Consider the following 56182-nt stretch of genomic DNA (forward strand, 5'->3'; position numbering starts at 1 on the left):
CGCGCCTGCCCCTACAGACACCTCCGCTCGGCCTGCTGATGGGGCGCAAGTTACGGGCGGCGCCTGGGCTGGCGTTGTTTCATTGAGTGGTTTTTGTGGTGAGCTTTTGGGCCATTCGCGGGTAAACCGGGGCGCCGAACCGCCGCTCACACAGGCTCACCGCAGCTCTTGAGAGCGGCGCTGTGCCTGTAGGAGCGGCGGTTCGGCGTTCCTACCCGCAAATAGGCCGGAACAAACACCCAAACAATTAATTTGTTTGCCGTTGCCGTTGCTTTTGATACGCGATAGTCCAGACGCCACCTATCGCGACCTCAGAAGGCCGAGTGGAGGTGTCTGTAGGGGCAGGCGCGCAGCGCCCTTCGGCGTGAGCCGAAGTCGCGAGATGGAGGCTGGTGTAGCCAGCCGGAGGCCGCGGAGCCCCGCAAGACACCGCAGCGAGGGGACCCCGGAGCGCAGCGCAGGGGCCGCATGTGGGAGCCAGCGGTTTTTGCCTACTTTTGCCCAAGAGCAAAAGTAGGTCGCCGTAAAGGCGAAAAGCGCCGGTGGCGCCACCACCAACACCGGATATTCACACAACCTGATAACCCAAACCCAACACAAAAAAACCACCACCCCCTATCTGGTCTAGTCTGAAAAAGACCGATACCGGACCAAGGCCCCACACAAGTGCCCGGACCGGCCAAACCATTGGAGTCCCTGGGAGGTGCCCTCATGAGCCTGCTGCTCGAGCCTTACACCCTGCGTCAGCTGACCCTGCCCAACCGCATCGCCGTTTCCCCCATGTGCCAGTACTCCGCTGTAGATGGTCTGGCCAATGACTGGCACCTGGTGCACCTGGGCAGCCGCGCCGTTGGTGGTGCTGGCCTGGTGATCACCGAAGCGACGGCGGTGACCCCCGACGGCCGTATCAGTGCCGAGGACCTGGGCCTGTGGAATGACGCACAGATCCCACCCCTGCAACGCATCACCCGCTTCATCACTGCCCAAGGCGCTGTGCCGGGCATCCAGCTTGCCCACGCCGGACGCAAGGCCAGCACCCATCGCCCCTGGCTGGGCAAGCATGGCAGCGTCACGGTCGAAGAGGGCGGTTGGCAGCCGGTCGGCCCGTCCCGGATCGCCTTCGATCCAGAGCACACCGTGCCCCGCGAGCTCTCTGAGGACGAGATCGCCGGGATCGTCCAATCCTTTGCCGATGCCGCCCGTCGGGCATTGGTCGCGGGTTTCAAGGTAGTCGAAGTGCATGCCGCCCACGGTTATCTGCTGCACCAGTTCCTTTCGCCGCTGAGCAACCAGCGCCGGGACCGCTACGGCAGTTGCTTCGAGAACCGTATCCGCCTGACCCTGGAGGTGACCGAGGCGGTACGCAATGTGTGGCCTCAGGAGTTGCCGCTGTTCGTGCGTGTGTCGGCCACCGATTGGGTGGAAGACGGCTGGAACCCGGATGAAACCGTCGAACTCGCCCGGCGCCTGCGCACCCTCGGCGTGGACTTGATCGACGTGTCTTCAGGCGGTACCTCGGTCAACGCCGAGATTCCCACGGGGCCTGGCTACCAGACTCGTTTCGCCGAGCGTGTACGCAAGGAGTCGGAAATCGCCACCGGCACGGTAGGCATGATTACCGAACCGGCCCAGGCCGAACACATCCTGCGAACCGGTCAGGCAGACATCATCTTCCTCGCCCGCGAACTGCTACGCGACCCCTACTGGCCCTTGCACGCCGACGATGACCTGGGCGGCAACAAGGCCACCTGGCCGGCCCAGTATCAGCGGGCGACCAGCCGGGCCAACCCGATCCATGAGTCGGACTTGAGGGATTGAAGCCCACCGCTGCGCGTTTCATCCCACAAGCAGGTTTATCCGCGAATGGACGGCGAGTTCACTGACGCATTCGCGGATAAACGCCCCAGTTGCTCTCACACGGTGGTTCGGAAACAAACCGAGGCTGCAAGCAGCCTCGATCCGTTCGCCTCTGGCTCAGTGCTTGATCATCACATGCCGTACGCAGGTGTAGTCCTCTAGCCCATACATCGACATGTCCTTGCCATAGCCCGAATGCTTCTGGCCGCCATGAGGCATTTCGCTGACCAGCATGAAGTGGGTGTTGACCCAAGTGCAGCCATATTGCAGGCGTGCGGCCAGGCGGTGCGCTCGGCCGGTGTCGCGGGTCCAGACCGACGAGGCCAGCCCGTAGTCCGAATCGTTGGCCCATGCCAGGGCCTGGGCTTCGTCGCTGAAACGCGTCACCGAGACCACCGGCCCGAAGACTTCATGGCGCACGATTTCATCGTCCTGCAGGGCATCGGCGAGCACGGTTGGTTCGAAGAAGAACCCTTCTCCCGGAATGACCTTGCCGCCGGTGACCAGACGAATGTGCGGCTGGGCGATGGCGCGCTCTACCATGCCTGCGACTTTGTCGCGGTGCTGGGCGCTGATCAGCGGGCCGAGCTCGGTGTCAGGCGCATCCTGAGGACCAGGTTTGAGGCTTGCCACTGCCTCGCCCAGACGTTCGACGAAGCGATCATAGATGCCGTCCTGTACATAGAGGCGACAGGCGGCGGTGCAGTCCTGGCCGGCGTTGTAGAAGCCGAAGGTGCGTATCCCCTCGATGGCCGCGTCGAGGTCGGCGTCGTCGAAGACCAGCACCGGCGCTTTGCCGCCCAGCTCCATGTGCATGCGTTTCACGCTGTCAGCGGTGGAGCTTACGATACGCGCGCCGGTGGGGATGGAACCGGTCAGCGAGACCATGCGCACTTTTGGATGGGTGACCAGCGGCGCGCCGACCGTCTGGCCACGGCCAAAGACGATGTTGAGTACCCCGGCCGGCAGCAGGTTCTGGGCCAGCTCCGCCAGGCGCAGGGCTGTGAGCGGGGTCATCTCCGAAGGTTTGAGCACCACGGTGTTGCCTGCCGCCAGGGCCGGGGCAATCTTCCAGGCCAGCATCATCAGCGGGTAGTTCCATGGGGCGATGGAGGCAACCACACCCAGTGGGTCGCGGCGGATCATCGAGGTGTGTCCCGGCAGGTACTCACCCGCCGCCGAACCACCCAGGCAGCGCGCGGCGCCGGCGAAGTAGCGGAACACATCGGCGATGGCCGGAATCTCGTCACCCAGCGCGGCGGCAAAGGGCTTGCCGCAGTTCTGCGATTCCAGCCTGGCCAATTCCTCGCCATGCTGTTCGATGGTGTCGGCCAGGGCCAGCAACGCCGCTGAGCGCTCCTTCGGAGTGGTTTGCGACCAGGCGTCGAAGGCCAGGTCTGCGGCGCGCACGGCGGCATCGACCTGGGCTTCGGTCGCTTCGTTGATCTGCGCCAAGGCACTGCCAAGGGCAGGGTTGAGCACGGTCCAGGCGGGGCCTTCGCCTGCGACCAGGCGACCGTTGATCAGCATTCGGGTTTGCATCGGGACTCCTCCTAGGTCATTTGCCGCTGCCCGCGACGCTCTCGCCGCCACGGGTCAGGTAATAGGCGCCGAGTATCGGCAGCATGGTCACCAGCATCACCAGCATGGCGACCACGTTGGTGACTGGCACGTCGCGCGGGCGGCTGAGCTGATTGAGCAACCAGATCGGCAGTGTGCGCTCATGGCCGGCGGTAAAGGTAGTGACGATGATCTCATCGAACGACAGGGCGAATGCCAGCATGCCTCCCGCGAGCAGCGCCGAGCCGAGATTGGGCAGGATGATGTAGCGGAAGGTCTGCCAGCCATCGGCGCCCAGGTCCATCGAGGCTTCGATCAGACTCTGGGATGTACGGCGCAGGCGGGCGATGACGTTGTTGTAGACGATCACCACGCAGAACGTGGCGTGGCCCACCACAATGGTGAGCAGCCCAGGTTCGATGCCCAGGGTCTTGAAGGCCGAGAGCAGGGCGATGCCAGTGATGATGCCGGGCAGGGCGATGGGCAGGATCAACATCAGCGAGATGCTCTCCTTGCCAAAGAAGCTGCGCCGGTACAGCGCCGCCGCGGCCAGGGTGCCAAGCACCAAGGCGATCACCGTGGCCAGACAGGCTACCTGCAGCGACAGCTTGATCGCCTCCAGTACATCCTGGCGGGCGAAGGTCACGGCGAACCACTTGAGGGTGAATCCGCGCGGAGGAAAGCTGAATGCCGCATCTTCGGTGTTGAACGCATAGAGCAAGATGATCAGGATCGGAAAGTGCAGGAACACCAACCCGCCCCAGGCCGCCAGGCGCAGGCCCAGCGAGGCTTTTTCAGAGTGCATCGAAGGCCCCCAACCGTTTGACGATCGACAGGTAGATGGCGATCAGCACGATGGGCACCAGGGTAAATGCCGCGGCCATGGGCATGTTGCCGATCGCCCCTTGCTGGGCATACACCATGCTGCCGATGAAATAGCCCGGCGGGCCGATCAGTTGCGGCACGATGAAGTCGCCGAGGGTCAGGGAAAACGTGAAGATCGACCCCGCGGCGATACCCGGTACCGCAAGTGGCAGCACCACCAGCAAAAAGGTCTGGCTCGGCCGGGCGCCCAGGTCGGCCGAGGCCTGTAGCAGCGAGGGCGGCAAGCGCTCCAGCGAGGCCTGGATCGGCAGAATCATGAACGGCAGCCAGATATAGACGAACACCAGGAACCGTCCAAGGTGCGAGGTGGACAGGGTGCTGCCACCCACGCCGGGCACGGCGAGGATCGCCTGCAACACAGCCTGCAGGTGCATCTGCTGGATGAACCACTGGGCCACGCCACCTTTGGCCAGCAGCAGTGTCCAGGCATAGGTCTTGACGATGTAGCTGGCCCACATCGGCATCATGACGGCGATGTAGAAAAATGCCTTGGTCCGCCCCGAGGTGTAGCGGGCCATGTAATAGGCGATCGGAAACGCCAGCACTGCGCTGGCCACTGACACGGCGAGCGCCATGGCCAAGGTGCGCAGGATGATGTCGAAGTTCGCCGGGGCGAACAGGGCCGCGAAGTTGGCCAGCGTCAGGTCCGGCGTCACCGCCATGGTGAAGTCGTCGAAGGTGTAGAACCCCTGCCAGAGCAGGTTCAGCAGCGAGCCCAGATAGATCGCGCCAAACCAGGTCAACGGCGGGATCAACAACAGCAACAAGTACAGGTTCGGACGCCGGTAGAGCAGAGTGCCGAGCCTTCTGACCAGTGACGGGCTTTGCATCGCCAGGGTCATCTGGCCTGGCCCTCGTCCAGGATGGTTTCGCGCAAGCGCCTCATTGCCGCGCGGGGCCAATGGGCCTGCACACGCTGTCCCAGTTGCCAGGGCTGGGGGCGCTCCTGCCAACGGTCATTGGCCTGGCTGACGGTCAGCAGCAGGCCGTTGTCCAGCCGCACTTCGTAGCGCGTGGCACTGCCCTGGTACTGGATGTCGTGCAGCAAGCCGCTGACCTGGATGTCCTCGGCTATTGCCGCGTGCTCTGCCAGGCGGATGTGTTCGGGGCGTATGGAAAAAGGCGAGACGTCTGCGGTGAGCTGCTGGGCCAGCTCGCCGCGGATCACGTTGGAGGTCCCGACGAATTCGGCGACGAAGGTGGTCGCCGGTTTCATGTACAGGTTGCGTGGGCTATCGACCTGTTCGATGCGGCCCCGGTTGAACACCGCGACGCGATCGGACATCGACAAGGCTTCGGTCTGGTCGTGGGTGACGAAGATGAAGGTGATGCCCAATTGCCGCTGCAGTTTCTTCAGCTCGCCTTGCATCTGTTCGCGCAGCTTCAGGTCCAGGGCACCGAGTGGTTCGTCGAGCAACAGCACCCGTGGCCGATTGACCAGGGCGCGGGCCAGGGCAACGCGCTGGCGCTGGCCGCCGGAGAGCTGCGCCGGCTTGCGCTCGGCATAGCCTGCCAGGGCGACCATCGCCAGGGCCTCTTCGGCACGGCTGTAGCGTTCGGCCTTGGCCACCCCCTTGACCTTCAGGCCATAGGCGATGTTGTCGCGCACGTTCATGTGCGGAAACAGGGCGTAGTCCTGGAATACCGTGTTCACGTCACGCTGGTAAGGCGGCAGTCCGGCAGCCTCTACATCATGCAGACGGATCGAGCCGCTGCTCGGTTGTTCGAAGCCTGCGATCAGGCGTAGGCAGGTGGTCTTGCCCGAGCCCGAGGGGCCGAGCATGGAGAAGAACTCGCCTTCCTGGATGTCGATGCTGACACGGTCGACGGCCCTGACGTCGCCGAACGTACGGGATACCTCGGTGAGCTGGACTGCTAGGGGCATTGCGCTGGCTCCGTGCATTTTATCTACTGCGTGAACCCTTTCGCGGATGAACCTGCTCGCATGGCGATCACGCCGTACCGAGCGGGTTCACCCGCGAAGAAGCCGGAACAACAATCAGTCGATCTGTCAGCGTCCGCCCATGATCGCAATATAGTCCTGGGTCCAGCGGCTATAAGGGACGAATTTGCCGCCGCTGGACTGCGGCGTCTTCCAGAACGCGATCTTGTCGAAGTTGTCGATCCCGTTGACCTTGCAGCCCTCGGCGCCCAGCAGCTCGCTGCCGGTGCAGGCGGCGGGCACAGCCGGCACCGAGCCGAACCAGGCCGCGACGTCGCCCTGGACCTTCGGTTGCAATGACCAGTCCATCCATTTGTAGGCGCAGTTGGGGTGCTTGGCTTCGCTGTGCAGCATGGTGGTGTCGGCCCAGCCGGTGGCGCCTTCCTTTGGGATGGTCGAGGCGACCGGCTGTTTGTCGGCCTTCAGGCCATTGACCATGTAACCCCAGGAACTGGAGGCGGCCACGCCTTCGTTCTTCACATCGCTCATCTGCACGGTCGCATCGTGCCAGTAGCGGTGGATCAGCGGCTGTTGCTGACGCAGCAGGTCGAGTACGGCCTTGTACTGGGTTTCGCTGAGCTCGTAGGGGTCCTGGATGCCCAGCTCAGGCTTGGTGGATTTCAGGTAGAGCGCAGCGTCGGCGATGTAGATCGGGCCATCGTAGGCCTGTACCCGACCTTTGTTCGGTTTGCCGTCCGGCAGGTTCTGGGGCTCGAAGACCACACTCCAGCTGGTGGGCGGTTGCTTGAACACTGCGGTGCTGTAGAGCAGCACGTTCGGGCCCCATTGGTAAGGCGTGCCGTAAACCTGCTTATCGACCACGTACCAGCCGCCGTTCTGCAGGCGTGGGTCGATGTTCTTCCAGTTGGGGATCAGCGCCGTGTTGATCGGCTGTACCCGCTTGCCAGCGATCAGCCGCAGCGAGGCGTCGCCCGAGGCGGTCACCAGGTCGTAGCCGCCCTTGGTCATCAGGCTGACCATTTCGTCGGAGGTCGCGGCGGTCTTCACGCTGACCTTGCAGCCGGTCTCTTTCTCGAATCCGGTGACCCAGTCGTAGGCCTTGTCGCTTTCGCCGCGTTCGATGTAGCCGGGCCAGGCGACGATATCCAGGCGCCCCTCGCCATCGCCGATGCTCTGGGGCAGGCCTGCGGCCTGCAGATTGGCGCTGGCCAGCAGGGCGCCGATCACGGCGCTGGACAATGCGGTCTTGTGCACTGACATGGTGTTCCCTCTTTTGGAATTTTTGATCGGGGCAGTCATCAAGAAAGCAGCGAAGCGATGGGATAAGCGTAGTGCGCTTGTCGCGCACCTGCGGCCGGTTCGGGCAGGCGCATGCGATGTCGAGTCTAGTTCGTTTTTTGCCGGTGGTTACGCAACATCCGGATGCAAATGCATTAAGCGTGAGTTCAGTCCACAGGCCTAATCTGGGGCTTTCCTTTTCAGCAAGAGGTAATGCCAGATGAACACCCGTGGCTTGCTCGATCAACTGCTCAAATCCGGCCAGGAGCTGCTGCAAAACCAGCATGGCAAGGGTGGCGGCGCCAAGGGAGCGGGCGTGGCTGATCTGCTGGGCGGCCAGTCAGGCAAGGGCGGGCTGGGCAGCTTGCTCTCCGGTGCCGGTGGTGGTGCCCTGGCGGCAGGTGCCATGGGCCTGCTTCTGGGCAGCAAGAAGGCCCGCAAGTATGGCGGCAAAGTGCTCACCTACGGTGGCCTGGCTGCGCTTGGTGTACTGGCGTACAAGGCCTACGGCAACTGGCAGGCGCGCCAGGGCCAGACCGCGGCCCACGAGCCTCGTACCCTCGATCGCCTGCCTGCGGCCCAGGCCGAGCAGCACAGCCAGGCGGTGCTGCGCGCTCTGGTGGCGGCGGCCAAATCGGACGGGCATATCGATGAGCGCGAGCGCGCCTTGATCGAAGGTGAGTTCGTCCGCCTGGACAGCGACCGCGAGCTCCAGCATTGGCTGCACGCCGAATTGAACAAACCGCTGGACCCCGCCGAAGTGGCCGCTGCCGCGCAGACGCCCGAGATGGCGGCTGAAATGTACCTGGCCAGCGTGATGATGGTCGATCAGGAAAACTTCATGGAACGCGCTTATTTGGTTGAACTGGCCCGCCAGTTGCGTCTGGATCCTGGCCTGCGCCAGGCGCTCGAGGATCAGGTCCGCCTCGCTGCGGGGTAAGCCACGGGGCGTCCTTCCACTCAGGTAAGGGACGCCTCCACAGCCTGCAAAATCAGCCGCGAACGGGCGGGGCGCCTAGGCTATACTCTGGCGATTTTTCCCCGCTCGTAATGAATTCCTGAGGGCTGAACGTGAAGAACTGGACCTTGCGCCAACGGATCCTGGCAAGTTTCGCCGTGATCATCGCCATCATGCTGCTGATGATCGTCGCCGCATACTCGCGGTTGGTGGCGATCGAGGCCAGTGAAGAGGCAGTAGGCTCGGACAGCATCCCTGGCTTCTACTACAGCTCGATGCTTCGCAGCGCCTGGGTCGACAGCTACGTCACCAGCCAGCAGTTGGTGGGGTTGTCCGGTCGCCGGGAAATCACCCCGGCGGACCTGGCCGAGTTCAAGAGCTTCGATGAGCGCCTCAAACAGGAGATGGCCAGCTACCAGGCGACGATCCATAATCCGGACGATCAGGCCGCGCTCGATGCGTTCAGGGTGCTTGAAGCCGACTACATGAAGCTCGTCGACCAGGTGCTCGAAGCCTACCAGCAGAAGCGCTATGCCGAAGCCGAGCGTCTGATCAACGAATCCCTCACCCCGGCCTGGATCAACGGCCGCCAGCACCTGAACCGGGTCATTGAAAGCAATCGCGAATCCGCCGAAGCGGCCACCAACGACATCGTCTCTGCCGTAGCCACGGCCAAGGGCAGCATGATCGTCTCGTTGCTGCTGGCAATCCTGGCTGCCGGTATCTGCGGTCTGCTATTGCTGCGTGCCATCACCGCGCCCGTGCAGCGCATCGTCCATGCCTTGGACAAGCTGCGTTCGGGTGACCTGAGCATGCGCCTGAGCCTGGCCCGCAAGGATGAGTTCGGTAGCATCGAGACCGGCTTCAACGAAATGGCCGTGGCGCTGGCCGACCTGGTCGCCCAGGCCCAGCGTTCGTCGGTGCAGGTGACCACTTCGGTCACTGAAATCGCCGCCACGTCCAAGCAGCAACAAGCGACTGCCACCGAAACCGCCGCCACCACCACCGAGATCGGTGCCACTTCGCGAGAGATCGCCGCTACCTCCCGTGACCTGGTCCGTACCATGACCGAGGTGACCTCCGCCGCCGACCAGGCCTCGGTCCTTGCCGGCTCTGGCCAGCAGGGCCTGGCACGCATGGAAGAGACCATGCATCAGGTGATGGGCGCCGCCGATCTGGTCAACGCCAAGCTGGCGATCCTCAACGAGAAGGCCAGCAACATCAACCAAGTGGTCGTGACCATCGTCAAGGTGGCCGACCAGACCAACCTGCTGTCGCTCAATGCCGCCATCGAGGCGGAGAAGGCCGGTGAGTACGGCCGTGGTTTCGCCGTGGTGGCCACTGAGGTGCGTCGCCTGGCCGACCAGACCGCCGTGGCAACCTACGACATCGAGCAAATGGTGCGGGAAATCCAGTCCGCCGTCTCGGCCGGGGTCATGGGCATGGACAAGTTCTCCGAGGAAGTGCGGCGGGGCATGTTCGAGGTCCAGCAGGTGGGCGAACAGCTCACCCAGATCATCCACCAGGTCCAGGCACTGGCGCCGCGGGTGCTGATGGTCAACGAAGGCATGCAGGCCCAGGCCACCGGTGCCGAGCAAATCAACCAGGCCCTGGCCCAGCTCAGCGATGCGAGCACCCAGACCGTGGAGTCCTTGCGCCAGGCGAGCTTCGCCATCGACGAGTTGAGCCAGGTGGCTGCCGGGCTGCGCGGCGGTGTGTCGCGCTTCAAAGTCTGACGGCGATGAACGACGTGCAACCCCATCAGGAGCAGGCCGACGGTGCCAAGGCAGCGCTGTATCTGCAGTTCTGCATCGGCGAGCAGCGCTTTGCCCTGGACGTGCGCGAGGTGATCGAGGTATTGCCACGGCGCACGCTCAAGCCCATCGCCCAGGCGCCTGCGTGGGTCGCCGGTATCCTTGCCCATCGCGGCACCTTGGTACCGGTGATCGATCTCTCGGCGCTGAGCTTCGCCACCCCGGCCCCCTTGCGTACCAGCACCCGGCTTGTGCTGGTGCACTATGGCGGCGACCGGCAACTGGGGTTGATTCTGGAGCAGGCCACCGACACCTTGCGATGCCGGCCCGATGAGTTCCAGCCCTATGGCCTGGACAACGCCGATGCGCCTTACCTGGGGCCGGTGCGCCAGGATGCCTGGGGGCTGCTGCAGCGGATCGAGGTGGACGACTTGCTGCCGGACGATGTCCGCGATCTGCTGTTCCCCGAGCCGCCAGGGCAGGTGCCGGCATGATCGAACAGCACTTCTTCCGTTTCCTGCAGGAGCGCATCGGCCTGGACGTCGAGTCGGTCGGCGCGCCCATGGTCGAACGTGCCTTGCGCCAGCGCTGCGCTGCCGTGCAGGCCGATGGCCTGGACGATTACTGGTCGCGCCTGCAGCAATCGGCCAGTGAGCAGCAGGCACTGATCGAGGCGGTGATCGTCCCGGAAACCTGGTTCTTCCGCTATCCCGAATCTTTCACCGCGCTGGTGGGGTTGGCCCACAAGCGTCTGTCCGAACTTGCCGGTCTGCGACCGCTGCGAATCCTCAGCCTGCCATGCTCCACGGGCGAGGAGCCCTACTCGATCGCCATGGCGCTGCTCGAGGGTGGTCTGGACCCGGCTGCATTTCGTGTCGACGCCATGGACATCAGCCCCAGTTCCATTGCCCGCGCGAAACAGGCCATCTATGGGCGCAACTCTTTCCGGGGCAGCGAGCTGGCGTTCCGCGACCGGCATTTCAGCGAAACCGACGAAGGCCACCAATTGGACGAGCGGGTAAGACGCCAGGTCGATCTGCAAGTCGGCAACGTGCTCGATCCTGCACTCAAGAGTCAGCAAGGGCTGTACGACTTCGTCTTCTGCCGCAATTTGCTGATCTACTTCGACGTCCCGACCCAGCGCCGGGTGTTCGAAGTGCTCAAGCACCTGACCCATGCCCAGGGCGTGCTGTTCATCGGCCCTGCCGAGGGCAGCCTGCTGGCCCGCCTGGGCATGCGTCCATTGGGCATCCCCCAGTCGTTCGCCTATGTGCGCCAGGAGGCGCCAGCCCCGGCGCCTGCACCCGTCGGGCAAGTTGCACCAATCAGTCGTCCCCCCTCCGTGCCTCCCCAGGCCCCACGGCCTGCCAGCCGTCCGGTGCGCCTGTCGCGCCCTCTTTCGTCGCCACCGCGCTCGCCGTCGCACGCCCAAGGTGAGAGCGAGCTGCTGGCCACCATCGCCCGTCAGGCCAACGCCGGTGAAAGCGCGCAGGCCCGCGCCAGCTGCCAGCGCTACCTGCAGCAGTTCGCGCCGAAAGCGCAGGTGTTCTACTGGCTCGGTCTGCTCAGCGACACCGAAGGCGACAGCCAGGAGGCCATCAGCCAGTATCGCAAGGCACTGTACCTGGAGCCGCAACATGCCGAGGCCTTGATGCACTTGGCAGCATTGCTGGCCTCCCAGGGCGACGAGGCGGGCGCGCGGCGTATGCAGGAGCGGGCGGCACGTGTGGGACGGGAGTCTGAACGATGAGTGAAACCATGCACCTGATCGCACGGGACGATGAGCTCATCGACGATTGCTGGAACCGTATCGGTGTGCACGGCGACAAGCAGTGCCCATTGCTCGAACGTCACATTCATTGCCGCAACTGCCAGGTCTACGCCAGTGCGGCCACGCGGCTGCTCGATCGCTATGCGCTGTTGCAGGACGAGCAGGTCGAGGCGCCGCCGCCGGACGAAGACAGCGTTGGGCGCTCGATGCTGTTGTTCCGCCTGGGCGAGGAGTGGCTGGCGCTGGCCTGTGCCTGTCTGGCCGAAATCGCGCCGCTACAGTCGGTGCATTCGCTGCCGCACCAGCGCTCCGGGGTATTGCAGGGCGTGGCCAATGTGCGTGGCGCGCTGGTGCCCTGCCTGTCGCTGGCGGGCTTGCTGGGCGTCGAGGTGTTGCCGGCCCAGGAGCGTACCGGGCGCGTGATGCCGCGCATGCTGATCCTCGCCGCGGAGGGCGGCCCGGTGGTGATGGCGGTGGACGAGATCGACGGTATCCATCGCCTGGATCCGGCACGCCTGGCCGATGGCCAGGACGCTGCGCACTTCACCGCAGCGGTACTGCAATGGCGTGGACGCAGCGTGCGGGTGCTGGATGAACAACATGTCCTGTCGGCCGTGAAGCGGAGCCTGTCATGACCCCTGAGCAAATGCGCGACGCCTCGCTGCTCGAACTGTTCAGCCTGGAGGCCGAGGCCCAGACCCAGGTGCTCAGTGCCGGGCTCATGGCGCTCGAGCGCAACCCGACCCAGGCCGACCAGCTCGAAGCCTGCATGCGCGCGGCCCATTCCCTGAAAGGGGCTGCACGGATCGTTGGCATCGATGCCGGTGTCAGCGTCGCCCACGTCATGGAAGACTGTCTGGTGGCGGCCCAGGAAGGGCGCCTGCGACTGCGCCCCGAGCATATCGATGCCTTGCTGCACGGCACTGACCTGTTGATGCGCATCGCAACACCCAATGACCGTGATGGCGAAGCCGCGGTGCCGGCGTTCCTGGTGCAGATGGCTAATCTGCTCGACCCCACGGCAGCGCCCGTGCCTGAGCCTGCCGCACCTGTCGAACCTGCACCACTGCAGACCACGCAGGTCGAACCGGTGGTGGCAGAGCCAGAGCCCGAGGCCGAGCCTGAGCCCAGCCTGCCTCGCAAGGTCGGCAAGCGCGGTGGCGAGGGTGGCGAACGGGTGCTCAGGGTCACCGCCGATCGTTTGAACAGCCTGCTCGACCTTTCCAGCAAGTCGCTGGTGGAAACCCAGCGACTCAAGCCCTACCTGGCCAGCCTGCAGCGGCTCAAGCGCATGCATGGCCAGGGCATGCGGGCCCTCGATGGCCTGAAGCAACAGCTCGAAGGCAGCGGCCAGAGCCACGAAGTGCTCGAGGCCTTGGCCCAGACTCAACGCCTGCTGGGCGAAACCCAGCAGATCCTGCAGCAACAGGCTGCCGATATCGACGAGTTCGGCTGGCAGGCCAGCCAGCGCGCCCAGCATCTCTACGACACCGCGCTGGCCTGCCGCATGCGGCCGTTCGCCGATGTCCTGACCGGTCAGAGCCGCATGGTCCGCGACCTTGGACGATCGCTGGGCAAGCAGGTGCAGTTGCAGATCGAAGGTGAGAAAACCCAAGTCGACCGTGACGTACTGGAAAAGCTCGAAGCGCCCTTGACCCATCTGCTGCGCAACGCCGTCGATCACGGTATCGAGCTGCCCGAGCGGCGCCTGCTGGCAGGCAAGCCCGTCGACGGCACGATTCGCCTGCGCGCCTCGCACCAGGCAGGCCTGCTGATCCTCGAACTGACCGACGATGGCGCCGGCATCGACCTTGATCGGTTGCGGCGTAGCATCGTCGAACGGGCTTTGTCACCGGCCGAGACCGTAGCGCAAATGAGCGAGTCGGAGCTGCTCACGTTCCTGTTCCTTCCTGGCTTCAGCATGCGTGACAAGGTCACCGAGGTGTCGGGCCGAGGCGTCGGCCTTGATGCGGTTCAGCACATGGTGCGCGAGCTGCGTGGCTCGATCGAGCTGACCCAGGTGTCCGGCCAGGGGTGCTGCTTCCATCTGGAGGTGCCGCTGACGCTGTCGGTGGTGCGCAGCCTGGTGGTAGAGGTGGGGGGCGAAGCCTATGCCTTCCCGCTGGCGCACATCGAGCGCACCCTGGCGGTGGCTGCCGAGGACATCGTGCAGATCGAAGGGCGCCAGCACTTCTGGCACGAAGGACGGCATGTCGGGCTGGTCTCGGCCAGCCAGTTGCTCAACCGTCCGACCGGGCAGGATGACGAGCGCAGCCTGCCCGTGGTGGTGATTCGTGAGCGTGACCAACTGTACGGCGTGGCTGTGGAGCGGTTGATCGGCGAGCGGGTGCTGGTAGTGATGCCGCTGGATGCGCGCCTGGGCAAGGTCCAGGACATTTCCGCCGGAGCCTTGCTCGATGATGGTTCGGTGGTGCTGATCATCGACGTCGAGGATTTGCTGCGCTCGGTCGAGAAACTGCTCAGCACCGGCCGGCTGGAGCGCATCGAGCGCGGTGCCCGGGGCGGTCGCGCCATGGTGCGCAAGCGCATCCTGGTGGTCGACGACTCGCTCACCGTCCGTGAGCTGCAGCGCAAACTATTGGGCAACCAGGGCTACGACGTGGCCGTGGCGGTGGACGGCATGGATGGCTGGAATGCCCTGCGCGCCGATGATTTCGATCTGCTGATCACCGATATCGACATGCCGCGCATGGACGGCATCGAACTGGTCACCTTGGTGCGTCGAGACCAGCGCCTGCAATCGCTGCCGGTCATGGTGGTGTCCTACAAGGATCGTGAAGAAGACCGGCGACGTGGACTGGACGCCGGTGCCGACTACTATTTGGCTAAAGCCAGTTTCCATGACGATGCGTTGCTGGACGCCGTGGTGGAGTTGATCGGGGGTGCCCAGGGATGAAGATCGCCATCGTCAACGACATGCCCATGGCAGTGGAGGCGCTGCGCCGGGCCTTGGCCTTCGAGCCCGAGCACCAGGTGGTCTGGGTGGCCAGCGATGGCGCCGAAGCCGTGGCCCGGTGCGCCGAGTTCACCCCTGACCTGATTCTCATGGACCTGATCATGCCGGTGATGGATGGCGTCGAGGCGACCCGGCGGATCATGGCCGAAACACCCTGTGCCATCGTCATTGTCACGGTCGACCGCAAGCAGAATGTGCATCGGGTATTCGAAGCCATGGGCCATGGCGCCCTGGACGTGGTGGATACGCCTTCGCTGGGCGCGGGGGATGCACGGGAAGCGGCAGCCCCGCTGTTGCGCAAGATCCTCAATATAGGCTGGCTGATCGGCCAGCAACGCTCCGCGGCGCCCCGCGCTGTGTCCGCTCCACTGGTGGGGGCGTCCCAGCGTCGTGGCCTGGTGGCCATCGGCTCTTCGGCGGGCGGTCCAGCAGCGCTGGAAGTCCTGCTCAAAGGCTTGCCGCGCGAGTTTCCCGCGTCGATCGTGCTGGTGCAGCACGTTGATCAGGTATTCGCCAGTGGCATGGCCGAATGGCTCAGCGGGGTCTCGGGCTTGCCGGTGCGCCTGGCGCGAGAGGGCGAGCCACCCCAGCCAGGGCAAGTGCTGCTGGCCGGCACCAATCATCACATCCGCCTGCTGCAGGGCGGCCAGCTTAGCTATACGGCCGAGCCTGTCGGTGAAATCTACCGCCCCTCGATCAACGTGTTCTTCGAGAGTGTGGCGCGTTTCTGGACGGGCGATGCCGTGGGCGTCTTGCTCACCGGTATGGGCCGCGACGGCGCCCAGGGCCTGAAACAGATGCGCCAGCGTGGTTTCCTCACCATCGCCCAGGACCAGCAGAGTTCGGCGGTCTACGGCATGCCCAAGGCGGCTGCGGCGATCGAGGCTGCCGTGGAGATACGGTCGCTGGAACGCATCGCGGGCCGACTGATGGAAATCTTTTCGAAATGACGATATGTATTGAGTCACGCCGCCTGGCCGGCAGTGACCTGGTGAATAGGCATGAATGATCTACCGATCGAAGGTTTCACGACCATCAACGAAAGTGCGGCGATGGTCCTGCTGGTCGACGATCAGGCGATGATCGGCGAGGCGGTGCGCCGTGGGCTGGCCCACGAGGAGAACATCGACTTCCATTTCTGCGCCGATCCCCACCAGGCGGTGGCCCAGGCCATGCGGATCAAACCTACGGTGATTCTCCAGGACCTGATCATGCCGGGGCTGGACGGCCTGACGTTGGTGCGCGAATACCGCAACAACCCGGCCACCCAGGATATTCCGATCATCGTCCTGTCGACCAAGGAGGACCCGCTGGTCAAGAGCGCGGCCTTCGCCGCCGGAGCCAACGACTACCTGGTCAAGCTGCCGGACACCATCGAGCTGGTGGCGCGGATCCGCTACCACTCCCGCTCCTACCTGACCCTGCTGCAACGTGATGAAGCCTATCGCGCGCTGCGGGTCAGCCAGCAGCAGTTGCTCGACACCAACCTGATGCTGCAGCGGTTGATGAACTCCGATGGCCTCACCGGGCTGTCCAATCGGCGCCATTTCGACGAGTACCTGGAGCTTGAATGGCGACGGGCGATACGCGAGCAACAACAGTTGTCGCTGCTGATGATCGACGTCGACTACTTCAAGGCCTACAACGACAGCTTCGGCCATTTGGCCGGCGACGAGGCCCTGCGCCAGGTCGCCGAGGCCATCCGCGGTTCCTGCTCGCGTCCCACCGACTTGCCGGCGCGCTATGGGGGCGAGGAGTTCTCCTTGGTGCTGCCCAATACCTCGCCCGGCGGTGCGCGGCTGATCGCCGAGAAACTGCGCCAGACCGTCCTGGGTCTGAACATCCCCCATACCGCGCCCGAGGCAGACGCGCGCCTGACAGTGAGCATAGGTCTTGCGACCCTCACGCCCAGCGTTGGCAGCCACAGCCGGCAGCTGATCTCGGCTGCGGACAAGGGGCTGTATCTGGCCAAGAACAATGGTCGCAATCAGGTGGGCGTTGCCTGACGCTCTTAGGGTCTGCCGCCAGCGTCCATACCATTAGCGGCGGCCCTCGCGGTTACCGCCCGGCGGGTCTGCCGTCGGGGCGAGGACTGCGTTATACTCGCGGGCTTTTCACCGAATTCGCACGAGTAGCCCGCCCATGGAAATCCAACCGATCCTGAACACCATCAAGGACCTCACCGAACGCTCCCAGTCCATTCGGGGGTATCTTTGACTACGATCAAAAAGCTGATCGCCTGATCGAAGTCAATCGCGAACTGGAAGACCCTGCCGTCTGGAACAAGCCCGAGTACGCTCAGGGCTTGGGCCGTGAGCGCGCCATGCTGGCGCAGGTCGTCGAGACCCTGGACAAACTGTCCAATGGCCTGTCCGACTGCAAGGACCTGCTCGACATGGCCGTCGAGGAAAACGACGAAGGCGCCGTCAACGACGTTGTGACCGAGCTGCAAGGCCTGGAAGAAAACCTGGCCCAGCTTGAGTTCCGTCGCATGTTCAGCGGCGAGATGGACATGAACAACGCCTACCTGGACATCCAGGCCGGTTCCGGTGGCACCGAGGCGCAGGACTGGGCCAATATCCTGCTGCGCATGTACTTGCGCTGGGCCGACAAGCGTGGTTTCGATGCCACCATCATCGAGCTCTCCGAGGGTGAAGTCGCCGGCATCAAAGGCGCGACCGTACACATCAAGGGCGAATACGCGTTCGGCTGGCTGCGTACCGAGATCGGTGTGCACCGCCTGGTGCGCAAGAGCCCGTTCGACTCCGGAGCCCGTCGCCACACCTCGTTCTCGGCGGTGTTCGTCTCGCCCGAGATCGACGACAAGGTCGAGATCGAGATCAACCCGGCCGACCTTCGCATCGACACCTACCGCTCCTCCGGTGCAGGTGGTCAGCACGTGAACACTACCGATTCGGCGGTCCGTATCACCCACGTGCCGACCAACACCGTGGTGGCCTGCCAGAACGAACGTTCCCAGCACGCCAACAAGGACACCGCCATGAAGATGCTGCGGGCCAAGTTGTATGAGCTGGAAATGCAAAAGCGCAATGCCGCCTCGCAAGCTCTGGAAGACAGCAAGTCGGACATCGGCTGGGGTCACCAGATCCGCTCCTACGTGCTCGATGACTCGCGCATCAAGGACCTGCGTACCGGCGTCGAGCGCAGCGACTGCCAGAAGGTCCTGGACGGCGACCTCGACCAGTACCTGGAAGCGAGCCTCAAGCAGGGGCTGTAAACCGTACACGACCGCCGCGATACGAGGCCCGGCCCGTATCGCGTGCCCTGCCCGACAGGGGCAACGAACACCTGATGGAAACAATGACGACATGAGCGACCTCAAGACCGAATCGCAAGACCTGCAACAGGAAGAAAACGCCCTGATCGCACTGCGCAAGGAAAAACTTGCCGCCGAGCGTGCCAAGGGCAACGCCTTCCCCAACGACTTCCGTCGCGACAGCTACTGCAACGACCTGCAGAAGCAGTACGCGGACAAGACCAAGGAAGAGCTGGAAGCAGCCGCGATTCCGGTCAAGGTAGCCGGTCGCATCATGCTCAACCGTGGCTCGTTCATGGTCATCCAGGACATGACTGGTCGCATCCAGGTCTACGTCAACCGCAAGACCCTGCCCGAAGAGACCCTGGCCGCTGTCAAGACCTGGGACCTGGGCGACATCATCAGTGCCGAAGGTACCCTGGCCCGTTCGGGCAAGGGCGACCTGTACGTCGAGATGACCAACGTGCGCCTGCTGACCAAGTCGCTGCGCCCGCTGCCGGACAAGCACCACGGCCTGACCGACACCGAGCAGCGCTACCGCCAGCGCTATGTCGACCTGATGGTCAACGAGGAAACCCGCCACACCTTCCGTGTCCGTTCCCAGGTCATCTCGCACATCCGCAAGTTCCTGATCGAACGCGACTTCCTCGAAGTCGAGACGCCGATGCTGCAGACCATTCCAGGTGGCGCGGCGGCGAAGCCGTTCGAAACCCACCACAACGCCCTGGACATGGCCATGTTCCTGCGTATCGCGCCGGAGCTTTACCTCAAGCGGCTGGTTGTGGGTGGCTTCGAGAAAGTGTTCGAGATCAACCGCAACTTCCGTAACGAAGGCGTCTCGACCCGGCACAACCCCGAGTTCACCATGCTCGAGTTCTACCAGGCCTACGCCGACTATCGCGACAACATGGACCTCACCGAAGAGCTGTTCCGCGAGCTGGCGCAACTGGTTCTGGGCACCACCGATGTGCCGTACGGCGACAAGGTGTTCCACTTCGGCGAGCCGTTCGCCCGCCTGTCGGTGTTCGAGTCGATCCTCAAGTACAACCCTGAGCTCACCGCCGCCGACCTGCAGGACGTCGACCGCGCCCGTGAGATCGCCAAGAAGGCCGGCGCCAAGGTGCTCGGCCATGAAGGCCTGGGCAAGCTGCAGGTGATGATTTTCGAAGAGCTGGTCGAGCACAAGCTGGAGCAGCCGCATTTCATCACCGAGTACCCGTTCGAAGTGTCGCCGCTGGCCCGTCGCAACGACGAGAACCCTGCCGTCACCGATCGCTTCGAGCTGTTCATCGGTGGCCGCGAGATTGCCAACGCCTACTCCGAGCTCAATGACGCCGAAGACCAGGCTGAGCGTTTCCTGGCCCAGGTGGCCGAGAAGGACGCCGGTGACGACGAGGCCATGCACTACGATGCCGACTTCGTTCGCGCTCTGGAATACGGCATGCCACCTACCGCAGGTGAAGGCATCGGCATCGACCGCCTGGTCATGCTGCTGACCAATTCGCCGTCGATCCGTGATGTGATCCTGTTCCCGCACATGCGTCCACAGGCCTGAGCATCCTGAACAAGCCGCCTTTCGGGGCGGCTTTTTCATGCCTGCGGTTCGAAAGTGACTGATTGGTCACGGCGCAGGTGCCGAGTCGTTTTTGAAGCACCACCGAACCTATCAGGCGTGGCCTTGATCGTAATTGGGCCGCAACAAGCTACAACCGTCTTTACTCAAAGCAGAGGGGATCGACCCTCACCGAGATTCAACGAGGTATTCATCGTGACTCCCGCAATGGCCCAACAAGGCGCGGCAGGCGTGGCAAGCGCCGTCGCCGAAAGCGTGCAATACCAGGGGCGCAAGACAGCCCGCCAAGGCAGCGAGCAGCGCCGGCAGCAAATTCTCGACGCGGCAATGCGCATCATCGTGCGTGACGGCGTGCGCGGTGTACGTCACCGAGCGGTGGCCGCCGAGGCCGGCGTTCCGCTGTCGGCGACCACTTATTACTTCAAGGACATCGAAGACCTGCTGACCGACACCTTCGCTCAGTACGTCGAGCGCAGCGCCGCCTACATGGCCAAGCTCTGGGCCAGTTCCGAAGTGGTGCTGCGCCAGTTGCTCGCCCAGGGCGACGGCAGCCCCGCGGCCCGGGCACGCCTGGCGGACGAGGTGGCGCGCATGATGGCCGATTATGTCAGCCGTCAGTTGCACACTCGGCGTGACTTCATCATGGCCGAGCAAGCCTTCCGCCAGGAGGCCTTGCTGTGCCCGCGTCTGGCTGAACTGGTCAGCGCCCACGAGCAGATCCTCCTGCACGGCGCACGGCAAATGCTGCAGGTGGTGGGGTCGCGTCAGCCCGAGCAGGATGCTCAGATGTTGACGGCCATAATCGAGCAGATGGAATATCAGGGCCTGCTCAAGGATGCGAATGCGCAAGCCGATGGGCAGATGCTCGCTATCCTTACCCGATACCTGCACCTGGTGCTGGCATCGGCCTAGGCCACGACCGGCCCGAGGGGCGATCGATCTTTTCAAGGAGAACCTGATGAAAGCCTGGCGTCTGGTGTTGTTGACTTTGTCATTCCTGCTGCTCGGTGGATGTCTGGTGACCTTCCATGAGCCTCTGCCCAGCAACCAGGCAGCGCCCAAGGCTCTGCTTGGCAAGTGGAGCAGCAAGGACGCCTGGGGCGAGCCGCTCAAGCTCAGCATCAGCCGTGTGGGCGGGGATGCCTATAAAGCGGTGGCCACGGCCAAGGGCAAGGCGCCGGAAGAATATGTCTTTACCGTGTCCCAGCATGGCAATCGCTGGTATCTGTCGGCCGGTGTGCCCAAGCGCCTGGGCGGCAACTTCCTGATCGGCGGCTTCGAGGTCGTCGATGGCAAGGAGCTTGTGCTCTACAACCTCGATGTCGACCAGGTGCAGCAGGCGGTCAAGAAGAAGGAGTTGACCGGACGCAGCACCGAGGTGCCGGAGGACAACGGCGAAGGTGTGCTGATCGACAGCCCGTCGGCGCGGGTGCTGGCCTATCTGGACGATCCGGCCAACTCCGACCTGTTCGTCGAGGTGGCACGCTTCCAGCGAAGTGGCAAATAGCGCACTATCGCTGGCTTGGCTGGCCTCTTCGCGGGCGTTCACGCTGTACCTGTGGGAGCGGGTCTGCCCGCGAAGGGGCCGACCACGAGCTTGATTCAACAAGGAGTCCGGGGTGGACGAGTACCAGCAGACCATACGCGCGCTCTCCGACCGCATCGTCGCGGCGCAGACGCCCATCCGCGTGCTCGATGCGGTGAAGTGGGACGACAATATCCGCAACGGCTTTCTCAAGGCCAAGGGCAAGGAGCCCCCGGCCGTGGACCGTGCCTATTACCAGGGGCGACCGCTGTCGTTCGATTCCAACTCGGTGAAGGCCGAGTTCCAGAGCATCGAGCGCGACATCACTCGCCAGCTCGGTCAGTTCAACCCGGTCGGGCAGATCATGCGGCGCATGTGCAAGGAGTACCGCATGGTGGTGCGCATGCTCGAAGCCCGTGGCACCGAGGATTTCGGCCTGATTTCCCAGGAGCTGTATGGCGCGGCTTCCGACGCCTTCCATGCCGGCGACCCGACCCTGGCCGACCTGGGCCTGATGCTGTCCGATTATCTGAACAACATCGACGGCCGGGGCGACCTGAAGGACGAGCCGAAGAACCTTACCGCCAAGGAAGCCGTAGCGATCCTTCAGCGGCGCTTGAACAAGGTCTTCGGCGAGGCCGAGGAGACCATCCGCGTGTTCGAGTCCGACGGTATCGTGGCCGACGCTGCGGCCGGTGCCGATTACATCAAGGTGCGTGCCGACGCGATGTTCAACAGCCGAGACGTGCGCGCACTGGAGGTCCACGAAGGCCTGGTGCACGTGGGCACCACGCTCAATGGCCTCAACCAGCCGATCTGCACGTTCCTGGCGAAGGGGCCTCCCTCGTCGACCGTGACCCAGGAAGGATTGGCCATTCTCATGGAGGTGATCGCTTTCGCCTCCTACCCCAGCCGCCTGCGCAAGCTCACCAACCGCACCCGGGCCATCCACATGGTGGAGGAGGGGGCGGACTTCTTGCAGGTCTACGAGTTCTTCCGCGGCCAGGGCTTCGAGATGGCCCAGAGCTACAGCAATGCCAGCCGGGTATTTCGCGGGTCGGTGCCCAACGGACTGCCATTTACCAAGGATTTGTCCTATCTCAAGGGTTTCATCATGGTTTACAACTACATTCAGTTGGCCGTGAAGAAAGGCAAGCTCGAGCAGATCCCGCTGTTGTTCTGCGGCAAGACCACCCTGGAAGACATGCGCACCTTGCGTCAGCTGGTCGAGGAGGGCCTGGTGGAGCCGCCCAAGTACCTGCCGGAACAGTTCCGCGACCTCAACGCCCTGTCTGCGTGGATGTGCTTCTCCAACTTCCTCAACCACCTGAGCCTGGATCGTATTGAAGCCGACTACGCGAACATTCTCTGAAGCCTGTCGCCGCCTCATCCTGGGCTTGCTCGTGCTGGGATTGTCGGGGTGTAGCAGCTTGTTGTTCTTCCCGGAGCCGGGCCTGCCGTTCACCCCGCAGAAGGCGAAGCTCGAATTTCGTGACGTGACCCTCATCGCCGCCGACGGTACGCGTCTTCACGGCTGGTGGATGCCGGTCAAGCCAGGGGTCCAGGTCAAGGGCACGGTATTGCACCTGCATGGCAATGGCGGCAACCTGGCCTGGCATCTGGGCGGCAGCTATTGGCTTCCAGAGCAGGGCTACCAGGTGCTGATGATCGACTATCGCGGCTATGGCCTCTCCCAGGGCAAGCCGAGCCTGCCGGCGGTTTACCAAGACATCGAGGCGGCCATGGATTGGCTGGACAACGCCTCGCAGGTCCAAGGCAAGCCCTTGGTGCTGCTGGGCCAGAGCCTCGGCGGCGCCATGGCCATTCACTACCTGGCGGCCCATCCTGAGCAACGTCAGCGCTTCAGTGCGCTGGTATTCGACGGTGTACCCGCCAGCTATCGGGAAGTGGGGCGCTTTGCCCTGAGTACGTCATGGCTGACCTGGCCGTTGCAGGTGCCATTGTCCTGGCTGGTGCCGGACGGCGACAGCGCGATCCGCTCGATCGAGCGCCTGGACACCCCGCCCAAGCTGTTTTTCCACAGCATCGACGACGACCTGGTGCCCATGGACAGCGGCATCCGTCTGTACCAGCACGCCCCGCCACCTCGGGTGCTGCAACTGACCCGAGGCGGGCATGTGCAGACCTTCGCCGACCCGACGTGGCGCCAGGTGATGCTGCGCTTCCTCGACGACCCCAGCCATTTCGATGGCCTTCGGCGACTAGCCGAAGTGCCCAATTACCCTGATGAGAAGAACGCGCAATGAGTGAAGAACGCAACGCCATCCCGATGATCCTGACCGCCGTGGGTACCATCATCGTGACGGTAGGGACCCTGTGGTATTACGGTTACTTGCATTTCGCCAAGCCCGAGGACGCCCTGTTGCTGCAGGACTACACCATGCTCAAGACCCTCCCCGGCGAGGACTACAAAGTCTCCCTCGACCCGGCGCCTCAAGTGGCGCAATGCGTCGACGGTGTGCTGGTATTGTTCGATACCCAGCAGAAGGGCCTGACTGGCGTGCTGGTGGACAACCGCAAGCGTGCTATTCGCTGTATGGGGCAGGAGACCCCGCAACAGCTGCAATGACCTGCGTTCTGGATGCCTTCGCGGCGAAAGCCGCGAAGAGCCAGGACAGACAAAGAAAAGCCCCGCGACGATCGCGGGGCTTTCTTGTTTCATTGTGCCAGCCTTACTGTTGGATCTGGCTTACCGAACGCGGCTGCACCGGCTGGTTGTCATTGGAGATGGTCACCTCCACCCGACGGTTCTGGGCGCGGCCAGTGTTGCTGCCATTGTCGGCGACCGGGTACTCCTTGCCGTAACCCTGGGCGACGATGCGTGCCGGGTCGACACCTGCGCGTACCAGGGCCATGCGCACGCTGTTGGCGCGTCGTTCCGACAGGCCTTGGTTGTAGCTCGCCGAGCCGACGCTGTCGGTGTATCCCTCGACGATGACCTTGCGCTCAGGGTTTTCCTGGAGGAACTGGGCCAGCTTGGTGATGTTGGGGTAGGCGCTGCTCTTGAGCTCGGCCTTGTTGAAGTCGAACAGTACATCCCCGAAGGTCACCAGGGTGCCTCGATCAGTCTGCTTGGCGTTGAGGCTTTCCTGCAGCTTGCGGATCTGTGCGTCACGGGCGTCCAGGCGGGCCTGAGCGCGTTGTGCGGAGGCGTTCTTCAACTCGTTTTCAGCCGAGCGCAGGGCGATGGTCTGTTTGGCCACTTCCACGCGCTGGTTGGTCAGGTAGGCCAACTGGTCGACTGTCTTGTCGTCCTCGCGCTCCATGAATGCCTTGTCGGCTTTGTTCAGCCAGTCCTGGGCGTCCTTGGTCTCGAGGGCCGCCAGCTTGCTGGCCTGCGGATCGCTTTGCAGGCTGGAGAAGTTGGTGCGGGCGGACTCGAGATTGGGGTTCGGATCATGGGCGCAGGCAGCAAGGCCTACGCACAGGGCCAGCAGGGTGGGGATCATGAGGTAATTGCGCATAGTGTTCATCCTTTGATCAATGACGAAGGCTCAAACGGGGCAGGGCAGCGCTCATTCGGCGCTGCGCAGGCCTTCCTCGCGAAGGTCCTGGACACCTTCACGGCTGTCCTGCAGGGCCTTCTGCGCCTTGGCGGCCTGAGCCTTGCGCTCGGCCACGCGTGCATCCCACTCGGCTTGTTCAGCCAAGCGCTTGGCTTCGTCGTACTGCTTGTCATGCATGGCGATCTCGGCCTGCTTGAACTTGTCCTGGGCAGCCTTCATTTCCACGGCGGCAAACTCGGTGCCACCGGCGCTGACCGCGGAATTGACCGCGGACTGGGTGACGGCGTATTGCTCGGAGGGCGGTTTTCCGGCACAACCGGCCAGCAGCAGGCTGCCGCCCAGCGCCAGCGCGGCGAGCTTGAGCCCGCGCAGCGGCGTGGAGGAGGGGTGAGGTGTGCGGGTCTTCATGATGGTCAGCTCCATGGGATCACTCCTGTTTACGACGGTATCCTTAGCAGTCCATCGCTTTTTCCCTGTCATCTGCGCGCATTTCGGCCGAACTGTGCACAACGGCGTGTGTGCAGGGTTTTAGCGTGATGGCTACAGGCTGTGACTTGGGCTTTTTTCCGATAGTTCAGAAAAAAATGCCGAGCCTGTGCAGACGTGCAGGGACCGTGGAAGGGGATCGGTGGCAAATCAAGACTGTGCGACAAGGCGAACGGGGCGAGGCGGGGCAGCAGTCCCGTGCCCCGCCAACGCGGGGGCAAGTGTCAACTCGAAAGACTTTTCGACAGTGCCTGTTCGGCCTGCACGTAGGCGGGTGTCTTGCCGATGTCGGCGTAGATCTCCTCGCCCTCCTCGACACGGATCACCTGCGAGCCTTTGACGTAGGGGATGGCCTTTTCCGCCTCCTTGATGGCGGATTGCAACAGGCTCTCCGTGACGAAGGCCTCGTCCAGCCCGTAGGCCTGCGCGAATGCCTTGATCTTGACCAAGTCCTGCTTGTGCAGGGTAAGGGTGTATTCGACGCGTTCGCAGCTCTCGCGGGCCTTGGATTCCCAGCTGTCCAGCATGTGCCTGAAGGTGTCCATGGAAAACTCCTCGCTCGAAACCTGAAGTGGGCATGACTTCGGATGCCTTGCATTCACTTTAGTTGCTCGGTGCCGAACCGGCTTGCCAGTACGGCCTTGCCATGGGCACTCTTGGGCAATGTTCCTGAGCGGATGCGCGGTGAGCCGCGCCGGAGAGAAGGCCGATGACCGATATCGATGTACGCTTGCGTGAGGATGTCCATCTGTTGGGTGAACTGCTGGGCGAGACCATTCGCCAGCAGCATGGCGAGGCGTTCCTGCAGAAGATCGAAGACATCCGCCACAGTGCCAAGGCCGACCGCCGTGGCGCTGCAGAGCAACTGAGTTCGACCTTGGGCGATCTGGCCGACGACGACCTGCTACCGGTGGCTCGGGCTTTCAACCAGTTTCTCAACCTGGCGAACATCGCCGAACAGTACCAGTTGATCCGCCGTCGCGATGTTGGCCAACCCGAGCCTTTCGAAGCGCGCGTGCTGCCGGAATTACTGACCCGGCTGAAGCAGGCCGGTCATTCGGACGATGCCCTCGCCAGGCAGTTGGCCAAGCTGGACATCCAGCTGGTGCTCACCGCCCACCCCACCGAAGTGGCCCGCCGTACACTGATCCAGAAATACGATGCCATCGCCGGCCAGTTGGCTGCGCAGGATCACCGTGACCTGACACCTGCTGAGCGCCAACAGGTGCGTGAGCGCTTACGGCGTCTGATCGCCGAGGCCTGGCACACCGAGGAAATCCGGCGCACCCGGCCGACGCCGGTGGACGAGGCCAAGTGGGGCTTCGCGGTGATCGAGCATTCCTTGTGGCAGGCGATCCCTAACCACCTGCGCAAGGTAGATCACGCGTTATTCGAAGCGACTGGTCTGCGCTTGCCGCTGGAATCCGCGCCGATCCGTTTCGCCTCCTGGATGGGCGGCGATCGCGATGGCAACCCCAATGTCACCGCGGTGGTGACCCGCGAAGTGCTGCTGCTGGCCCGCTGGATGGCGGCTGACCTATTCCTGCGTGACATCGACTACCTGGCTGCCGAGCTGTCGATGCAGCAGGCCAACAATGCCCTGCGCGAGCGCGTGGGTGACAGTGCCGAGCCTTATCGTGCGTTGCTCAAGCAAGTGCGCGAACGCCTGCGCGCCACCCGTGCCTGGGCCCACGCGGCGCTGAGCAGCGCCCAGGCACCTGGGGCCGATGTGCTGACCAGCAACCGCGAGCTGATCGAGCCGCTTGAGCTGTGCTATCAGTCCCTGCATGAATGCGGCATGGGTGTCATCGCTGACGGCCCGCTGCTCGACACCTTGCGCCGGGCCGTGACCTTCGGCTTGTTCCTGGTGCGCCTGGACGTGCGTCAGGATGCCGCCCGGCACCGCGACGCGCTGACCGAAATCACCGACTACCTGGGCCTGGGGCGCTATGCCGACTGGGACGAGGAACAGCGCATCGCGTTCCTTCAGGCGGAACTGAAAAACCGCCGGCCGTTGTTGCCTGCGCACTTCAAGCCCGACGCCGAGACTGCCGAAGTGCTTGCCACCTGCCGCGAGATTGCCGCCGCGCCGGCGGCTTCGCTGGGGTCCTATGTCATCTCCATGGCCGGGGCCGCATCCGATGTGCTGGCTGTGCAATTGCTGCTCAAGGAGGCCGGCCTGACCCGGCCCATGCGCGTGGTGCCGCTGTTCGAGACCCTCGCCGACCTGGACAACGCCGGGCCGGTGATGGCGCGCCTGCTGGGCCTGCCGGGCTATCGTGCCAGCTTGCATGGACCGCAGGAGGTGATGATCGGGTATTCCGACTCGGCCAAGGACGCAGGTACCACAGCGGCGGCCTGGGCCCAGTACCGGGCTCAGGAAAACCTCGTGCGCATCTGTCGAGAGCATCAGGTCGAGCTGCTGTTGTTCCACGGCCGTGGTGGCACTGTCGGCCGAGGCGGCGGGCCCGCCCACGCGGCGATCCTGTCGCAGCCACCCGGCTCGGTGGGCGGGCGGTTCCGCACCACCGAGCAGGGCGAAATGATCCGCTTCAAGTTCGGCCTGCCCGGCATCGCCGAGCAGAACCTCAACCTGTATCTGGCCGCCGTGCTCGAGGCGACCCTGTTGCCGCCGCCACCCCCGCAGCCCGCCTGGCGCGAGCTGATGGACCAGCTTGCTGCCGACGGCGTCAAGGCGTATCGCGCCGTGGTGCGGGAAAACCCCGACTTCGTCGAGTACTTCCGCCAGTCCACGCCGGAGCAGGAGCTCGGACGCCTGCCGCTGGGCAGCCGTCCGGCCAAGCGCCGTGCCGGCGGCATCGAGAGCCTGCGTGCTATTCCGTGGATCTTCGGCTGGACCCAGACGCGCCTGATGCTGCCGGCCTGGCTGGGCTGGGAGACGGCCCTGAGCAATGCCCTGGCGCGTGGGCAGGGCGAGCTGTTGGGACAGATGCGTGAACAGTGGCCGTTCTTCCGCACCCGAATCGACATGCTGGAGATGGTGCTGGCGAAAGCCGATGCCGAGATTGCCAAGGCCTACGACGAACGTCTGGTGCAACCGCACTTGCTTTCCCTGGGGGCACATCTGCGCGACCTATTGTCGCAGTCGTGCCAGGTGGTGCTGGGGTTGACCGGGCAATCGGTGCTACTGGCTCACAGCCCCGAGACCCTGGAGTTCATCAGCCTGCGCAATACCTATCTGGACCCGCTGCATCGCCTGCAGGCCGAATTGCTGGCGCGCTCTCGCAGCCGGGAAGCCGCTCTGGACAGCCCATTGGAGCAGGCCCTGCTGGTCACGGTGGCGGGTATCGCCGCAGGTCTTCGCAATACCGGTTGAGGCGTTCGGCGCCTGACCTTGGCTGGGGGCCGCAGGCCCCTCGGCCGAGGTTGTGCTGGCAGGTTGCGCCGGGCGCAACCGCGCTGTGAAACGGGCCCAAGTGGCGATTTCCTGCAACTTTGGGACGCTTGTCTGGTTGCTGGGCGCTGTGTATCTTGAGCAGCCTTTTGACCGATTTTCGGTCTCACCCGATTTTTCGGACTTGGCCTTCTGCGCCGAATCCGTTGATTTACATAGAAAAATATGAGGAGCACAAGATGCGCGTAATTCTGCTGGGAGCTCCCGGGGCCGGTAAAGGTACTCAGGCAAAGTTCATCACCGAGAAGTTCGGTATTCCACAGATCTCCACCGGTGACATGCTGCGTGCCGCCGTCAAGGCCGGCACCCCGCTGGGCCTTGAACTCAAGAAAGTCATGGATGCCGGCCAACTGGTTTCCGACGAGCTGATCATCAGCCTGGTCAAGGAGCGCATCGCCCAGCCGGATTGCGCCAAGGGCTGCCTGTTCGATGGCTTCCCGCGCACCATTCCCCAGGCCGAGGCCATGGTTGCCGCAGGTGTCGACATCGACGCCGTGATCGAAATCGCCGTTGACGACGAAGAGATTGTCGGCCGCATGGCCGGCCGCCGTGTGCACCTGGCTTCGGGCCGTACCTACCACATTCAGCACAACCCGCCGAAAGTGGAAGGCAAGGACGATGTCACCGGTGAAGACTTGATCCAGCGCGACGACGACAAGGAAGAGACCGTGCGTCACCGCCTGTCGGTATACCACAGCCAGACCAAGCCGCTGGTTGACTTCTACCAGAAACTCTCGGCCGCCAACAACGGCAAGCCGAAGTACAGCCACATCGAAGGTGTCGGCTCGGTCGAGGCGATCACTGCCAAGGTGCTGGCAGCCCTGAGCTGATCCATCTCCGTGCGTCACGACGGCCCGCTTGCGGGCCGTTGTCGTTTATACTGCCGCTCTTTTCCCCGTTGCCTGGATACCTCGTTCGATGACCACCCTGCTGGCCCTGGATACCGCTACCGAAGCCTGTTCCGTCGCTCTGCTGCATGACGGCAAGGTGACCAGCCATTACGAGGTGATCCCGCGCATGCACGCGCAAAAGCTGCTGCCGATGATCAAGCAGTTGCTGGCCGAGTCAGGCGTGGCGCTCAGCGACGTGGATGCCATTGCTTTCGGGCGTGGCCCCGGGGCGTTCACCGGGGTGCGGATCGCCATCGGTGTGGTCCAGGGCCTGGCCTTCGCTCTCGAGCGCCCGGTGCTGCCGGTCTCCAATCTGGCGGCGCTGGCCCAGGGTGCGCTGCGTGAGCGCGGGGTGCAGCAGGTCGCCGCCGCCATTGATGCCCGTATGGACGAGGTGTACTGGGGCTGCTATCAAGCCCATGACGGCGAGATGCGCCTGGTAGGGCGCGAGGCGGTGTTGCCGCCAGAACGTGTGCAGCTACCGGAGGCCTGCACCGGCGAGTGGTTCGGCGCCGGCACCGGATGGGGTTATGGCGAACGGCTGGCCGTGCCGGTGAGCGCAAGCGATGCCAGCTCGCTGCCCAACGCCCTGGACATCCTCGAGCTGGCCCGCTTCGCTTGGGCACGCGGCGAGGCCATCCTGGCCGAGCAGGCGCAACCTGTGTACCTGCGCGACAACGTAGCGACACCCAAGGCGCGCTGAGCCTCTCGTCAGTCGGCGCAGCGACGTCGCAACCTTTTGTGCGAACTGTGGTCCAGTTATCAATTGGGCATTAGCGAGGGATCTCTGATGCTGCTAAATTGCCATCATTGATCCTGAGTGCCTTGTCCATGCGTATCGATGGTTTCTCCTCCCAGTCCTATCCGATCAAGCGCACCCCGCGCAAGGCACCGGTGCGCGACGAGAACATCGACGATGCCGAATTGGTCGAGGACGTCGAAGCCCCTCAGGAGCCCCGCACCAACCGCCGTTCCGGTGGTCTGCCAGCCCGCCAGCAAGACATGATCTTTCCTCGTGCCCGTGATCGACGCACCGCTACCGCTCTGGCCAGCTACCTGGCCACCGCCGGTTTCACCGACTGGGAGATGGAAGTGCTGGGGTTGGACCTGTACATTTGATGGATGAATCCATCGCCCCTGCCTTACTTTCTCGGTTGTCCGTCCTGGAGCGAAAACGCCTGGCGCGACTACCTCTATCCCGCCGACGCCCGTCCTGCTGAATTTCTCGGCCTGTACAGCCGGGTGTTCAATGCCGTCGAAGGCAACACGACCTTCTATGCTCGTCCCGCGCCTGCCACGGTGGAGCGTTGGGCGCAGGTCATGCCCACGCATTTTCGCTTCACCGCCAAGTTTCCGGGTGATGTGACCCATGAGGGTGACCTGCGTGAGCATCTGGAGTCCGCGCTTGCATTCACCCGGCTGATGGCGCCGTTGGGCGAGCGGGTTTCGCCGTACTGGTTGCAGCTATCGGCCCAGTTCGGCCCTTCGCGGCTTGGCGAGCTGTGTCATTTTCTCGACCAAATCGGCGTGCCGGTGGCGGTCGAGGTGCGCAACGAGGCGTTTTTCGCCCGGGGCGAAGAGGAGCGCCAGCTCAACCGGCTGTTGCACGAGCGGGGTGTCGAGCGCATCTGCCTGGACCCACGGGCGCTGTTCAGTTGCACCTCGCGCGAGCCGGGTGTATTGCATGCACAGTCCAAGAAACCACGGGTCCCGCCACGTCCGGCTGCATTCAGCCAGCACCCTCAGGTGCGATTCATCGGGCATCCGGTGCTGGAGGCCAACGAGAGCTTTCTCACGCCCTGGGTGGAAAAGGTTGGCGCCTGGATCGAAGAAGGACGCAGTCCCTATGTCTTTTTGCATACCGCCGACAACCTGCAGGCCGCAGCCCTGGCCCTGCGTTTTCATGAGCGTCTGATGGCGCGTTTGCCGGGTCTTGACCCTTTGCCGGAATTGCCGCGTGCGCCCGAGGTCGAACAACTGGGACTACTCTGACGACTCCTGACTATCTGCCGAGGTTGAGACCATGGATGTGCAAACCCTGCGAGCCGAAGCCTTCAAGGCCATGCATGAGCGTGAGGGCGCTTTCGTCATTCCCAACCCCTGGGACGCAGGTTCTGCCCGCCTGCTGGCAAGCCTCGGCTTCGAGGCCCTGGCCACCACCAGTGCAGGTTTGGCGTTCAGCCTGGGGCGGCCGGATGCCGAAGGCGCCTTGAGTCTGGAGGAAACCCTGAGTAACGCCCGGTCGATCGTCGATGCGACTCCGTTACCTGTGGCCGCCGATCTGGAAAACGGCTTCGGTGACCTGCCACAGGATTGTGCCGAGACGATCCGGCGCGCGGCCGAGGTAGGGCTGGTGGGCGGCTCGATCGAAGACGCCAGCGGTCGCTGCGACGACCCTATCTACGACTTCGGTTTGTCGGTGGAGCGGGTGCGCGCCGCCGTGCAGGCTGCTCGTGCGCTGCCGTTTCCCTTCACCCTCTGCGCCCGCGCGGAGAACCTGCTGCACGGGCGCCTGGACCTGGATGACACCATCCGGCGCCTGCAAGCCTATGCCGAGGCGGGTGCCGATGTGCTTTATGCCCCAGGCCTGCGCGACGTCGAAGAAATCCGCGCCGTGGTGCAGGCGGTCGCGCCCAAGCCTGTCAACGTGCTGATGGGGCTGGCTGGTGTGCCGCTTAGCGTGAACCAGTTGCAGGACCTGGGGGTGAAGCGCATCAGCGTAGGCTCCTCGCTCGCACGCGCCGCGCTGGGAGCGTTGCAGCGGGCGGCGCTGGAGATCCGTGATCAGGGCTCGTTCGGCTACAGCGCGCAGGCCCTGCCGTTTGCCGAGCTCAACGACCTGTTCCGTCGCTGAGGCGCCCGTGCGTGTTGCCACGCTGCTGGTTGTCGGCCTGATGGCAATGGCGGCCCTGGCGTGGCATCTGGGCTGGCGACCACCTGCCGCCTGGAACCCCTGGGCGGTGCTGGACGTGCGCCAGCCGCCCAACTTCCTGACGCCCTACAAGCTCGCGCGCCTGCGCGAGAACCCACGTTTGTGCCTGCAGGCGTTGCAGACATCGGCCTTGCGCTACCGGCCACAGGCCGACAGCGCGCCCACGGCCAATTGCCCGCTGCGCAACGTGTGGCGAATCGAAACTGGCGAAGCGCGCCTTAGCAGCAGCTTCCTGGCGTCTTGCCCATTGGCGGTGGCCTACGCGTTGTTCGAAAAGCATGGACTGCAGCCCGCGGCGCAACGAATTTTTGGCCAGTCCGTGGCCCAGGTCGAGCATTTGGGCAGCTTTGCCTGCCGAAATGTGTACCACCGTAAACAAGGTCGGCTCAGCCAGCATGCCAGCGCCAATGCATTGGATATCACGGGTTTTCGCCTCAAGGATGGACAACGCATCGTGCTGGCGAGGGATTGGCAGAAGGGCGGGGAGAAGGCGGCGTTTTTACGGGAGGTCCATGACGCGGCCTGCAACAGTTTCAATACGGTGCTGGGGCCGGACTACAACGCGGCGCACCACAACCACTTTCACCTGGACATGGGGCTCTGGCAGGTCTGCCGCTGAGCTCAGGCGTGCGTGCGCACGTTGTTCAGCACTACCGGGCGCGCCCAGTGAAGGTCGAACTCCAGATCGTTCTGCTGTTTGGCCAAGGTGGGTTCGTCGTAGGGCTCGGGGGCGTTTTCCAACAGATCCGTTTCGAACTCGGCGATGGGCAGGAACAACGCCCGCGGCGACGGCGCCGGGCCAGGCTCGGGAAGCGGATGGCCCTGACTCATGACCACTGGGCGCAACCAACTGTTGCTCAAGTCGAGCTGGCGCTGTTGTTCGATCAGTTCGGCGGTGCTGAACGGCTCGGGTGCGTTTTCCAGCAATTCGGTCTCGAATTCGGCCTTTGGCAGGAACAGCGGCTCGGGCGGCTTGACCTCGGTGTCGTGGACATCGCAGCTACGCTGGACATGGATCTGCGCCAGGGTGCGCACACCGCCCAGTGGCTCACCGCTTTCCTTGTCGACCTGCTTGGCGATGGCTTGGCTGACCGGGTCCGCTTCCGTCCCTTGCTGCTCGGCCAACGCGCGGGCGAAGAAATCCTGCCACAGGTGGCTTACGCCCCCGAGTGCCTGGGTGTTCTGTCGACCGTAGTTGCCAACAGGCGACAGGTAGGTCAAGCCGATGGGAAGGGTTTCTGACATGGCAGTCGCGCGCGTTGTGCTCTGGCAGAATAGCGGATACTGCGTGTATCGGCGGTGGCCGGGATTTCATTAATTTTTTCGAGTGCGCGAACCGATGGTGGAGCTAGAGCAGGGCATGGGTATCAGGGTCGAGGCGTTGTCGGCTGAGTTCCAGGCCCAGGCACAAGTGTGGGCCGAGCGCCTGGGTGTGCCGCTGGTGGATGACGAGGCGGGGTTTGCCGTGCAGGTCGGGCCTGATGGGTTGCAGATCCAGCAGCTAGGGCCGCAGGCGCCGGGACCGGTGCGGGTGGACTTCGTCGAAGGACAGGCGGCGCATCGACGGCTCTATGGCGGGGGTAACGGACAGATGATCGCCAAGGCCGTCGGCATCGCCCAAGGCGTCCGCCCCCAGGTGCTCGATGCCACTGCAGGCTTGGGCAAGGATGCGTTCGTGCTGGCCAGCCTGGGCTGCCAGATGACCCTGATCGAGCGCCAGCCGCTGATTGCCGCTTTGCTCGAGGATGGGCTGGCGCGGGCGCGTGGGGATGACGAGGTGGGGGCGATCGTCGAGCGCATGCACCTGCTGACCGGCAACGCCATCGAGCGCATGCGCGCCTGGGAGGGCGAGCCACCCCAGGTGATCTATCTCGATCCGATGTTCCCGCATCGGGACAAGAGCGCGCTGGTGAAGAAGGAAATGCGGGTGTTCCGGCCCTTGGTCGGTGATGACCTGGATGCGCCGGCGTTGTTGGAGGCGGCGTTGGCGTTGGCTTCCCACCGGGTTGTGGTCAAGCGGCCACGCAAGGCGCCCATTATCGATGGGCCCAAGCCGAGCCACAGTCTGGAGGGGAAATCGAGTCGGTATGACATTTATCCCAAGAAGGCGCTCAAGGCTTGATTAGGTTTGGGGCTGCGGCTGGGGCTGGGTTGTGGTTTTGAGGTTTGTGGGCTTATCCGTTTGATTTGTCGACGCTGATTCACCTTTCCGCCCTTACGGCGGGTCACTTTTGGTCTTGGCCAAAAGTAACCAAAAGCCGCGCGCCCCTGCATCCGACCCGGCGCTTCGCACCGGGTCCCCTCGCTGCGGTGTCTTACGGGGCCTCGCGGCCTCCGGCTGGCTGCGCCAGCCTCCATCTCGCGACTTCGGCTACCGCCGAAGGGCGCTACGCGCCTGCCCCTACAGACACCTCCGCTCGGCCTGCTGATGGGGCGCAAGTTACGGGCGGCGTCTGGGTTGGCGTTGTTTCATTCAGGGGTTTTTGTGGGGTATGTTCCGCCCATCGCGGGTAAACCCGCGAAACACCGGCACAAACAACAAATTAATCAGCTTGTTTGCCGTTGCTGTTGCTTTTGATGCGCGATAGTCCAGGCGCCACCCATCGCGACCTCAGGAGGCCGAGTGGAGGTGTCTGTAGGGGCAGGCGCGCAGCGCCCTTCGGCGCAGCCGAAGTTGCGAGATGGAGGCTTGCGCAGCAAACCGGAGGCCGCGAAGCCCCGAAAGGCACCGGAGCGCAGGGAACCCCGGAGCGCAGCGCAGGGGCCGGATGTGGGAGCCAGCGGTTTTTGCCTACTTTTGCCCAAGAGCAAAAGTAGGTCGCCGTAAAGGCGAAAAGCGCCGGTGGCGCCCCCACCAACACCGGATATTCACACAGCCTCAAAGCCCAAGCCCTTAAACCCGGTACCCCCGCATGAACAACCCAACCACCTCCCGCACATGCACCTCCGCCTCCTCCACCGTCAACGCCGGCGCACACCCCAGCAGCAACCGATAATCCGGCGCCCCCTTCACCAAGCAGAAGAAGTGCTCAGCCGCCCGCAAGGGATTGTCGATCGCCAGCAACCCCCGCTGCGCGACACTGGCCAGCAGCGCTTCCATCCCGGCCAGCACCCGCTTGGGCCCCGCCTCCCAGAAGTACTCGCCAAAGCCAGGGTCCTGGTTCCCCAAGGCAATGATCAACCGGCTCAACTTGACCGACTCGTCACTGCTGATCAACGCCTGAAACCCCCGGGCAATATTCAGCAGCACCTGTTCCAGCGGAACGCCTTCGGGCAGCTCGAAGATCAGGTCAGGCAGTTGGGTCTGACACGTCGCCATGACGGCCGAACCAAACAGCGTCTGCTTGTCGTTGAAATGGCTGTAGACCGTGAGTTTTGAAACACCTGCCGCCGCAGCGACCGCATCCATGCTGGTGTTCGCATAGCCAAGACTCAGGAACAAGGTCTTGGCGGCTTCGAGGATGGCCTCGCGCTTGGCCAGGTCCTTGGGCCGGCCAGGGCCAGTGGGTGCGTCGTTGGACATGGGAATCCGCATCATGATGAAAAGTCCCCCATCTTAACGGGTCGCAGCGCATCCGGCTGCTAAAGGCGTGGATCGTTAATACGTTTTTCTCTGTGTTACCCGCTTCCCGACCCTGGTGTCCTGACTTAATATACTCGCCAGTATAAATATTCGAGGCGCTCCTCGCGAAAGGACATCCATCATGTTGCGTCATGCCGTGCCCATCGTTTTACCCGCCACCTTGGCGTTGCTGCTGGTCGCTTGCGGTCAGGAGGCCGCGGCCCCTGCTGTGCCGCGCCCGGCGTTGGTGGTCCAGCCCCAGCCAACGGGTGCTTCGGCCGACAGTTATCCCGGCGAGGTGCGGGCTCGCTTCGAACCTGAGCTGGCCTTTCGCATTGGCGGCAAGGTGAGCAAGCGCCTGGTGGAGGAGGGGCAGCGGGTCAAGGCCGACCAGCCGCTGGCCGAGCTCGACCCACAGGATGTCCGTCTGCAACTGGAGGCCAACCGCGCCCAGCTCGCTGCCGCCGAAGCCAACTTGGCCCTGGTGCGGGCTGAGCGCGATCGCTACCAGAAGCTGCTGGAGCGGCAGATGGTCAGCCGTTCCCAGTACGACAACGCCGAGAACCTCTATCGCGCAGGCCAGGCGCGTCTCAAGCAGGCCAAGGCGGAATTCGACGTGGCCGGCAACCAGGCGGAGTACGCCGTGCTCCGAGCACCTCAAGCAGGCGTGATCGCCAAGCGTCAGGTCGAGGTGGGTCAGGTTGTGGCGCCAGGGCAGACCGTGTTCACCCTGGCCGCCGATGGTGAGCGAGAAGTGCTCATCGGCCTGCCGGAGCAGCAATTCGCCCGCTTTGGCGTGGGGCAAACGGTGAGTGTGGAGCTGTGGTCGCACCCGAACGCGCGTTATCCGGGGCGCATCCGTGAGCTGTCTCCGGCGGCCGATCCTCGCTCGCGTACCTTCGCTGCGCGGATTGCCTTCACCACCTCCAGCACGCCGGCCGAGCTGGGGCAAAGCGCGCGAGTGTTCATTGCCCACGCTGAACGCGCGCCGCTGTCGGTGCCGCTTTCGGCGGTTACGGCCGAACAGGGGCAGGCCTACGTCTGGCGCATCGGCAAGGACAACCGCCTCGAACGCGCGGTGGTGCGCCTGGGCCCTTATGGCGATGACAGCGTGCCGGTGCTCGAAGGGCTGAAGGCGGATGACTGGGTAGTGGCCGCAGGTGGCCATGTGTTGCGCGAGGGCCAGCAGGTCCGGCCCGTGGACCGTTCCAACCGTGATGTGAACCTGGCGACCAAGGAGTAATTCCCGATGGGTTTCAACCTTTCCGCCTGGGCCTTGCGCAACCGGCAGATCGTGCTGTTCTTGATGATCCTCCTGGGCGCGATTGGCGCGATGTCCTACACAAAGCTGGGGCAAAGCGAGGATCCACCGTTCACCTTCAAGGCCATGGTCATTCGCACGATATGGCCGGGTGCTACCGCCGAGGAGGTCTCCCGGCAGGTCACCGAGCGCATCGAAAAGAAACTGATGGAAACCGGCGAGTACGAGCGGATCGTGTCGTTCTCGCGTCCAGGCGAGTCCCAGGTGACGTTCATGGCCCGGGACTCCATGCACTCCGATGCCATCCCCGAGCTGTGGTACCAGATCCGCAAGAAGGTCGCGGACATTCGCCATACCTTGCCGCCCGAGATTCAGGGGCCGTTCTTCAACGATGAGTTCGGCACGACTTTTGGCAACATCTATGCACTGACAGGTCCCGGGTTCGATTACGCCGTGCTCAAGGACTACGCCGACCGTATCCAGATCCAACTGCAGCGGGTCAAGGACGTGGGCAAGGTCGAGCTGATCGGCCTGCAGGACGAAAAAATCTGGATCGAGCTCTCGAACCTCAAGCTGGCCACCCTCGGCGTGCCGTTGCAGGCGGTGCAGCAGGCGCTGAGCGAGCAGAACGCGGTGAGCACCGCAGGTTTCTTCGAGACCCCCAGCGAGCGTTTGCAGTTGCGTGTCAGCGGACGTTTCGACAGCGTCGAGCAGATTCGCCAGTTCCCGATCCGCGTAGGTGATCGCACCTTCCGTATCGGGGATGTGGCCGAGGTCCATCGCGGCTTCAACGACCCACCTGCGCCACGCATGCGCTTCATGGGCGAGGACGCAATCGGCCTGGCGGTCTCGATGAAGGACGGTGGCGACATCCTGGTGCTGGGCAAGGCCCTGGAAGGCGAGTTCGCCCGCCTGGCGCGCAACCTGCCGGCGGGCATGGAGTTGCGCAAGGTTTCGGACCAGCCCGCTGCGGTGAAGGCAGGGGTAGGGGAGTTCGTCCAGGTCCTGGTCGAAGCCCTGGCCATCGTGCTGCTGGTGAGTTTTTTCTCCCTGGGCCTTCGCACCGGCCTGGTGGTGGCCCTGGCCATTCCACTGGTGTTGGCCATGACCTTCGCCACGATGCATTACTTCGGCATCGGCCTGCACAAGATCTCCCTTGGCGCACTGGTGCTGGCGCTTGGGCTGCTGGTGGATGACGCCATCATTGCCGTGGAGATGATGGCGATCAAGATGGAGCAGGGGTTCGACCGGCTCAAGGCGGCGAGCTATGCCTGGTCCAGCACGGCATTCCCGATGCTCACTGGCACCTTGATCACGGCGGCGGGCTTCCTGCCGATCGCCACGGCGGCCTCCAGTACTGGCGAATACACACGTTCTATCTTCCAGGTGGTGACCATTGCCTTGCTGACGTCCTGGGTGGCCGCGGTGGTCTTCGTGCCTTACCTGGGCGACCGCCTGTTGCCAGACCTGGCCAAGCGTCACGCCGAGGGCGCGCACGGTCCGGATCCTTATGGCACGCCGTTCTACCAGCGTGTGCGCCGCGTCGTGGAGTGGTGCGTACGCCGGCGCAAGACAGTGATCGTGCTGACGGTCGCGGCTTTCGTTGGCAGCATCCTGCTGTTCCGCTTCGTGCCCCAGCAGTTCTTCCCGGCCTCGGGCCGGCCCGAACTGATGGTCGACCTCAAACTCACCGAAGGCGCATCGCTGGCCAATACGACCGAGCAGGTCAAGCGCCTGGAGGCACTGCTCAAGCAGCAGGATGGCATCGCCAACTATGTGGCCTATGTCGGCACGGGGTCGCCGCGTTTCTACCTGCCGTTGGACCAGCAATTGCCGGCGGCGAGCTTTGCCCAGTTCGTGGTACTGGCCAAGAGCCTGGAGGATCGTGAAGCCCTGCGCAGCTGGTTGATCGCCACGCTGGATGCGCAATTCCCCGAGCTGCGTGGACGGGTCACCCGTTTGGAGAACGGTCCGCCGGTGGGCTATCCGGTGCAGTTCCGGGTGACGGGCGAGCATATCGAGAAGGTTCGTGCCCTGGCGCGGGAGGTAGCGGTCAAGGTGCGCGAGAACCCCCATGTGGTGAACGTGCACCTCGATTGGGAGGAGCCGAGCAAGGCGGTGTTCCTGGAGATCGACCAGGACCGCGCCCGGGCCTTGGGCGTAAGCACCGCGCATCTGTCGAGCTTCCTGCAAAGCTCGCTGACCGGCACCACGGTCAGCCAGTACCGCGAAGACAACGAACTGATCGAGATCCTGCTACGCGGCACCGGCCAGGAACGCCGTGAGCTGGGCAACCTCGGCAGCCTCGCGCTGCCCACCGACAACGGCCAGAGCGTGGCGTTGTCCCAGGTGGCGACCTTGGAGTACGGCTTCGAAGAAGGCGTGATCTGGCACCGCAACCGCCTGCCTACGGTGACCGTGCGGGCCGACATCTATGACAAGGAGCAGCCGGCTACGCTCGTCAAGCAGATCCTGCCAACCTTGCAAACGGTGCGCGATACCTTGCCCGAGGGTTACCTGCTGGAAGTCGGTGGCGCCGTGGAAGATGCCGAGCGCGGCCAGCGTTCGGTGAACGCCGGCATGCCACTGTTCATCGTGGTGGTGCTGACGTTGCTGATGGTGCAGTTGCGCAGTTTTTCGCGCACGGTGATGGTGTTTCTCACCGCGCCCTTGGGGCTGATCGGTGTGACGCTGTTCCTGTTGGTGTTCCGGCAGCCTTTTGGGTTTGTCGCCATGCTCGGCACCATCGCACTGGCGGGGATGATCATGCGTAACTCGGTGATCCTGGTCGACCAGATCGAACAGGACATCGCGGCGGGGCTGGATCGCTGGCAGGCGATCATCGAAGCTACGGTGCGGCGCTTCCGACCGATCGTGCTCACCGCCCTGGCGGCGGTATTGGCAATGATCCCGCTGTCGCGCAGCGTGTTCTACGGGCCGATGGCGGTGGCCATCATGGGCGGGTTGATCGTAGCGACCGTGCTGACGCTGTTGTTCCTGCCAGCGCTGTATGCGGCGTGGTTCAGAGTGAGGAAAAGCGGCTAGCTGGAAGCGGCAAGCGGCAAGCCGCAAGGGGGACGAGCCACGCAGGCCTCGCGTCTTGCTTGTGGCTTACCGCTTGAAACTTACAGCTTGCAGCCGCGCGCTTCAAAGCGCGCCGAACACCTTCTTGGCCAGGCTGGTCGCGGCCTGGGCTGGGTTCTGGCGAATGTTCTGCTCCTGCTTGCCGATCATCTCGAACAGGCCATCGAGCGCTTTCTCGGTCACGTAGTTCTCGATGCTCGCGCTCTTGGCGTCTACCACGCCTAGGGCCACGGCTTGGCCGGCGAAGTTGTTGTACTGCTGCGCCAGGCCAACCTTGTCGGTGGCTTGCTTGACGATCGGCAGGAACTTGGCGCGGATTTCTTCACGGCTGCTCTTGTTCAGGTACTGGGTTGCCGAATCCTGGCCGCCGTTGAGGATGTCCTTGGCGTCGGTCACGGTCATCTTCTTGACCGCATCGACCAGAATCGCCTGGGCCTGCGGAACCGCTGCTTCGGCCGCCTTGTTCATGCTGTTTTCCAGGGCTTCGACCTGCTCACCCTTGCCGAACATCTTCATGGCCTTGGCGGCCTTGCCCAGGTTGCCTGGCAATTCGATGCGCACATCCGGGTTGTTGCTGAAGCCGCCAGGCGTGCTCAGTTGCTTGACGGCGATCTGAGCGCCCTGGGTCAGGGCGTCCTTCAGGCCGCCGGTGGCATCTTTCTGGCTCAGGTCGCCGAGCGACAGGGCCAGGGCGCTGGCCGACAGCAGCAGGCCGGCGCACAGGGTGGTGAAGCGCAGGGAGGTGCGAATCATGCTGGGTATTTCCTTATAGCTGGGAGAGGGCGGGCTCAGCGCACCGGGTCGACCTTGATGCGCACAGGCTGCGGATCGCTGCCGTCGAGGTTCACGCCGTGGTGTTCGGTGTTGATGAACAGCAACTTGCCGTCCAGCTCGATGCGTGCGCTGACTGCGTAGCGGTGGCCGGCTTTGATCTGGGTCGGGTCGTAGGTGAGGTGAAACGGCAGCGGCACATTGCCCTTCACCGGGCCGGCCTGGTTGGCCAAGGTCACCGCCGGGGCGTCCATCAGCGAGACGTCTTGCAAACTCACGCTCAGGGTGGCAGCCGGTGGCAGAGCCATGCGTTGCAGATAGTAGACTTCGCCATCCAGGCTGGCCTGGTGGGAGGGTGTGTTGCTGGTGCAGGCTGCGAGCAGGGATACGCCGCACAGCATGAAGAGTTTTTTCATGGAATCTCCGGTGTCCTTGGGGTTGGCTTTTGGCCAACCTCAGGGACTTTAGCGGATTTTTCCGGAGTCTTCAGCGTTGGGGCTACTGCGTCCGGGCTTATCTCAGGCGGGTGCTACCTCCACCGGCTCATCGCGGTGCAGCGCTACCTGGCGGATCGACAAGCGCAGCTCCGCCGACAACACGCGCTTGGCCACGCCCTCGGCGAGTTCGCCGAGCTTGTCGTGATAGCCCAGCTTGCCTTGACCGTCGGGGCGCAGTACATCCTGGTCGATCAAGGTCTGGATGAAATGGCGGAACAGCGTCTTGTCGAAGAACTCCGGGGCATTCAGGCCATGCAGGATCGACAGGCGCTGGGCCATCATCACGCACAGGTCTTCCAGCTCCTCGGCGCTCAGGGTGTTCTGGCCGCTGTTGAGCAGCAGGGACGTGGCCATGTAGAAGCGTTGCAACGTCTGGGTGATGCTCCGGGCCAGCAAGGTCAACAGGACGAACTGCCGCGAACTTGGGGCCGGGCGCAGATAGACGCCGTTCTCGAAGCGCAGCAGACCCTGTGCTACCAATGCGTCGAGCCATTGGTCGATGACCTCGTCCAATTGCTCGGGTGTCCAGCGCAGGAACAGTTCAGCCTGCAGGTACGGATACAACGCCTTGACGTACTGGCCGACCAGTTCGCGGCTCATGCGTGAGCTGCTCAGGAAGAAGCTCGCCAGCAACGCCGGCAGGGCGAAGATGTGCAGGATGTTGTTGCGGTAGTAGGTCATCAACACTGCGTTGGCTTCATCCAGGTAGAGGATGCGGCCCAGGGCGTCCTTTTGCTCCGAGAGCAGGTCCATGCCCCTGACATGTTCGATCAAGGCCGGACCGTCACCCTCCGGCAGGGTGGTGTGAGGGGAGTAGGGGACCTGCCGCAGCAAGGCCAGGTACAGGTTCAGCACGCGGGTCAGGGCGCGTTCGTCCAGTGCCAGGCGGCTGGTGGACAGCAGTGCCAGGGCCACCAGGTTGACCGGATTGATCGCCGCCGCTTCGTTCAGGTGACGTGCCACGGTCTCGCCCAGGCGGGTGGTGGTTTCGTTCAGCCAGGCCGGGCGGAATTGCGGGCCCAGGGCTTGCTCGCGCCAACCGGGTTGCTGCTGGTCGAGGAAGGCATTGAGGCGGATCGGTTCGCCGAAATTGACATAGACCTGGCCAAAACGCTGCTTGAGTGCGCCGATGACCTTGAAGATGTCGAAGATCGACTCTTTCTTCTTGCTCGCCCCGCGCAGCTCGCCCAGGTAGGTACGGCCTTCGAGCACGCGCTCATAGCCGATGTACACCGGCACGAAGACGATCGGTGTGCGCGAGGAGCGCAGGAAGCTACGCAAGGTGATGGCCAGCATCCCGGTGCGCGGTTGCAGCATGCGCCCGGTGCGCGAGCGCCCACCTTCGACGAAGTACTCCACCGGGAAGCCCTTGGTGAACAAGGTGTGCAGGTATTCGTTGAATACCGCCGTGTACAGCGGGTTGCCCTTGAAGGTCCGGCGCATGAAGAAGGCGCCGCCACGGCGCAGCAGGCCGCCGATCACCGGCATGTTGAGGTTGATGCCGGCGGCGATGTGCGGGGGCGTGAGGCCGTTGCGGAACAACAGGTACGAGAGCAGCAGGTAGTCGATATGGCTGCGGTGGCATGGCACGTAGATCACCTCGTGCCCTGGCGCGATGCCTTGCACCTGCTCGATGTGGTTGACCTTGATGCCGTCGTAGATCTTGTTCCAGAACCAGCTGAGCACCACTTCGAGGAAGCGGATCGCCGTATAGGTGTAGTCCGAGGCGATCTCGTTGCCGTAACGCAGGGCCTGGGCTTCTGCCTTGGCGTAAGGGATCTTCTCGCGTTCGGCCTCGTCGCTGATTGCCTGGCGCACCAGTGGGTCATGGACCAGGCCCTTGACCAGGTTGCGTCGGTGGGAGATGTCCGGGCCGATGACGGCGGTTTTGAGGTTGCGAAAGTGCACGCGCATGATGCGCTGGGCCATGCGCACGGTGCGCTCGTGGCCTTTGTTGTGCTGGATCAGCTCGCGTAGGTGAATAGGCGCTGAGAACTGCACACGGGTTTTGCGGCCCAGGATCAGTATGGTCAGCAGACGGCGCAGGCGGCCGGTAACCGCCCAGCTGTCGGCGAACAGCAGTTTCCAGGGGCTGGACTCACTGGCGGGCGACTGGCCCCAGAACACGCTGACCGGAATGATCTGCGCGTCCTCTTCCGGATGCTGGCTCACTGCGCCGACCAGACGCTCCAGGGTAGGGGGCGCGCCGCGTTTGTCATGACGGCCGAGCCAGTCCGGATCGGGCGTCAGGTAGAAGAAAGCCGCAGGCTCCTGCAGCGAACCGACACTGACCGGCAGCACAGGACGCGGTAGCCCCGCCTTGGTGCATTCGCGATCGACGACGGCCAGGTCCGTCAGCGAAGGCGAAGGCAGGGCGTAGAACACGGGACGGCTGCGATCGAGCTTCAGAGACAGAGATGACTGGTTGATGGTTTCGGAGCGCACCCACAGGTACAACAGGCGACGCAAGGCGCCGAAAATCAGTCGGCGCAGGGGGGAACGGGTCATGGGTGTGTGCCCTGGGAGAGATTTTTAAGTGATATTCCAGGCAGTTAGTCTGCCGTATCTGCGCAAGTTCGGCAAAATTCGCCAAATCGACGCCCAGTCATGAAATTTTTTTGTTCGCTGTCATATACTCGGTCCGCAGCTTGCAAGATATTTCTGCGAGCTGCGTCGGCACGGGGTGGTGACCTCGTGCTTGCAAGGCGATCTTCAAAATAAAAATCCGGAGTAGTTCAGATGTCGTCTCGTGAGACTGGGAATGTGAAGTGGTTCAACGATGCCAAGGGTTATGGCTTCATTCAGCGTGAAGGTGGGGCGGATGTCTTCGTCCACTATCGTGCTATCCGCGGTGAGGGGCATCGTACCCTGGTCGAGGGACAACAGGTGGAGTACGCCCTTGTGCAAGGCCAGAAAGGCCTGCAGGCTGAGGACGTCGTCGGTCTCTGACCGCCGTCTGGAGCAGTAAGCTTCAAGCTGCAAGCTGTCCGTGGAGCTTGCAGCCTGATGCGATCCAACGTGAAGCTGCGGCGTGTCGGCAGTAGCCTCAGTGGGTGCGCCAGGTGATTTCCTGTTCACCGTCGGCGCTGATGCGGATCCAGCGATCGGCATCTTCTTCACCATCTTCTTCGGCCCAGCTGCCGGGTGCGCAGCGCACTTCGACGCCCAGCGCGGCATAGGCAGCGCGAGCACAGGCGATGTCGTCGTCCCATGGCGTCTGGTCGCTTTCGAGGAACAGGCTGTTCCATTTCCCTACAGCCTTGGGTACCCAGGTGACCGGAATGTTACCGGCCATGCATTTCCAGGTTTGGCCACGCTGCTGCCATTCGCTACAAGTGCCCAATGCCTGGCTGAGCCATTCGGCCACTTGCTTGTGGTCGACGTCGGTGTCCTTGAGGTAGATCTCGATATCGGGTTGGCGCATAAAAAGGCTCCGGGTGTGCTCAGTCTTGGCGCACGAAATAGTCATAACGCATGGAAACCGTCACGTCGAACGGCTCGGGCTGGTCGATCACTCGTGCGCGTCTTTCGGCGCTGGCGCGCCAGCCGTGCGGTGTCATGGCCAGCAGGTCGGCGCGAGCCTTGGGCTCGGCCAGACTCAGGCGGAACTCGAGCACTTCGCCATGGGCGTGATGCATGCCCTCGGGAATCAGGGCCAGGTGCTTGTCATCGGCGTAAGGCCGTACTTCATCGTAGAGCACCTGGCGCAGTTCCATCAGATGGCCGCTGGTCGGCCCCACCCGCATCAGCCCGCCGCCGGGGCTGAGCAGGCGCTTGGCCTCCTGCCAGTCCAGCGGGCTGAACACGCTGGCGATGAATTGGCAGCTGGCATCGAGCAGCGGCACGCGAGCCATGCTCGCGACCATCCAGGTCACCTGCGGGGCCCGGCGGCACGCGCGCTTGACCGCCTCGCGGGAGATATCCAGCGCATAGCCTTGGGCTTGCGGCAACGCTTGGGCGATCTGCGCGGTGTAATAGCCTTCGCCGCAACCGATGTCGAGCCAGGCGCCGGGCTGGCGTTCGGCGGCCAGTTCAGCCAAGCGCCGGGCGACAGGCGCGTAGTGGCCAGCATCAAGGAAGTCGCGGCGGGCTTCGACCATCGCTTGGTTGTCGCCTGGATCGCGGCTGTTCTTGTGCTGCACCGGCAGCAGGTTCAGGTAGCCCTGGCGGGCACGGTCGAAGCGATGCCCGGCGGGGCACACCACGCCGTTGTCGAGCCGCGTCAGGGCGGCCTGGCAGAGCGGGCAGGCGAGCATCAGGCGAGCAACCGTACCAGGGTCTGGTAGTAAATCTCGGTCAGCAGGTCGAGGTCGCTGGCCAGGATGCGTTCGTCGACCTGGTGAATGGTCGCGTTGACCGGGCCGAGCTCGACCACCTGGGTGCCGAGGGTCGCGATGAAGCGCCCGTCGGAGGTACCGCCGCTGGTGGAGGGCTGGGTATCACGACCGGTCACGCCCTTGATGCTGGCCGAAACCGCATCGAGCAGCTCGCCCGGCTCGGTGAGGAATGGCAGGCCAGACAGCGCCCAGTCGATGCTCCACTCCAGCTGATGCTTGTCGAGGATTGCTGCCACGCGAGCCTGCAGGCCCTCGACCGTGGATTCGGTGGAGAAGCGGAAGTTGAACAGCGCGGTCAGCTCGCCCGGCACCACGTTGGTGGTGCCGGTACCGGAATTGAGGTTGGAGATCTGGAAACTGGTCGGCGGGAAGAACGCATTGCCTTCGTCCCAGTGTTCGGCGGCCAGTTCCGCCAGGGCCGGCGCGGCCAGGTGGATCGGGTTGCGCGCCAGGTGCGGATAGGCCACGTGGCCTTGCTTGCCGCGTACGGTCAGCTTGGCGCCGAGCGAGCCGCGACGGCCGTTCTTCACGACATCGCCCAGCAGGCTGGTGCTGGAAGGTTCACCGACGATGCACCAGTCCAGACGCTCGTTGCGTGCCTTGAGGCGTTCGACCACGGCCTTGGTGCCATGGTGCGCCGGGCCTTCCTCGTCGCTGGTGATGAGGAAGGCGACCTTGCCGCGGTGGTTCGGGTAGTCCCGCACGAAGCGTTCGCTGGCCACCACCATCGAGGCGAGGCTGCCTTTCATGTCCGCGGCGCCACGGCCGCAGAGCATGCCATCGGCATCGATCAGGGCTTCGAAAGGCTCATGTTGCCAGGCTTGCACCGGGCCGGTGGGGACCACGTCGGTGTGGCCGGCAAAACACAGCACGGGGCCTTCCTGGTTGCCGTGGGTGGCCCAGAAGTTGTCGACGTCCTCGATACGCATCGGCTCGAGTTCGAAACCGACGGCGCCCAGGCGCTGCATCATCTGGGCCTGACAGTCGGCATCGACGGGAGTGACCGAGGGGCGACGGATCAGGTCGCAGGCCAGTTGAAGGGTAGGCGAAAGCTCGGCTGGGGCCGTCATGAAGGACTCCGGGGCAAGGCGGGCGGGAAAACAGGGGCGTTATCTTATATCAAATGAATAAGACGGGCACTGGGAATGGGGCCGCGCTGCGGCCCCTTCGCGACACAAGGCCGCTCCGACAGAAGTCATCGCTAACCCTGGAGGCGCTCCGACAGGGCGTGACCCGGCCAGCCCCTGTGTCAGGTAGCCTTGGCCTCGACGGCCTCATCCCCAGGCTTCGGCAAGGATGACAGCATTGCCATCACCAGCGCCGCCAGGTAAGGCAGCGACTGCACCAACAACATCGCCACCCAGAAGCGCATGTCCGCCCCCGGCAGGCCTTGGACCAGATAGATGCCCAGCGCAGCGCCCCAGAGCAGCAGCATGATGAACAACTCCTCGCGCGCCTCGGAAATCGCCACCAGCAAGCCATGGCTGTCGGCATTCTTCGGGGTGCGGAAGAACGGCATGCTGCTGGTGAAGAAGCCGTACAGCACCGCCTTGGCGATGGTGTGCGACAGAGCAAGCCCGGCCAACGCGGCGGCGAAGGCATCCTTGAGGTTCACGCCGACTGCGCGGCGATAGAGGAAGATGATCTTGCCGACCTTGAAGAAGAACAGCGCCAGTGGCGGGATGGCGAAGATCATCAGCGGTGGGTCGACCCGCTGTGGAACGATGATCATCGCCGCCGACCAGAGCAGGGCACCGACAGTGAAGAAGATGTTCATGCCGTCGGCGATCCACGGCAGCCAGCCAGCGAGGAAGTGGTAGCGCTGGCCACGGGTCAGTTCGCTGCCCTTGCCCCGCAACAGCGCGGCGGCATGGTGCTTGATGATCTGGATGGCGCCATAGGCCCAGCGAAAACGCTGTTTCTTGAAGTCGATGAAGGTGTCGGGCATCAGGCCCTTGCCATAACTGTTGTGGGCGTAGGCGGCCGAAAGCCCCTTCTCGAACACCCGCAGACCCAACTCGGCATCCTCGCAGATGCACCATTCGGCCCAGCCCAGCTCTTCCAGGACCGAGCGTCGGGTCATGGTCATGGTGCCGTGCTGGATGATCGCGTCTCGGTCGTTGCGAGTGACCATGCCGATGTGGAAGAAGCCCTTGTATTCGCTGTAGCACAGCTTCTTGAAAGCGCTTTCGTGCTGGTCGCGGTAGTCCTGGGGCGACTGCACCACGGCGATCTTCGGGTCGGCGAAGTGCGGCACCATGTGCTTGAGCCAGTTGCGGTCGACACAGTAATCCGAGTCGATCACCGCGATCACTTCGGCGTCCTTGGCCGTATGAGGGATCAGGTAGTTCAGCGCGCCACCCTTGAAACCGGCCAGCGGTGCGACGTGGAAGAAGCGGAAGCGTTCGCCCAGGCGTTCGCAGTGGGCCTTGAGCGGCTCCCAGACGGCCGGATCCTTGGTGTTGTTGTCGATCACCAGCACTTCGTAGTCCGGATAGTCCAGGGCGGCGAGGGCATCCAGAGTCTGTTTCACCATTTCCGGCGGTTCGTTGTAGCACGGCACATGGATCGACACCTTTGGCCTATAGGCCGAATCGCCTTGCACCGGCAGGAACTCGCGCCGGCGCTTGTGGATCCAGACCGCTTCTGCCAGTTCATGGGCTTCGGTCAGCAGCACGATGAACACGCCCAATGCGCCCAAGGCCAGGAGCACGCCGACGGTCAGGCTGAACCAGGTGCTGTATTGCTGGCTGTAGTCATAGGCGATCCACACCAGCACCGATCCGCACAGGAAGGTAATGAACGTGAGGAAGGTGCGACCGCGCTGGCGCAGTGCCGAGCCGTCGATCAGCAGTACGGTCAGGGCAATCATCGCCAGTACTACAGATGCCACCGCCAGGGCGCGCCACTGCGGGATGGCCACGACCGGCCCCTCGAAGTTGAACTTCTGCTGGCGCGCGGCGTTGTACACGCCCCAGTAGGCACCCACCGAGCCTTCGTCGCTGGCTTTCCAGGGTTGGTCGTAAGCCTCGATGACGAAGTAGTTGTAGCCCCGTCGGTTTAGCGTGTTGACCAGTGTGCGCAGGTAGATGGCCTGGTCGGCCTGGGTCGCGTCGGCCCCGCCGCGCATGCGGCCGTTGCTTGGCCAGCCGACTTCGGAAAGCAGCAGGGGTTTGCGGGGGAACTGATGCTTGAGTTCGCGGGCGCGGTCGAGAACGAACTGTAGCGAGTCCTTCATCGGCACGAATTCCCAATAGGGCAAGATGTGTGCGGCGATCAGGTCGACATGCTTGGCCAGTTCGGGGGTTTCCTTCCAGATGTGCCACTGTTCACTGGTCGTGACCGGCACCTTGACCGCAGCACGCACCCGGTCCAGGTACCCGATCAGCGCCTCGGGCGTGACCTCCTTGCGGAACAGCGCCTCGTTGCCCACCACGACCCGGACCACGCTGCGGGAGGTATTGGCCAGTTCGATCGCCTTGGCGATTTCGCGTTCGTTGCGGTCCAGGTCCGGGCTGATCCAGATCCCCAGGGTGATGCGTAGGCCAAGTTCTTCGGCAAGGCGCGGTATGTCGGCCTGGGTGCCCTCGACGGTATAGATGCGGATACTGTCGGTCAGCTTGCTCATCTGTTCTAGGTCTTGGCGGATCTCTTCGTCGCTGGGGTACTGCCCCTTTTGCGGGCTTTGCCCGAGGCGGAACGGCGAATAGGAGAAACCAGAGATCTGCTCCGGCCAGGCGGGGGCAGACACTGGACGGTTGATCAGCGCCCAGAAACCGGTGAACAGCGCGGCAATGGCCAGGACCACTACCAGGTTGAGACCGAATTTGCGTGATGACATAGATGTTTCAGATTCCGAAAGGAGAGCGGGGGCGGGCAATGGCTTGGATTTCCCGCCGGAGATGAAGTTCTGAAGCCGCTCGGCTATTGCTCAGGACCACTGCGATAAGTGGGATATTAAAGCAGGATTTGTAGGGGCTTTACTAACCAGCGCCTCGCAAGGGCTGTCAGGTGCGGTGAGCGGGTAGCACGAAAGCCCCAGGGCCCGCCTGTTGGCTTATAATGCGCGCCGTTTTTTCAGGGGGTGATCATGAGCACAGAAGATCCACGCTTCGCCGGCGTTGCCCGGCTGTATGGCGAGCAAGGCCTGGAGCGCCTGCGCCGGGCCCACGTGGCGATCGTCGGTATCGGTGGGGTCGGGTCCTGGGCCGCCGAAGCCATGGCCCGCAGTGGTGTTGGCGAGATCACCCTGTTCGACCTGGATGATGTCTGCGTGAGCAACACCAACCGCCAGGCTCATGCCTTGGAAGGGCAAGTCGGACGGCCCAAGGTCGAGGTCATGGCCGAGCGCCTGCGGGCGATCAACCCGGCCTGTACCGTGCATGCGGTGGCTGACTTCGTTACCCGCGACACCATGATCGAGTACATCACTGAAAATCTCGATTGCGTCATCGACTGCATCGACAGCGTGATGGCCAAGGCCGCACTGATCGCCTGGTGTCGTCGTCGCAAGATCGCTATCGTCACCACCGGCGGCGCGGGCGGGCAAATCGACCCGACCCAGGTCCAGATCGGCGATCTGAACAAGACCTTCAATGACCCGCTGGCCTCGCGGGTACGCTCGACCCTGCGGCGCGACTACAACTTCTCGCGCAATGTATCGCGCAACTACGGTGTGCCCTGTGTGTTCTCCAGCGAGCAGCTGCGCTACCCCAAGGGTGATGGCAGCGTGTGCCTGCAAAAGAGCTTCGTGGGCGAGGGCGTGCGCCTGGACTGCTCTGGCGGCTTCGGGGCAGTGATGATGGTCACCGCAACCTTCGGCATGGTCGCGGCGAGCAAGGCGGTGGAAAAACTGGTGGGCGGTGCCCGACGGCCTTCGGAGCGGGTCAAGGCCGAGTAAGCCAGTGATTGCTCGCCGCCTGCCCCATCGGGCCGAGGGGCCAGGGATGACAGTGGCCTGAGGAGCCCTTTCGCAGGTTTACCGGCGAAGAGTCCCCAGTCACTGACGGCCCGCCAATTCAGCCATTCGCTGCAACACCGCATGAAGGCCATTGGAGCGTGACGGCGAGAGCTGACGCTCCAGCCCCAACTGGGTAAACCAGCCGCGCAGATCGACCTGCGCCAGCTCCGCGCTGGGCAAGCCCTGCACCCGCACCAGCAACAGCGCCAACAGCCCGCGCAGCAGACGCGCGTCGCTACTGGCCTTGAAGTGCCACTGGCCGTCGACGTGCTCGGCCACCAGCCACACCAGACTTTCGCAGCCGTGCACACGATGCTCATCGGTTTGCTGTGTTTCTGTCAGCGGCTCCAGGCGATCGCCCCATTGCATCAGTAACCGCGCCCGCTGCTCCCAACCCCGGGCCTGTTCGAAGTGCTCCAGCGCCTGTCTGGCGGCGGTAGGCAGGCTCATCGCAGCAGCTCCAGGCCTTGATCCAGGGCATCGAAGAACCGCTGCAGGTCGTCGCTGTCGTTGTACAAGGCCAGGGACACGCGAATCGCCCCCTCCAGGCCCAGCCCTTTGAGCAGTGGCATGGCGCAGTGGTGGCCGGCGCGTACGGCAATACCTTGCTCGGTGAGCAGATGAGCGATATCGGCATTGTGCACACCCTCTACCACAAAGCTCACCAGGGCCGCTTGTGGCGTGCCCAGGATGCGGATGCCTTCGCGATCGCCCAGGCCGCGCAGCAGGGAGTGATGGAGGCTGGTCTCATGGTGGGCCACGGCGGTGGCGTCGAGGCTGGCCAGGTAGTCGAGGGTCGCCCCAAGGCCAATGACTCCGGCGATCGGCGGCGTGCCGGCCTCGAAACCCAGCGGTGCCGGACGGAAACTGGCGCTTTGGTAGTCGGCCAGTTGCACCATCTCACCGCCAAATTGCCAGTGACGCAGCTGCTCCAGTGCCTGCGGACGGCCATAGAGCACACCGACGCCTTCGGGGCCATAGAGTTTGTGGCTGGAAAATACGTAGAAGTCGCAGCCCAGTTGCTGCACGTCATGGCGGCCATGCACAACGCCTTGGGCACCGTCGACCACCGTCAGCGCGCCTTGGGCGCGCGCGTGGGAGAGCAGGGCCGGCAGTGGCTGCCAGGTGCCCAGCACGTTGGATAGCTGGCTGACCGCCAGCAACCGGGTGCGCGGGCCGATCAGTTGCAGGGCTTGGTCCAGATCGATGCGGCCATGTTCGTCCAGTGGCAGCACTACCAGGCGCACACCGCGCCGTCGCGCCAGTTGCTGCCAGGGCAACAGGTTGGCGTGGTGTTCCAGGGCGCTGATTGCAATCTCATCGCCTGCTTCGAAGCGGTATTCCAGGCCATAAGCCAGCAGGTTGAGGGCCGAGGTGGCGCCATGGGTGAACACGATCTGCCGGGAATCTGCGGCGTTGAGCCAAGCGGCTACCTTGTCGCGGCTAGCCTCGAAGGCCTGGGTCGCCAACGCGCCAGGCAGGTGCTGGGCACGATGCACGTTGGCTGCGCCATGGCCGTAGTAATGGCTCAGGGCATCGAGCAAAACTTGAGGTTTCTGCGTGGTGGCGGCGCTGTCCAGGTAGGTCTGGTGCTGGCGTTGCAGGGCGGCGATGGCGGGGAAGTCGGCACGCCAGGGGGAGGGCTGGAACATGATCGCGGGGCCTGGAATGAAAAATCGGGACTGACATGACGTCAGCCCCGATCTTATCACTTCAAACCCGGGCAGGTTCTCAGTTGTGGGCGTGCAGCGCCTCGTTCAGCTCGATGGCCGACTTGTGGGTCTTGCACTCCACCGCGCCGTTGAGCGAGTTGCGACGGAACAGCAGGTCGGTCTGGCCGGCCAGGTCGCGCGCCTTGACTACCTTGACCAGTTGGTTGTTCTCGTCCAGCAGGTTCACTTTGGTACCGGCAGTGATGTACAGACCAGCTTCCACGGTGTTGCGGTCGCCCAGCGGGATACCGATACCGGCATTGGCGCCGATCAGGCAACCTTCGCCGACTTTGATGACAATGTTGCCGCCGCCGGACAGGGTACCCATGGTCGAGCAGCCGCCGCCCAGGTCCGAGCCCTTGCCGACGAACACGCCTGCGGAGACGCGGCCTTCGATCATGCCTGGGCCTTCGGTGCCAGCGTTAAAGTTGACGAAGCCTTCGTGCATGATGGTGGTGCCTTCGCCGATGTAGGCGCCCAGGCGTACACGGGCGGTGTCGGCGATACGCACGCCAGCTGGAACCACGTAGTCGGTCATCTTCGGGAACTTGTCCACCGAGAACACTTCCAGCAGCTCGCCTTTGAGGCGCGCTTCCAGTTGCAATTCGGCCAGCTCGCTCAGGTCGACCGCGCCCTGGTTGGTCCAGGCGACGTTCGGCAGCAGCGGGAAGATACCGGCCAGGCTCACGCCGTGTGGCTTGACCAGGCGGTGCGAAAGCAGGTGCAGCTTCAGGTACGCCTCTGGCGTGGAGGTCAGGGCGCCGTCTTCAGCCAGCACGGTGGCGACCAGCGGCTTATGGCTTTCGGCCAGGCGGGTCAGCAGTGCGGCCTGGGCGGCGTCCACGCCCTTGACGGCTTCAGCCAACTGGGCGGCCTGGGCGTTGCTGAAGGCAATGGCCTGGTTGCCGCCTTCGTAGCCGAGGATCGGCGCGATGGCTGCGACCAGCTCAGCGCTCGGGGCGAGGACAGGCTGAGCGTAGAAGACTTCCAGCCAGGTGCCCTGGCGGTTCTGGGTGCCGACACCGAAGGCCAGGCTGAACAGGGTAGTGGACATGCAATTACCTCATGCGAATAAGGGGTTGAAGCGAAGGCGGTTCAGGCCAGTGCCGCGGCGTACAGGTCGGGCTTGAAACCCACCAGGGTGCGGTTACCAAGATCGAGCACCGGGCGCTTGATCATCGAAGGCTGGGCCAGCATCAGGTCGACGGCCTTGGCCTGGTCGAGATCGGCCTTGCTGGCGTCGTCCAGCTTGCGGAAGGTGGTGCCGGCGCGATTTAGGATCACTTCCCAGCCGTGCTCCTCGCACCAGCGGTTCAGGCTGTCGCGGTCGATGCCCTGAGTCTTGTAGTCATGGAAGGCGTAGCTGACGGCGTTTTCGTCAAGCCAGGTACGGGCCTTCTTCATGGTGTCGCAGGCTTTGATGCCGTAGAGAGTGTAAGCCATTGAATTCATCGGGGATCGTTGGCTTCCCCAATCCTCCCCATGTTCTCCCGAAAGTCAGTCGCCGGATTATGCGGCATCGTTCCATTGAGCGCCACGGCTGTGGTCGCGCAGGGTTGTCGCATCGAGAGGAGTAGCATTGTGTTACATATTGGCAGGGCAGCTGCGACTATCGTGCAGCGGCTCTAGGTAGCGGAGCACCGCTAACATATTGTTTCAAAGGCTATCTCGCCTGCGCTGTCGTTTGTCCGTTCAAAGAGGAAGCTTTGCCGATGCAGTCAGCCTATACCGTCCTAATCCTGCTGATGCTGGTGAGCTTGTCGAAACTGGTGGGGCGGGTGATTCCGCTGCCGCTTCCGCTGGTGCAGATCGGCGCCGGCGCTTTGCTGGCCTGGCCGACCCTCGGGCTGCACGTTGCGCTGGATCCGGAGTTGTTCCTGTTCCTGTTCCTGCCGCCCTTGCTGTTCGCCGATGGCTGGCGCATGCCCAAGCGTGAGCTTTGGCGCATCCGTGGTCCGGTGGTGGCGCTGGCAGTGGGCCTGGTGCTGTTCACCGTGGTCGGTGCGGGTTACTTCATCCACTGGCTGCTGCCCAGCATTCCCCTGCCGGTGGCGTTCGCCTTGGCGGCGGTGCTGTCGCCTACCGATGCGGTGGCGGTGTCGGCCATCACCCAGGACCGCCTGCCCACGCCGTTGATGCACATGCTCCAGGGGGAGGCGCTGATGAACGACGCCTCGGGCCTGGTGACCTTCAAGTTTGCCCTCGTCGCAGCTATCACTGGCGTGTTTTCCTTGGCCGATGCCAGCCTCACGTTCGTGCTGGTCGCTCTGGGTGGGCTGGGCGTGGGGGTGGTATTGAGCTGGCTGGTCGGGCGCCTGCGTATGTGGATGATCGCCCGGGGCTGGGATGACCCAGCGACCCATGTGGTGTTCATGCTGCTGCTGCCGTTCGCCGCTTATGTGCTGGCCGAGCGCCTGGGAGTGTCGGGCATCCTGTCGGCGGTGGCGGCGGGCATGATGCAGAGCTGGCTCGACCTGTTACCGCGCCAGACCAGCACACGTCTGCTTAACCGCAGCGTCTGGTCCCTGCTGGAGTTTGCCTTCAATGGCCTGATCTTCCTGTTGCTCGGGTTGCAGTTGCCGGACATCGTCAAGGCCGTGGTCACCGACGAAGCCACGGTGTGGCCGACCCTGGCTTGGCGCTGCCTGGACGTGGTCGCCATTTTCGCGGCGTTGATCCTGTTGCGTTTTGTCTGGGTGCAGAGCATCTGGCGCGCCATTGGGGTCGTGCGGCGCTGGCGCGGCAAGCCTGAACTGGTGCTGCTGCCGACGGCTCGCTCCTGCTGGTTGCTGACCTTGGGCGGGGTGCGCGGCGCCGTGACCCTGGCCGGTGTGATGTCGATACCTTTGCTGATGGGGGCCGGCAAGGCCTTCCCCGAGCGCGACCTGCTCATCTTCATTGCCGCTGGGGTGATCCTGCTGTCACTGATTTGCGCGGTGATCACCTTGCCGATCCTGCTGCGCGGCGTTACCCGCAGCCCGGATGATCGCTTGCGCCAGGAAGTCCAAGAGGCTTGGCGACGCACGGCAGAAGCGGCGATCCACGCGCTGGAGGCGGAAGAAGTGATTGATGCCAACGCCGCTCAGGATGCAACCCAAGCCACCATGGCCACCGAGTTGAAGGCGCGTCTGATGGCCGAATACCGTGATGAGCTGGACAGCTACAACGACTCGGCAGAGGCCCGGGCCCTGGCCGAGCAGATGGACCTGTTGGAACGTCGCCTGCGTCTACGTGCGCTGCGCGCCCAGCGGCTTGAACTGTACAACCTGCATCGCCAGCACTTGGTGGGCGATGAAGTGGTGCGCCAGGTGTTGGGCGAGCTAGACCTCAGCGAGGCGAACCTGGGCCAAGTGCGCTGAGGACATCAGTCATGGGGATAGGCCAGGCGCATGAATGCCAGGTCTTTTCCGCTCAGCTGACTGTTCAGCCC

The 56182-nt window shown here is 63.7% G+C and carries 51 protein-coding genes (1 of these 51 cut by a window edge); 29 read left to right on the top strand and 22 right to left on the bottom strand.

Features of this window, described 5'->3' with window-relative positions; translation table 11 throughout:
- Positions 1-711: 711 nt before the first annotated feature.
- Positions 712-1818, top strand: coding sequence for an NADH:flavin oxidoreductase/NADH oxidase (locus tag BLS27_RS17625; protein WP_043213733.1), 1107 nt, complete (start codon positions 712-714; stop codon positions 1816-1818).
- A 156-nt stretch (positions 1819-1974) separates the two neighbouring features.
- Here BLS27_RS17625 and BLS27_RS17630 read toward each other — a convergent pair whose 3' ends face one another.
- The 5 genes from BLS27_RS17630 to ydcS all read right to left on the bottom strand — a co-directional run bounded on the left by BLS27_RS17630 (position 1975) and on the right by ydcS (position 7465).
- Entirely contained in the window at positions 1975-3399 is a 1425-nt protein-coding gene (locus BLS27_RS17630) for a gamma-aminobutyraldehyde dehydrogenase (RefSeq protein ID WP_090346017.1), read from the bottom strand.
- A gap of 16 nt (positions 3400-3415) precedes the next feature.
- Positions 3416-4222: an ABC transporter permease gene (locus BLS27_RS17635; RefSeq protein WP_043213737.1), complete on the bottom strand. Its 807-nt coding sequence runs from the start codon at positions 4220-4222 to the stop codon at positions 3416-3418.
- Positions 4212-5144 (bottom strand): ABC transporter permease, encoded by a 933-nt coding sequence (locus tag BLS27_RS17640; RefSeq protein ID WP_043213739.1) that lies wholly within the window; start codon positions 5142-5144, stop codon positions 4212-4214. Before BLS27_RS17640 ends, BLS27_RS17635 begins: the two co-directional genes overlap by 11 nt.
- A complete protein-coding gene (locus BLS27_RS17645; RefSeq protein ID WP_043213740.1) occupies positions 5141-6187 on the bottom strand; it encodes an ABC transporter ATP-binding protein in 1047 nt (348 codons plus the stop codon). Before BLS27_RS17645 ends, BLS27_RS17640 begins: the two co-directional genes overlap by 4 nt.
- A gap of 126 nt (positions 6188-6313) precedes the next feature.
- On the bottom strand, positions 6314-7465 hold the full coding sequence (gene ydcS, locus BLS27_RS17650; protein ID WP_090346020.1) for a putative ABC transporter substrate-binding protein YdcS: 1152 nt from the start codon (positions 7463-7465) through the stop codon (positions 6314-6316).
- 238 nt (positions 7466-7703) lie between these two features.
- On the opposite strand from ydcS, the gene BLS27_RS17655 reads away from it, so the two are divergent.
- The 15 genes from BLS27_RS17655 (at position 7704) to BLS27_RS17725 (ending at position 23908) form a co-directional block, all read left to right on the top strand.
- On the top strand, positions 7704-8423 hold the full coding sequence (locus BLS27_RS17655) for a tellurite resistance TerB family protein (RefSeq protein WP_090346023.1): 720 nt from the start codon (positions 7704-7706) through the stop codon (positions 8421-8423).
- A gap of 131 nt (positions 8424-8554) precedes the next feature.
- Positions 8555-10177, top strand: a complete 1623-nt coding sequence (locus BLS27_RS17660; protein ID WP_043213746.1) for a methyl-accepting chemotaxis protein — start codon at positions 8555-8557, stop codon at positions 10175-10177.
- 5 nt (positions 10178-10182) lie between these two features.
- Positions 10183-10689: a chemotaxis protein CheW gene (locus tag BLS27_RS17665; RefSeq protein WP_090346027.1), complete on the top strand. Its 507-nt coding sequence runs from the start codon at positions 10183-10185 to the stop codon at positions 10687-10689.
- Positions 10686-11945: a CheR family methyltransferase gene (locus BLS27_RS17670; RefSeq protein ID WP_090346030.1), complete on the top strand. Its 1260-nt coding sequence runs from the start codon at positions 10686-10688 to the stop codon at positions 11943-11945. The genes BLS27_RS17665 and BLS27_RS17670 overlap by 4 nt, the downstream gene beginning before the upstream one ends.
- Positions 11942-12601 carry a chemotaxis protein CheW gene (locus tag BLS27_RS17675; protein ID WP_043213753.1) on the top strand — a complete coding sequence of 220 codons (660 nt, stop codon included), beginning with the start codon at positions 11942-11944 and terminating at the stop codon, positions 12599-12601. The genes BLS27_RS17670 and BLS27_RS17675 overlap by 4 nt, the downstream gene beginning before the upstream one ends.
- Complete coding sequence (locus BLS27_RS17680; RefSeq protein WP_090346033.1) at positions 12598-14883, top strand: hybrid sensor histidine kinase/response regulator; 2286 nt, start codon at positions 12598-12600, stop codon at positions 14881-14883. The genes BLS27_RS17675 and BLS27_RS17680 overlap by 4 nt, the downstream gene beginning before the upstream one ends.
- The gene (gene cheB / locus BLS27_RS17685; RefSeq protein ID WP_090346035.1) at positions 14880-15893 is read left to right on the top strand and encodes a chemotaxis response regulator protein-glutamate methylesterase; all 1014 of its coding nucleotides are present in this window, start codon (positions 14880-14882) and stop codon (positions 15891-15893) included. The genes BLS27_RS17680 and cheB overlap by 4 nt, the downstream gene beginning before the upstream one ends.
- A 51-nt stretch (positions 15894-15944) precedes the next feature.
- Positions 15945-16949 (top strand): response regulator, encoded by a 1005-nt coding sequence (locus tag BLS27_RS17690; protein WP_043213758.1) that lies wholly within the window; start codon positions 15945-15947, stop codon positions 16947-16949.
- Between the two features lie 136 nt (positions 16950-17085).
- A protein-coding gene (gene prfB, locus BLS27_RS17695; protein ID WP_102082206.1) for a peptide chain release factor 2 occupies positions 17086-18181 on the top strand; the annotation gives its coding sequence in 2 pieces (ribosomal slippage) (positions 17086-17157 and positions 17159-18181; 1095 coding nt in all).
- Between the two features lie 91 nt (positions 18182-18272).
- Complete coding sequence (lysS, locus tag BLS27_RS17700; RefSeq protein ID WP_043213762.1) at positions 18273-19775, top strand: lysine--tRNA ligase; 1503 nt, start codon at positions 18273-18275, stop codon at positions 19773-19775.
- A 225-nt stretch (positions 19776-20000) separates the two neighbouring features.
- The gene (locus tag BLS27_RS17705) at positions 20001-20705 is read left to right on the top strand and encodes a TetR/AcrR family transcriptional regulator (protein ID WP_090346037.1); all 705 of its coding nucleotides are present in this window, start codon (positions 20001-20003) and stop codon (positions 20703-20705) included.
- Between the two features lie 46 nt (positions 20706-20751).
- Entirely contained in the window at positions 20752-21300 is a 549-nt protein-coding gene (locus BLS27_RS17710) for a hypothetical protein (protein WP_043213765.1), read from the top strand.
- A gap of 112 nt (positions 21301-21412) precedes the next feature.
- Complete coding sequence (locus tag BLS27_RS17715; RefSeq protein ID WP_043213767.1) at positions 21413-22690, top strand: flavohemoglobin expression-modulating QEGLA motif protein; 1278 nt, start codon at positions 21413-21415, stop codon at positions 22688-22690.
- Entirely contained in the window at positions 22662-23585 is a 924-nt protein-coding gene (locus tag BLS27_RS17720) for an alpha/beta hydrolase (RefSeq protein WP_090346040.1), read from the top strand. Before BLS27_RS17715 ends, BLS27_RS17720 begins: the two co-directional genes overlap by 29 nt.
- On the top strand, positions 23582-23908 hold the full coding sequence (locus BLS27_RS17725) for a PA3694 family proteiin (protein WP_043213771.1): 327 nt from the start codon (positions 23582-23584) through the stop codon (positions 23906-23908). The genes BLS27_RS17720 and BLS27_RS17725 overlap by 4 nt, the downstream gene beginning before the upstream one ends.
- Before the next feature lie 103 nt (positions 23909-24011).
- Here BLS27_RS17725 and lptF read toward each other — a convergent pair whose 3' ends face one another.
- The 3 genes from lptF to BLS27_RS17740 all read right to left on the bottom strand — a co-directional run bounded on the left by lptF (position 24012) and on the right by BLS27_RS17740 (position 25876).
- Positions 24012-24803, bottom strand: coding sequence for a lipotoxin F family OmpA-related lipoprotein LptF (gene lptF, locus BLS27_RS17730; protein ID WP_043213773.1), 792 nt, complete (start codon positions 24801-24803; stop codon positions 24012-24014).
- A gap of 51 nt (positions 24804-24854) precedes the next feature.
- Entirely contained in the window at positions 24855-25268 is a 414-nt protein-coding gene (locus tag BLS27_RS17735) for a DUF4398 domain-containing protein (protein WP_043213775.1), read from the bottom strand.
- 287 nt (positions 25269-25555) lie between these two features.
- Positions 25556-25876 carry a hypothetical protein gene (locus tag BLS27_RS17740; protein WP_090346043.1) on the bottom strand — a complete coding sequence of 107 codons (321 nt, stop codon included), beginning with the start codon at positions 25874-25876 and terminating at the stop codon, positions 25556-25558.
- A 164-nt stretch (positions 25877-26040) separates the two neighbouring features.
- On the opposite strand from BLS27_RS17740, the gene ppc reads away from it, so the two are divergent.
- The 7 genes from ppc to BLS27_RS17775 all read left to right on the top strand — a co-directional run bounded on the left by ppc (position 26041) and on the right by BLS27_RS17775 (position 33187).
- Positions 26041-28668: a phosphoenolpyruvate carboxylase gene (gene ppc / locus BLS27_RS17745; RefSeq protein ID WP_043213780.1), complete on the top strand. Its 2628-nt coding sequence runs from the start codon at positions 26041-26043 to the stop codon at positions 28666-28668.
- A 257-nt stretch (positions 28669-28925) separates the two neighbouring features.
- Positions 28926-29576, top strand: coding sequence for an adenylate kinase (gene adk / locus BLS27_RS17750; RefSeq protein ID WP_043213782.1), 651 nt, complete (start codon positions 28926-28928; stop codon positions 29574-29576).
- Between the two features lie 88 nt (positions 29577-29664).
- A complete protein-coding gene (gene tsaB / locus BLS27_RS17755; protein ID WP_090346046.1) occupies positions 29665-30339 on the top strand; it encodes a tRNA (adenosine(37)-N6)-threonylcarbamoyltransferase complex dimerization subunit type 1 TsaB in 675 nt (224 codons plus the stop codon).
- Positions 30340-30467: 128 nt separating this feature from the next.
- A complete protein-coding gene (locus BLS27_RS17760) occupies positions 30468-30755 on the top strand; it encodes a hypothetical protein (RefSeq protein ID WP_070575208.1) in 288 nt (95 codons plus the stop codon).
- Positions 30756-30758: 3 nt separating this feature from the next.
- Positions 30759-31628: a DUF72 domain-containing protein gene (locus BLS27_RS17765; RefSeq protein WP_090346049.1), complete on the top strand. Its 870-nt coding sequence runs from the start codon at positions 30759-30761 to the stop codon at positions 31626-31628.
- 31 nt (positions 31629-31659) lie between these two features.
- A complete protein-coding gene (locus BLS27_RS17770) occupies positions 31660-32490 on the top strand; it encodes an isocitrate lyase/PEP mutase family protein (RefSeq protein WP_090346052.1) in 831 nt (276 codons plus the stop codon).
- Between the two features lie 40 nt (positions 32491-32530).
- Positions 32531-33187, top strand: a complete 657-nt coding sequence (locus BLS27_RS17775) for an extensin-like domain-containing protein (RefSeq protein WP_090346157.1) — start codon at positions 32531-32533, stop codon at positions 33185-33187.
- A 2-nt stretch (positions 33188-33189) separates the two neighbouring features.
- Here BLS27_RS17775 and BLS27_RS17780 read toward each other — a convergent pair whose 3' ends face one another.
- A complete protein-coding gene (locus BLS27_RS17780) occupies positions 33190-33813 on the bottom strand; it encodes an energy transducer TonB (RefSeq protein ID WP_070575202.1) in 624 nt (207 codons plus the stop codon).
- Positions 33814-33928: 115 nt separating this feature from the next.
- On the opposite strand from BLS27_RS17780, the gene BLS27_RS17785 reads away from it, so the two are divergent.
- Positions 33929-34690 carry a class I SAM-dependent methyltransferase gene (locus BLS27_RS17785; protein ID WP_372240779.1) on the top strand — a complete coding sequence of 254 codons (762 nt, stop codon included), beginning with the start codon at positions 33929-33931 and terminating at the stop codon, positions 34688-34690.
- Positions 34691-35461: 771 nt separating this feature from the next.
- Here BLS27_RS17785 and BLS27_RS17790 read toward each other — a convergent pair.
- Positions 35462-36103: a TetR/AcrR family transcriptional regulator gene (locus BLS27_RS17790; protein WP_043215915.1), complete on the bottom strand. Its 642-nt coding sequence runs from the start codon at positions 36101-36103 to the stop codon at positions 35462-35464.
- Positions 36104-36272: 169 nt separating this feature from the next.
- Between BLS27_RS17790 and BLS27_RS17795 the strand changes: the two genes are divergently transcribed.
- A complete protein-coding gene (locus tag BLS27_RS17795) occupies positions 36273-37373 on the top strand; it encodes an efflux RND transporter periplasmic adaptor subunit (RefSeq protein ID WP_090346055.1) in 1101 nt (366 codons plus the stop codon).
- Between the two features lie 6 nt (positions 37374-37379).
- On the top strand, positions 37380-40436 hold the full coding sequence (locus BLS27_RS17800) for an efflux RND transporter permease subunit (RefSeq protein ID WP_070572398.1): 3057 nt from the start codon (positions 37380-37382) through the stop codon (positions 40434-40436).
- A 102-nt stretch (positions 40437-40538) separates the two neighbouring features.
- On the opposite strand, the gene BLS27_RS17805 is transcribed toward BLS27_RS17800, so the two are convergent.
- From BLS27_RS17805 to plsB, 3 genes are all read right to left on the bottom strand, one after another.
- Complete coding sequence (locus BLS27_RS17805; RefSeq protein ID WP_043215781.1) at positions 40539-41228, bottom strand: DUF4197 domain-containing protein; 690 nt, start codon at positions 41226-41228, stop codon at positions 40539-40541.
- 35 nt (positions 41229-41263) lie between these two features.
- Positions 41264-41662 (bottom strand): YbaY family lipoprotein, encoded by a 399-nt coding sequence (locus BLS27_RS17810; protein ID WP_043215782.1) that lies wholly within the window; start codon positions 41660-41662, stop codon positions 41264-41266.
- Positions 41663-41764: 102 nt separating this feature from the next.
- Positions 41765-44251, bottom strand: a complete 2487-nt coding sequence (gene plsB, locus BLS27_RS17815; protein WP_090346057.1) for a glycerol-3-phosphate 1-O-acyltransferase PlsB — start codon at positions 44249-44251, stop codon at positions 41765-41767.
- A 231-nt stretch (positions 44252-44482) separates the two neighbouring features.
- Here plsB and BLS27_RS17820 point away from each other — a divergent pair, with 231 nt between their 5' ends.
- Positions 44483-44692, top strand: a complete 210-nt coding sequence (locus BLS27_RS17820) for a cold-shock protein (protein WP_011535295.1) — start codon at positions 44483-44485, stop codon at positions 44690-44692.
- A gap of 97 nt (positions 44693-44789) precedes the next feature.
- Here BLS27_RS17820 and BLS27_RS17825 read toward each other — a convergent pair whose 3' ends face one another.
- The 4 genes from BLS27_RS17825 to BLS27_RS17840 form a co-directional block, all read right to left on the bottom strand.
- A complete protein-coding gene (locus BLS27_RS17825) occupies positions 44790-45167 on the bottom strand; it encodes a hypothetical protein (RefSeq protein WP_043215785.1) in 378 nt (125 codons plus the stop codon).
- Positions 45168-45186: 19 nt separating this feature from the next.
- Positions 45187-45999 carry a putative RNA methyltransferase gene (locus BLS27_RS17830; RefSeq protein ID WP_043215786.1) on the bottom strand — a complete coding sequence of 271 codons (813 nt, stop codon included), beginning with the start codon at positions 45997-45999 and terminating at the stop codon, positions 45187-45189.
- Positions 45999-47150 carry a succinyl-diaminopimelate desuccinylase gene (gene dapE / locus BLS27_RS17835; RefSeq protein WP_090346060.1) on the bottom strand — a complete coding sequence of 384 codons (1152 nt, stop codon included), beginning with the start codon at positions 47148-47150 and terminating at the stop codon, positions 45999-46001. The genes BLS27_RS17830 and dapE overlap by 1 nt, the downstream gene beginning before the upstream one ends.
- Positions 47151-47329: 179 nt before the next feature.
- The gene (locus BLS27_RS17840; RefSeq protein WP_090346063.1) at positions 47330-49921 is read right to left on the bottom strand and encodes a glycosyltransferase; all 2592 of its coding nucleotides are present in this window, start codon (positions 49919-49921) and stop codon (positions 47330-47332) included.
- 249 nt (positions 49922-50170) lie between these two features.
- Between BLS27_RS17840 and tcdA the strand changes: the two genes are divergently transcribed.
- Entirely contained in the window at positions 50171-50980 is an 810-nt protein-coding gene (gene tcdA / locus BLS27_RS17845) for a tRNA cyclic N6-threonylcarbamoyladenosine(37) synthase TcdA (protein WP_070572385.1), read from the top strand.
- Positions 50981-51079: 99 nt separating this feature from the next.
- Here the strand turns inward: tcdA and BLS27_RS17850 are convergent, their stop codons facing one another.
- The 4 genes from BLS27_RS17850 to BLS27_RS17865 all read right to left on the bottom strand — a co-directional run bounded on the left by BLS27_RS17850 (position 51080) and on the right by BLS27_RS17865 (position 54195).
- Complete coding sequence (locus BLS27_RS17850) at positions 51080-51490, bottom strand: SufE family protein (RefSeq protein WP_090346065.1); 411 nt, start codon at positions 51488-51490, stop codon at positions 51080-51082.
- Positions 51487-52692: a cysteine desulfurase gene (locus BLS27_RS17855; protein ID WP_090346068.1), complete on the bottom strand. Its 1206-nt coding sequence runs from the start codon at positions 52690-52692 to the stop codon at positions 51487-51489. Before BLS27_RS17855 ends, BLS27_RS17850 begins: the two co-directional genes overlap by 4 nt.
- Before the next feature lie 79 nt (positions 52693-52771).
- Positions 52772-53806: a 2,3,4,5-tetrahydropyridine-2,6-dicarboxylate N-succinyltransferase gene (gene dapD / locus BLS27_RS17860; protein ID WP_043208895.1), complete on the bottom strand. Its 1035-nt coding sequence runs from the start codon at positions 53804-53806 to the stop codon at positions 52772-52774.
- Between the two features lie 41 nt (positions 53807-53847).
- Entirely contained in the window at positions 53848-54195 is a 348-nt protein-coding gene (locus tag BLS27_RS17865) for an ArsC family reductase (protein ID WP_090346071.1), read from the bottom strand.
- Positions 54196-54464: 269 nt separating this feature from the next.
- Between BLS27_RS17865 and BLS27_RS17870 the strand changes: the two genes are divergently transcribed.
- Positions 54465-56111, top strand: a complete 1647-nt coding sequence (locus BLS27_RS17870) for a Na+/H+ antiporter (RefSeq protein ID WP_043208891.1) — start codon at positions 54465-54467, stop codon at positions 56109-56111.
- A 5-nt stretch (positions 56112-56116) separates the two neighbouring features.
- On the opposite strand, the gene BLS27_RS17875 is transcribed toward BLS27_RS17870, so the two are convergent.
- Positions 56117-56182: the end of a zinc metalloprotease gene (locus BLS27_RS17875; RefSeq protein WP_139205759.1), read on the bottom strand. It continues 675 nt past the right edge of the window; only the last 66 of its 741 coding nucleotides appear in the window; its start codon lies beyond the right edge, outside the window; it ends in the stop codon at positions 56117-56119.

This window comes from Pseudomonas guariconensis (assembly GCF_900102675.1).
Taxonomy (GTDB): domain Bacteria; phylum Pseudomonadota; class Gammaproteobacteria; order Pseudomonadales; family Pseudomonadaceae; genus Aquipseudomonas; species Aquipseudomonas guariconensis.

What these genes read in the sequence shown, in the direction of transcription:
- BLS27_RS17735 (WP_043213775.1), bottom strand. Translation starts at nt 25,268, where the DNA reads ATGGAGCTGACCATCATGAAGACCCGCACACCTCACCCCTCCTCCACG.
- BLS27_RS17820 (WP_011535295.1), top strand. Translation starts at nt 44,483, where the DNA reads ATGTCGTCTCGTGAGACTGGGAATGTGAAGTGGTTCAACGATGCCAAG.
- lysS (WP_043213762.1), top strand. Translation starts at nt 18,273, where the DNA reads ATGAGCGACCTCAAGACCGAATCGCAAGACCTGCAACAGGAAGAAAAC.
- BLS27_RS17725 (WP_043213771.1), top strand. Translation starts at nt 23,582, where the DNA reads ATGAGTGAAGAACGCAACGCCATCCCGATGATCCTGACCGCCGTGGGT.
- BLS27_RS17680 (WP_090346033.1), top strand. Translation starts at nt 12,598, where the DNA reads ATGACCCCTGAGCAAATGCGCGACGCCTCGCTGCTCGAACTGTTCAGC.
- cheB (WP_090346035.1), top strand. Translation starts at nt 14,880, where the DNA reads ATGAAGATCGCCATCGTCAACGACATGCCCATGGCAGTGGAGGCGCTG.
- BLS27_RS17870 (WP_043208891.1), top strand. Translation starts at nt 54,465, where the DNA reads ATGCAGTCAGCCTATACCGTCCTAATCCTGCTGATGCTGGTGAGCTTG.
- BLS27_RS17770 (WP_090346052.1), top strand. Translation starts at nt 31,660, where the DNA reads ATGGATGTGCAAACCCTGCGAGCCGAAGCCTTCAAGGCCATGCATGAG.
- ppc (WP_043213780.1), top strand. Translation starts at nt 26,041, where the DNA reads ATGACCGATATCGATGTACGCTTGCGTGAGGATGTCCATCTGTTGGGT.
- BLS27_RS17630 (WP_090346017.1), bottom strand. Translation starts at nt 3,399, where the DNA reads ATGCAAACCCGAATGCTGATCAACGGTCGCCTGGTCGCAGGCGAAGGC.
- BLS27_RS17665 (WP_090346027.1), top strand. Translation starts at nt 10,183, where the DNA reads ATGAACGACGTGCAACCCCATCAGGAGCAGGCCGACGGTGCCAAGGCA.
- tcdA (WP_070572385.1), top strand. Translation starts at nt 50,171, where the DNA reads ATGAGCACAGAAGATCCACGCTTCGCCGGCGTTGCCCGGCTGTATGGC.
- BLS27_RS17670 (WP_090346030.1), top strand. Translation starts at nt 10,686, where the DNA reads ATGATCGAACAGCACTTCTTCCGTTTCCTGCAGGAGCGCATCGGCCTG.
- BLS27_RS17675 (WP_043213753.1), top strand. Translation starts at nt 11,942, where the DNA reads ATGAGTGAAACCATGCACCTGATCGCACGGGACGATGAGCTCATCGAC.
- BLS27_RS17790 (WP_043215915.1), bottom strand. Translation starts at nt 36,103, where the DNA reads ATGCGGATTCCCATGTCCAACGACGCACCCACTGGCCCTGGCCGGCCC.
- BLS27_RS17795 (WP_090346055.1), top strand. Translation starts at nt 36,273, where the DNA reads ATGTTGCGTCATGCCGTGCCCATCGTTTTACCCGCCACCTTGGCGTTG.
- BLS27_RS17765 (WP_090346049.1), top strand. Translation starts at nt 30,759, where the DNA reads ATGAATCCATCGCCCCTGCCTTACTTTCTCGGTTGTCCGTCCTGGAGC.
- BLS27_RS17805 (WP_043215781.1), bottom strand. Translation starts at nt 41,228, where the DNA reads ATGATTCGCACCTCCCTGCGCTTCACCACCCTGTGCGCCGGCCTGCTG.
- dapD (WP_043208895.1), bottom strand. Translation starts at nt 53,806, where the DNA reads ATGTCCACTACCCTGTTCAGCCTGGCCTTCGGTGTCGGCACCCAGAAC.
- BLS27_RS17645 (WP_043213740.1), bottom strand. Translation starts at nt 6,187, where the DNA reads ATGCCCCTAGCAGTCCAGCTCACCGAGGTATCCCGTACGTTCGGCGAC.
- BLS27_RS17855 (WP_090346068.1), bottom strand. Translation starts at nt 52,692, where the DNA reads ATGTTCCAGCCCTCCCCCTGGCGTGCCGACTTCCCCGCCATCGCCGCC.
- lptF (WP_043213773.1), bottom strand. Translation starts at nt 24,803, where the DNA reads ATGCGCAATTACCTCATGATCCCCACCCTGCTGGCCCTGTGCGTAGGC.
- ydcS (WP_090346020.1), bottom strand. Translation starts at nt 7,465, where the DNA reads ATGTCAGTGCACAAGACCGCATTGTCCAGCGCCGTGATCGGCGCCCTG.
- BLS27_RS17840 (WP_090346063.1), bottom strand. Translation starts at nt 49,921, where the DNA reads ATGTCATCACGCAAATTCGGTCTCAACCTGGTAGTGGTCCTGGCCATT.
- adk (WP_043213782.1), top strand. Translation starts at nt 28,926, where the DNA reads ATGCGCGTAATTCTGCTGGGAGCTCCCGGGGCCGGTAAAGGTACTCAG.
- BLS27_RS17825 (WP_043215785.1), bottom strand. Translation starts at nt 45,167, where the DNA reads ATGCGCCAACCCGATATCGAGATCTACCTCAAGGACACCGACGTCGAC.
- BLS27_RS17785 (WP_372240779.1), top strand. Translation starts at nt 33,929, where the DNA reads ATGGGTATCAGGGTCGAGGCGTTGTCGGCTGAGTTCCAGGCCCAGGCA.
- BLS27_RS17780 (WP_070575202.1), bottom strand. Translation starts at nt 33,813, where the DNA reads ATGTCAGAAACCCTTCCCATCGGCTTGACCTACCTGTCGCCTGTTGGC.
- BLS27_RS17850 (WP_090346065.1), bottom strand. Translation starts at nt 51,490, where the DNA reads ATGAGCCTGCCTACCGCCGCCAGACAGGCGCTGGAGCACTTCGAACAG.
- BLS27_RS17705 (WP_090346037.1), top strand. Translation starts at nt 20,001, where the DNA reads ATGGCCCAACAAGGCGCGGCAGGCGTGGCAAGCGCCGTCGCCGAAAGC.
- tsaB (WP_090346046.1), top strand. Translation starts at nt 29,665, where the DNA reads ATGACCACCCTGCTGGCCCTGGATACCGCTACCGAAGCCTGTTCCGTC.
- BLS27_RS17640 (WP_043213739.1), bottom strand. Translation starts at nt 5,144, where the DNA reads ATGACCCTGGCGATGCAAAGCCCGTCACTGGTCAGAAGGCTCGGCACT.
- BLS27_RS17865 (WP_090346071.1), bottom strand. Translation starts at nt 54,195, where the DNA reads ATGGCTTACACTCTCTACGGCATCAAAGCCTGCGACACCATGAAGAAG.
- BLS27_RS17625 (WP_043213733.1), top strand. Translation starts at nt 712, where the DNA reads ATGAGCCTGCTGCTCGAGCCTTACACCCTGCGTCAGCTGACCCTGCCC.
- BLS27_RS17740 (WP_090346043.1), bottom strand. Translation starts at nt 25,876, where the DNA reads ATGGACACCTTCAGGCACATGCTGGACAGCTGGGAATCCAAGGCCCGC.
- BLS27_RS17690 (WP_043213758.1), top strand. Translation starts at nt 15,945, where the DNA reads ATGAATGATCTACCGATCGAAGGTTTCACGACCATCAACGAAAGTGCG.
- BLS27_RS17775 (WP_090346157.1), top strand. Translation starts at nt 32,531, where the DNA reads ATGGCAATGGCGGCCCTGGCGTGGCATCTGGGCTGGCGACCACCTGCC.
- BLS27_RS17655 (WP_090346023.1), top strand. Translation starts at nt 7,704, where the DNA reads ATGAACACCCGTGGCTTGCTCGATCAACTGCTCAAATCCGGCCAGGAG.
- dapE (WP_090346060.1), bottom strand. Translation starts at nt 47,150, where the DNA reads ATGACGGCCCCAGCCGAGCTTTCGCCTACCCTTCAACTGGCCTGCGAC.
- BLS27_RS17830 (WP_043215786.1), bottom strand. Translation starts at nt 45,999, where the DNA reads ATGCTCGCCTGCCCGCTCTGCCAGGCCGCCCTGACGCGGCTCGACAAC.
- BLS27_RS17635 (WP_043213737.1), bottom strand. Translation starts at nt 4,222, where the DNA reads ATGCACTCTGAAAAAGCCTCGCTGGGCCTGCGCCTGGCGGCCTGGGGC.
- plsB (WP_090346057.1), bottom strand. Translation starts at nt 44,251, where the DNA reads ATGACCCGTTCCCCCCTGCGCCGACTGATTTTCGGCGCCTTGCGTCGC.
- BLS27_RS17800 (WP_070572398.1), top strand. Translation starts at nt 37,380, where the DNA reads ATGGGTTTCAACCTTTCCGCCTGGGCCTTGCGCAACCGGCAGATCGTG.
- BLS27_RS17810 (WP_043215782.1), bottom strand. Translation starts at nt 41,662, where the DNA reads ATGAAAAAACTCTTCATGCTGTGCGGCGTATCCCTGCTCGCAGCCTGC.
- BLS27_RS17760 (WP_070575208.1), top strand. Translation starts at nt 30,468, where the DNA reads ATGCGTATCGATGGTTTCTCCTCCCAGTCCTATCCGATCAAGCGCACC.
- BLS27_RS17710 (WP_043213765.1), top strand. Translation starts at nt 20,752, where the DNA reads ATGAAAGCCTGGCGTCTGGTGTTGTTGACTTTGTCATTCCTGCTGCTC.